Genomic DNA, 57,368 nt, shown 5'->3' on the forward strand with positions numbered 1-57,368 from the left:
TCCAGGACCTTGTGCTCACCCCGGTGGACGCCGACAAGGCGAAATAAGCACTGCGTGAAAACAAATGGCAGGCCGCGGTGGGATAATCGCGGCCTGCCTGTTTTCCGGGAAATGGAATGTTCCGCTGGTTCGAGTCGCTGATTCCCGTATTTCCGCCGATCGACGCGCGCATGCCGCCGCGCCGGGTGCTGCCGTTCTACCTCCACTACCTGCGCCCGGTCTGGCCGGTGCTGCTGGCCACGCTGATCGCCGGGCTGCTGCTGGCGCTGGTGGAAGTGGCCATGTTCGATTTCCTGGGCCGCATCGTCGACATGGTCAGCGAGCAGCCGGATGCGGGCTTCTTCGCCCGGCATGCGGACACGCTGCTGTGGATGGCGGCGATCACGCTGGTGGCACGGCCGGTGCTGGTGGGCCTGCACAACCTGCTGGTCAACCAGGCCATCGTGCCGGGCCTGAGCAACCGCTCGCGCTGGCTGATGCACAACTACGTGGTACGCCAGAGCCTGTCGTTCTTCCAGAATGATTTCGCCGGCAGCATGGCCAACCGGGTCATGCAGACCGGTACGTCGCTGCGCGAGTCGGCGGTGCAGATGGTGGATTCGCTGTGGTACATCGTGGTGTACACCGGCACGGCGCTGTACCTGTTCGCGCAGGCGGACTGGCGGCTGATGATCCCGCTGGTGCTGTGGTTGGCCGCGTATGTGGTGATCATGGTGTACTTCGTGCCGCGCGCGAAGGAGCGGGCCTGGATCGCGTCCGAAGCGCGTTCCAAGGCGATGGGCCGGATCGTCGATGGCTACACCAACATTCCAACGCTGAAGCTGTTCGCCCACGGCGGGCGCGAGCAGGCCTACGTGGCCGAGGCGATCGAGGAGCTGGCGGTGAAGCACCGCCGGCAGACCCGGATCACCACCGGCATGGACCTGACCATCGCGATCGTCAACGGTTTCCTGATTGCGGGTACCTGCGGGCTGGCGCTGTGGCTGTGGAGCCACGGCAACATCACGGTCGGGGCGATCACGCTGGCCACTGGCCTGGTGATCCGCATCCACAACATGTCCGGTTGGATCATGTGGACGATCAACGGCATCTTCGAGGACATCGGCACGGTGCAGGACGGCATCACCACCATTTCGCAGCCGCTGAGCGTGCAGGATCGCGCCGACGCGGTGCCGCTGGTGGTGCGCGAGGGCGGGGTGCAGTTCGATGACATCCACTTCCACTATGGCAAGCAGGGCGGGGTGATCGCCGGGCTGGACCTGACGGTGAAGCCGGGCGAGAAGATCGGGCTGGTGGGTCCGTCGGGGGCGGGCAAGTCGACGCTGGTGAACGTGCTGCTGCGCCTGTACGACCTGGAAAGCGGGCACATCCGCATCGACGGGCAGGACATTGCGGCGGTGACCCAGGAAAGCCTGCGCCGGCAGATCGGCGTGGTCACCCAGGACACGTCACTGCTGCACCGCTCGATCCGCGACAACCTTCTCTACGGGCGGCCGGATGCCACCGAGGAACAACTGCGTGCGGCGGTGAGCAAGGCGCGCGCGGCGGCCTTCATCGACACGTTGCGCGACGCCGAAGGGCGGCAGGGCTACGACGCGCATGTGGGCGAGCGCGGGGTGAAACTCTCCGGCGGCCAGCGCCAGCGCATCGCGATCGCGCGGGTGCTGCTGAAGGACGCGCCGATCCTGGTGCTGGACGAGGCGACCTCGGCGCTGGATTCGGAAGTGGAAGCGGCGATCCAGGACAATCTGGACGAGCTGATGGCGGGCAAGACGGTGATCGCCATCGCCCACCGCCTGTCCACCATCGCCCGCATGGACCGGCTGGTGGTGATGGACCAGGGCCGCATCGTGGAAACCGGCACGCACGCCGAGCTGGTCGCCGCCGGCGGCCTGTACGCGCGTTTGTGGGCGCGCCAGACCGGCGGATTCGTTGCGGCGGATGCTGGGTAACGGCAACGGCAACGGCAACGGCAACGGCAACGGCAGCGTTTCAGTTGTTCCGTGTGGGACGGTCGACGGGCAGCCCCCTGCGGGACACGCCGTGAATCCATCCATGGAGGCTTGTCAAAAACATCCATGTTTTTGACAGTCCCTACGGGGGCTGCCCGCCGACCGTCCCCGACAGAGGGGCGCGCGCGGAGGGAGAGAGCAGCGACGCATGGCGTCGCTCTACGTAGGGTCGTTTCCCAAACGACTGCCGTGAACATATCAACGCCCGGTAACGCATGAAAATAATCAACGCCGCGTAGAGCGACGCCCTGCGTCGCTGCCTTTCCCATCCGCCCACGCGATGCATGAGGGGAGGCCGGCGGGTAACCTCCGTAGGGACTGTCAAAAACATGGGTCCGGCGCATGCGCCGGACGGGTTGGGCAGGACGCTCAACCCCGGCCTTGCCGTGTACGCAGGATTGCGTACACGCGCAAGTTTTTGCCAAGCCTACAAGGACGTACTTGCGGCGTGTCCCGTAGGGGGTTGCCCGCCGGCCTCCCCAGCACGTAACACCAGAAACGCTGCTCTACGCGTGAAACAAAAACGGCCCGGTAATCACCGGGCCGTTTGCGTTTCACGAAGAGCGTCAGATCACTCGATCGGCTGATCCAGCATCAGCTGCCGGGCGAAGCGCACCGGCGGGGCGCCGTAGGACAGCATCTGGTCGTGGTAGGCCTTCAGGTTGAACTTGTCGCCCTGCTTTTCCTGCACCGCCTTGCGCGTGTCGAAGTGTTCCTGCGCGCCGACGAAGTAGGTCGGCAGCTGCGCCGAGGTCAGCTGCGCGCGCACCCACTTGCCCGATGCCTCGCTTTCCTGCTGGAACGCATCGTGGGTCATCAGCTGCATCGCCTGCTCACGCGTCCAGTTGTCCACGTGCACGCCCTGGTCCAGGATCGCGTTGGAGATCGTGCGCAGGTAGAACTTCAACTGCACCAGGTGGAACAGCGGATCGTTGTCCAGGTAACCCTGTTCCTGCATCATCCGCTCGGTGTACACCGCCCAGCCTTCGGCGAACAGGCCCGAACGCAGCACCGCGCGCAGCGTGGACGGGAACTTGCCCGAATGCCAGCCTTCCAGGTAATGGCCCGGCGTGCCTTCGTGGATGCTGAGCAGGTGGATCATGCGGCTGTTGTATTCGCGCAGGAACGAATCGACCTGCTTGTCGGTCCAGTCGTCCGGAATCGGCGACACCGCGTAGAAGGTCTTCAGGTTCTTGTCCAGCGGGCCCGGCGAATCGCAGTAGGCCACGGCCACGCCGCGCTGGAATTCGGGCATCAGGATGATGTCCACCGGCGCATCGGGCAGGGTCATCAGGTCATGCTTGCGCACGAACTCGGTGGACTGCGCCAGCGCGGCCTTGGCATCGTCGACCACCTTGTCGCGCGCCGGCTTGTCCGCGTAGGCCAGCTCCAGCGCCGCTTCGATCGCCGCCTGCTGCTGTTCGTCGGTCGGATTGGCCGGAAGCGCCGGGGCACCCGGCTTGCCATTCAGTACCGTCTGCGCGATGCCGTACATGTCCTGGCGCACGCGCTTGAGTTCGGCGCGGGCACGTTCGCCGATCTCGGCGCGCGACAGCGACGAGTTCAGCGCGAACTTCAGCTTCTGGTCGTACAGCTCGGCACCAATGCGGAAATCGCCCTTGGCGTTCGGCACCAGCGTCTTGTCCAGCCACGTCTGCTGCTCGTCCACCGCCTTCTTCAGGCCATCGATGGCCGCCTGCAGGCGCTTGCCGTCCTCGGCCGGCAGTTCGCCGATGTGCGGGGTGATGAAGGTATCGACGATGCTGAGGATGCCCTTGTTCTGCTTGGCCACCGTTTCGGCGTGGATCTTCGGCACGCGGGCCGGGTCCAGGTTCTCGCGGGCCTGGGCGAAGATCTGCGGCAGCTTCTCCATGCGCGCGGTGGCCGACTTCAGGCGCTCGGGCAGCGGCGCGAATTCACGGGCCATCAGGCCGTACAGCGCACTGCCGGCGGTGCCGTTGTAGATCTGCGGGTCCCACTTGGACGCCTGCAGCACTTCGGCGTTCCAGATCTCGGACTGCAGCTGGTTGCGCAGGATGGCCGCGTCCACCTGGTTTTCGCGCGAGAGCTTGCTCACCTCGACCTTGTCCAGCTCGCCGAGCAGGCCCTTGTAGGCGGTCAGCATCTTCTGTTGGCCGGCCGCGCTCAGGTCGTCGACCTCGCTGTCGTAGCGGTGATCGCCGATCTGGGTGGCGCTGATCGGCGACAGCTGCATCCAGGTGTCCAGGGCGCGCTTGGACAGGTCGGCGAAGGCGGCGTCCACGGCCGCATCGGCGGCGGGGGCGGCTGCCGAGGTACCGGCCGGGGCGGTGGGGGCGTCGGCCTGCTGGCAGCCACCCAGGGCGGCGATCAGGGCGAGGGCAAGAAGATGCTGGCGCATCGGCGATCCTGTGCTGTGGACAATCGCCCAGCATAGGCGCTGCCGCCGGGGTGCCGCCCGTGCCATTGGATTACCATGGCCCTTTCCCGCCGGGAGGTATGCCATGCAGTACGAAGGAAGCTGCCATTGCGGGCAGATCGCGTTCGTGGTCCAGGCCGATGCACCCATCACCGAGGTGCTGGACTGCAACTGCTCGCTGTGCCGGCGGCGCGGCGGGCTGCTCTGGTTCGGCCCGCGCGCGGCGCTGACCCTGAACACGGACCCGGCGGCGCTGGCCACCTACCAGTTCAACAAGCACCACCTGCAGCATCATTACTGCCGCGACTGCGGCATTGCCCCGTTCAGCGAGGGCGTGGACCCGCGCAGCGGGCAGGCGATGGTGGCGGTGAACGTGCGCTGCCTGCCCGGGCTGGAACTGGGTGGGCTGAAGATCAATTTCTACGATGGAGCCAGCGTGTGACGACAGGGACGATGTGGCGCGGTTGCGCCGTGGCAGGGATGCTGTTGCTGACGCTTGCCGGATGCAGTGGCAAGCAGCATGCGGAGATGGCCAGTGCCGGTGCGGCCGGCGCGGTGGCCTCGCCGGAAGGCGCCGCCCTGGCGTATGAGCACGAGGTGGACATCCAGCTCGATGCCGCGCAGATCGGGCCGCGGGTGAAGCAGATCAGCGAGGCCTGCCAGTCCAGCAGGTTCGGCGACTGCGCCGTGCTGCAGGTCGGCCAGCAGGGCGGCGAGTATCCGTCCGGCTCGATCCGGGTGCGGATCGCGCCCAAGGGCGTGGAGCCGCTGATCGGCCTGGCCGGGCAGGGCGGCGATGTCGCCTCGCGCAACACCCAGGCCGAAGATCTCGCCCAGCAGGTCGCGGATACCGCGCTGACCAAGGCGCGGCTGCAGAAGGAACACGAACGGCTGCTGGCCTACCAGGATGACAAGGGCATCAAGGTGGCCGACCTGCTGGTCATCACCCAGCGGATGTCCGAGATCGAGGCAGGGCTGGAGCAGGCCAACAAGGACGCCGCCAACCAGCGACGCCGGATCGACACCCAGCTGCTGACGCTGCGCTTCCAGACCCCTTCGGGCCAGCGCAGCCGCAGCGAGATCGCCGAGGCGTTCAGCGAATTCGGCGCCACGCTCACCAGCAGCGTGGCCTTCGTGATCCGCGCCGTGGCGGCACTGTTGCCGGTAACCGTTGTGCTCTGGCTGGTGGGCTGGATTGCGCTGAAGCTGTGGCGTCGCCGCCGCTCGCGCGGTTAGCCCTCGTCGGTTTCGTATTCGACAAACACATCCAGTTCCAGCGCCAGCTCCTGCACCGCATCGCGCACCTTCTGCGCGGTGCTTTCATTGCCGACCTCGACTTCCAGCTCATGCGTACCCGGCCCGATGTCATCGGACAGGCCGGCCGAGCTGGAATCGTCGTCGTCCATGTGCGGCATCAGGTCGTCGGTTTCCTCGACGTGCTCGATGCCCTCGATGCCCTGGAGCAGGTCGCTGATGGCGCGCGCATCGTCTTCGGTACCGGTGATCCTGAGTCGCAGCATGGCCATGGGAAGGTCTCGTGGGAGTGGGGATTCCACCGTAACGATGCGCCGGGCAAAAGCGGGTGAATGTCCTTCACCCGGCCGGCGGCAACCCCAACAGTTCATCCGGCAACGCCGGTACCGGCGTGCGTTCGTCCTGGGCTTCGCGCTTGAGCCAGTCCATGAATGCCACCGCCGTCGGGCTGAGTGGCCGGTGTTCTGCGTGCACGATGTAGTACGCGTACCGTGCCTTCAACGCCGGCCCGGGCAGCCGCACCAGTTCGTAGCGCTGCAGGTACGGCTGGGCGATGTGCTTGCGCGCCAGCACCGCGCCGATGCCATACACCGCCGCGCGCATCGCATCGGTGCTGTCGCTGAAGATGTGCTGCGCGGTCAGGTCCAGGCCGCGCACCCCGGCAGCCCGGAACCAGTCGCGCCAGCCCTGTGGCGACATGTCGCTGACCAGCGGCAGCGTGGCGATCTGCGCGGGCTCGCGCAGCGCCGACACCCCGGGCAGGGCCGGTGACGCCACCGGGCACAGTTCGTCGTCCATCAGGTGGTGGGCGGCCAGGCCCGGCCATTGGCCCAGCCCGTAGCGGATGCCCAGTTCCGGCCCGTTCTCGTCGAAGCGCACCAGCTCGCTGCTGGTCTGCAGCTCGATGCGCATGCGCGGGTGCAGACGGGTGAAACGCGGCAACCGAGGCACCAGCCAGCAGTAGGACAGGGAGCGCAGGGTGGTGATCCGCAGCGGCACCACATCGGCCTGCGGATGCAGGTTGCCGGCCACCGCGTTGATGTCGCTCAGGGCGGCTGCCGCGGCATCGGCCAGCTGGCGGCCCTCGGCGGTCAGGCGCACACCACGGGCGTGGCGCTGGAACAGCACCGTGCCCAGCAGCGATTCCAGCCGCCGCACGTGGTGGCTGACCGCGCTGGCGGTGAGGTGCAGCTCCTCGGCGGCATGGGCGAAATTCTGGTGGCGCGCGGCAACCGCGAACACCCCCAGCGCGGGCAACAGGGCAGGGCGCAGGATCATGGCGAGACCAAAATCATATTTGTGGCTTGCAGGGATACTACGCGCTTGTCGGGGCCTCGCGGCAGGTAGATGCTGCGTGTCTGATCCTTGGAGCCCGCGCCATGTTGCTGCCCGTCCCCGTTGCCGTCGCCGCCTGTTCCTGCCGTGCCGGGGGCCGCCTGTGAGCGGCGCGCCGGTGAGTGCGGGGGCGATCGAGCGCGACTGGCGCACCCCGCTGGAGCTGACCGTGCTGGGTGCGATCTGGGGGTGCTCGTTCCTGTTCATGCGCGTGGCGGTGCCGTCGTTCGGCCCCTATGCGCTGGTGGAAGTGCGGCTGCTGCTGGGCGCGCTGGTGCTGCTGCCGTTCCTCTGGCAGGCACGCGCGCAGTTCCCGGCCAGGCGCTGGTTGTGGCTGGTGCCGATCGGCCTGATCAACTCCGCCATTCCGTTCGTGCTGTTCGCCTGGGCCGCGCAGCGCGCACCGGCGGCGATCGGCGCGATCTGCAACGCGATGACCGTGCTGTTTGCCGCGCTGATCGCGTTCCTGTTCTTCGGCGAGAAGATCGGCATGCGTCGTGCGATCGCGCTGCTGGTCGGCTTCGGTGGCGTGGTGGTGCTGGCCACGGCCAAGGTGTCCGGGCTGAGCATCGGTGCGGCGGTGATTGCCGGTTCGCTGGCCGCGCTGCTGTACGGATTGGGCGTGAACCTGGTCAAGCGCCACATGACCGGGCTGCCGCCGGCGGCGTCGGCCGGTGCCACGCTGGGCAGCGCGGCGTTGCTGATGCTGCCGCTGGCGCTGACCCACTGGCCTGACGGGCCGATACCCGCCGTGTCGTGGGCCTGCGCGATCGCGCTGGGCGTGGTCTGCACCGGCTTCGCCTTCCTGATGTTCTACCGCCTCATCGCGCGCATCGGCCCGGCGCGTGCTTCCACCGTGACCTACCTGGTGCCGATGTTCGGCGCGCTGTTCGCCTGGCTGTTCCTGGGCGAGCCGGTGACCTGGGCGATGGTGGTCGCCGGCGCGTTGATCCTCGGCAGCGTCGCCGCCAGCCAGAAGCGCTGACGCGACGCGACATCCATTACCGCACGGGCACGGGGATGTTGCAGAGATCGATATGCCCGGCGGCGCGCTTGTAGAAGTCATCCACGCGGTTGCGCCGTGCTTCGACCGTATCGGCGAAGGTCTTCGAATCGGTACGCAGCACCTGCAGCGTGGGCCGCTGCGCTTCCGGCAGGTCGCTCACCCGCTGGATCGAGCGGATCGCGGTGCGCTGCGCCGGGTCGGCGTAGAAGCCCATCGGGGCCGGTCCGCGCGGCAGCGCGCTGAGCAGTTCCATGCCCTTGAGCACCCGACCCACCACGGTGATGTTGCGGTCCAGCTGGCGCGGCGACTGGCCGGTGACCACGTACAGCTCGGCGCCGATGCTGCTGTCTTCCTCGTTGTTGCGGCCCGCACCGAGCGCGCCGTAGCAGTGTGCGAGCCAGGTCTTGCCGTCCTTCGCATCCTGGCCCACCGGGAAGCCGTCCACGAAGCCGGTGCGTTCGGCCCAGCCGTCGCGGTCCGGCAGCAGGCTCACTTCCAGGCCCCTGCTGTCGCGCTGGAACTCGGCCGGCAGCTTGCGCTTGGCGCTGCCCAGCGGCTTGGCCTTGGCCGCGTCATCGGCATCGGCATCACCGAACTGCACCACGAAGTTGTCCTGCGCACGGTAGATGCTTTCGCCGTCCCAGAAATGCTCATGGGCCAGGGTCTGGATGTTGGCCACGTGCTGCGGCGCGAAGGCCGGGGCCAGCTCGATCAACACCTCACCGGCATCCAGCTTCATCACCAGCAGGTTGGCCGGGTCCGGCGTGCGCCAGTCGCTGGCCGGCGACGCTTCCAGGATCTGCTGCGCGCTGCGGTAGGGCGTGGCCGCCGTGGCAACGCCCGACAGCAGGCAGGAAAGGGCAAGCGCGAGCAGGGCAGGACGGCGTGGCGACATGGTGGACCCCAGGATGAACGATCCCCGATTCTGCGCGAAGCGCGGCGCCGGCCGCCAGTCCGCCCCCCTGTCCGCCGGCAGGGTGACTAACGGCACGTTCGCTATAGCTGACTTCACACTAGTGTTGACTCCACGCTAGCTGGAGGACGGTCATGAGCGACCACGAGGCCCACCTGAAGAAGTTCCAGAAGGAGCTCAGCGCCGGCACGGTCTCGCTGGCCCTGCTGGCGGTGCTGGCGCGGACCGGCGAGCCGCTGTACGGCTACCTGATCGCCAAGGAGCTGGAGCGGGTCGGGGAGGGCGTGCTGAGCGGCAAGCAGAGTGCGCTGTACCCGGTGCTGCGCAACCTGGAGGGCGCCGGGCTGCTGGAAAGCCAGATTGAACCGTCGGTGGCCGGGCCACCGCGACGTTACTACCGCATCAATGAGCGCGGCCGGCAGGTGCTGGAGCAGTGGACCCAGGCCTGGCGTGCCACCCGAGATTCCGTTGATTCCGTGCTGGAAGGGGTACTGCAATGAACGAAGAAAGCATGAGGGGCGGTGGCCTGCCCACCACCATCGGGCAGTACCTGGCGCAGCTGCGCGCGGCCCTGCACGACGCCGACCCGGCGATGGTGCAGGACGCGCTGTACGACGCCGAGGAATACCTGCGTTCGGAGCTGGCCGCCCAGCCCGGGCGCAGCGAAGCCGAGGTGATTGCCGACGTGGCCGGCAGCTATGGCGCACCCGAGGAAGTGGCCGAGATCTACCGCGAAACCGAAATCACCGTGAACCGCGCGCTGCGTACCCCCAGTGCCAGCGTGCGGCCGATCGCCCGGGTGGTGCCGGCGCAGGTGGCACCGGGTGTTGCCGCCGCAGCGGCTGCAGCGGGGAGCGAAGCGCCGCCCAGCGATCGGGTTCCGCCGCATCGTTCGGCGCTGGCACGCTTCTTCGGCGTGGCGCTGGAACCGCGCACCTATGGCGCGCTGTTCTACATGCTGCTGTCGCTGGCGACCGGCATCTTCTTCTTCACCTGGGTGATCACCGGCTTGTCGCTCTCGCTGGGGCTGCTGATCCTGATCATCGGCATTCCGCTCACGGTGCTGTTCTTCGGCTCGGTGCGTGGGCTGGCGCTGCTGGAAGGGCGGCTGGTGGAAGTGCTGCTGGGCGAGCGCATGCCGCGCCGGCCGCGTTACGCAGACCGCAGCCGCAGCTGGCTGCAGCGCATCGGCGACATGTTCACCGATGGACGCACCTGGCTGACGATGCTGTATTTCATGCTGATGCTGCCGCTGGGCATCATCTACTTCACTGTGGCGGTCACGCTGCTCACCGTGTCGCTGGTCTTCATCTGGGCGCCGGTGGCTTCGATGTTCGCGTTGGGCGCGCCGAGCCTGTACTTCGAAAGCGAACTGGTGGTGCTGCCGCTGTGGGCCACCCCGGCGCTGGCGGTACTGGGCGTGGTGATCCTGTTCTGCACCATGCACCTGGCACGCATCATCGGCCACCTGCACGGCCAGATGGCCAAGCACCTGCTGGTGCGCCTGTAATTGCTGGAGGTGACGACCAACGGTCGTCACCTACCGGGCGTTACCCCGCTTTTTTTCGGATCGGGGTGACGTTGCTTGCGGCCTTGGTCGCCTTCTTCGGCTTCGCCGCAGCCTGCGCATTGGCGGCGAAGAAATCGCGCACCTTCGGGTACACCGTTTCGCGCCAGCGACGGCCGCTGAAGATGCCGTAGTGGCCGGCGCCCTCGACCACGAAGTGCTCACGGCGCGCAGCCGGAATGCCGGTGCACAGTTCCTGCGCCGCTTCGGTCTGGCCCAGCCCGGCGATATCGTCCAGCTCGCCTTCGATGCTCAGCAGCGCGGTGCCGGTGATCGCGCCGGGATCCACCAGCTCACCCTGCACGTACCACTCGCCGCGCGGCAGCAGGAATTCCTGGAAGACCACGCGGATGGTGTCCAGGTAGTAGCGCGCCGGCATGTCCAGCACTGCGTTGTATTCGTCGTAGAAACGGCGGTGCGCATCGGCATCTTCCATGTCGCCCTTGACCAGGTCGGCATAGAAATCCCAGTGCGAACTGAAGTGCCGGCTCGGGTTCATCGACAGGAACCCGGCATGCTGCAGGAAGCCCGGGTACACGCGGCGGCCCGCGCCCGGGTAACCCGGTGGCACGGTGTGGATGACGTTGTTCTCGAACCACGACAGCGGGTTCTGGGTGGCCAGGTTGTTGACCGCGGTCGGGCTGCAGCGCGCATCGATCGGGCCGCCCATCATCACCAGCGAACGCGGCGTGGTTTCACCGCGGCTGGCCATCAGCGAAACGGCGGCCAGCACCGGCACGGTCGGCTGGCACACGCTGACCACGTGCAGTTTCTCCGCACCGAGGTGGCGGATGAATTCCTGCACGTACGCAATGTAATCGTCCAGGCTGAACTCGCCTTCGCTGCCGGGCACCATGCGCGCGTCCACCCAGTCGGTGACATACACGCGGTGGTCGCGCAGCAGGGTGCGCACGGTGTCGCGCAGCAGCGTGGCGTGGTGGCCGGACAGCGGCGCCACCACCAGCACGAACGGCTGGTTGAGCATGGTGTTGAGCTGGTCGGCTTCGTTGCTGTGGCGCTTGAAGCGCAGCAGCTTGCAGAACGGCTTGCTGACTTCTTCGTGCACCACGATCGGCACGCGCTCGCCGTCGACCTCGATTTCGTTGATGCCCCACTCGGGCTTCTCGTAATCCTTGCCGATGCGATGGAACAGCTCGTTCACCGCCGAAAGGCGGTCGGCACCGGGCATCTGTGACCACCAGTGCCCCTGGTTTGCGAAGAACTTGGCGTTGGCCTGGGCCTGGTGCACCCAGGGCGCGAGCAGGTTGCGGGTCAATTCATGCAGTTGATAGAGCATGACGTCCGAATATGTATGGTCTTATGTTGCCGCGCAGCATACTCCACCCGGGCCGAAAGCGCCTTAATGGGCCGATTCGTCGCAATCGGGCCTGAGATCAGCGTCCGCCACGTTCGAGCGCGGCGGCATGGCCGGCCAGCGCCGGTGACAGCCAGCAGTGCGAGCCCAGCGCGGTAAAGCCTTCGGCGGTGAGCTGGCGGCGGTACCAGGCCGCCGGGCGGGCCTGGAAGCCCTCGTGGTCGCCCTCGAACTCATCCTCGGCGGTGAACGCCTCCAGGAACGCCACGCCGCCGGTGAGCTCGGCGAAGCCGGCCAGGGCCGGGCGCAGTTCGCGGGTGGGCACGTAGTGCATCACGTCCGAGCAGACCAGCAGGTCCACCGGCGCGCACGGGCGCAGCCAGGCGAAATCGCCGACGCGGGCCGGGTGCAGGTTGCGGCTGCGGCCGTAGCGCTGCACCGCATAGTCGCTGCTGTCGAAGCCCATGTACTGCATGCGCGGGCGCAGCTTGAGCAGCGGCGCGCGCCAGGCGCCTTCACCGGCGCCGATGTCCAGCACGCTGCGGATCGGGCGTTCCAGGTAGTACTCGGCACTGGCCACGGCCAGCGCGACCTTGCGCGCCAGGCGCGCCGCGCCACCGGTCTGGTCGGGCTGGTACCAGCGCTGGAAGTAGGCCTGGTCGTAGGTCTTCTGCATGCGGGGACAGGGGTCGAGGACGTGGGTGCACATGGTAGCCGAGCGCGCTGCGTCAATCCGCCGCGCATGCGCTGCCCGCGTGAATCGGCCAGAATGAACGACATCCCAAGCCAGCCGCCGGAGCAAGCGCATGCAGTCCTACTACTGGGTCAAGACCTTCCACCTGCTGTTCGTGGTGGCGTGGATGGCAGCGGTGTTCTACCTGCCGCGGATCCTGGTCAACCTGAGTGAGACCGCCGGGCAGCTGCCGGTGGTGGAGCGCCTGCAGCTGATGGGCCTGCGCCTGTACAGGTTCGGCCACATGATGTTCGGCTTCGCGCTGATCCTGGGGCTGGTGCTGTGGCTGGGGTACTGGGTGATTCCGGATTTCCCGACCATGGTCGCGCCGGGCGCGGCGGGCTGGCTGCACGCCAAGCTGGGGCTGGTGGTGCTGCTGCTGGTGTACTACTCGTGGACCGGGCGGCTGCTGAAGGGCGCGGTGAAGGGCAAGGTACTGCCGTCGTCGCGCGCGCTGCGCTGGTTCAACGAGCTGCCGCTGGTGCTGTTCATCGGCGTGGTCTGGCTGGTGCTGGCCAAGCCTTTCTGAGGCACAAAAAAACCGGGCATGGCCCGGTTTTTCTTGCCACAACCGCAGCGGCCGATCAGGCCACTTCGTACGCACCGTACCCACGCAGGCGCTCGTAGCGTTTCTGCAGCAGGTCTTCGGTGGACAGCTTTTCCAGCGCGTCCAGCTCGTTGAGCAGCACGGCCTTCAAGCGCTTGGCCATCTGGTTCGGGTTGCGATGCGCACCACCGGTCGGCTCGCGCACGACCTTGTCGACCAGGCCCAGGCTCTTCAGGCGCGGCGCGGTCAGGCCCAGCTGTTCGGCGGCGTCCTTGGCCTTGCCCGCATCCTTCCACAGGATCGAGGCGCAGCCTTCCGGGCTGATGGTCGAGTACACGCTGTATTCCAGCATCACGGTGCGGTCGCCCACGCCCAGTGCCAGCGCGCCGCCGGAGCCGCCTTCGCCGATCACGGTGCAGATCACCGGTACCTTCAGTTCGGCCATTTCCATCAGGTTGCGCGCGATCGCTTCGGACTGGCCGCGCGATTCGGCATCGATGCCCGGCCAGGCGCCGGCGGTGTCGATCAGGGTCAGTACCGGCAGGCCGAATCGTTCGGCCATCTTCATCAGGCGCAGCGCCTTGCGGTAGCCTTCCGGCTTGGGCATGCCGAAGTTGCGCTTGATCTTTTCCTTGGTGTCGCGGCCCTTCTGGTGGCCGATCAGCATCACCGAACGGCCGCCGATGCGGGCCAGGCCACCCATGATGGCCTTGTCGTCGGCGAAGGCGCGGTCGCCGGCCAGCTCCTGGAATTCATCGCAGAAGAGGCGGATGTAGTCGGCGGTGTACGGGCGCGAAGGATGGCGGGCCAGCTGCAGCACCTGCCACGAGGTCAGGTTGCGGAAGATCTGCGCGGTACGCAGCCGCAGCTTGTCCTGCAGGGTGCGCACTTCGGCCTCGACATTGACCGCCGGGCCGGCGCTTGCGCTGCGCAGCTCCTGGATCTTTGCCTCCAGATCAGCGATGGGTTGCTCGAAGTCGAGGTAGTTCGGATTCATCGGAAGCCGTCGTGAAGAAAAGAGGGAAAGTGTAGCCGAATGCGTCTAAATGCCCCGTACGCCGTCGTCTGGTCGGTGCCTAGTTCGCCCATGGCGGGCTGTACCGGACTTTCAGTGTACGCACTGCCGGGTCGGCCCGCAGGGCGTCCACCAGCTGGCTGTCCACGCGCACGGCGGTCTCGCCGGCCACGTCCAGCATGCCGGCCACCGGGCCCTGCTCGGTGCCCAGCAGCAGGTCCAGGCGCAGGGGGGTGCGGCCGGGACGGTGGCGGTCGAGCAGGCCGTTCACCCGCGCCCACACCGGGTCGCCCTGGCGCAGGTCCAGGCGCAACGACAGGCGGGTGGCGTAATTGGCGCAGATTTCCTCGAAGTCCCAGCACTGCCGGATGCGCAGGGCATAGCCGCCGTTGAACTCGTCCTCGCGCAGGCCGCCCTTGACCACCAGGATGCGGTCCTTGGTCATCAGGTGGCCGAACTCGGCCAGGCCGTCGGTGAACGCGCTGCACTCGACCCGGCCCTTGCCGTCCTCGAGCTGCATGAACACCTGGCTTTCGCCCTTGCGGCGCACGCCGACCACCAGGCCGGCCAGGATCACCGGGGTTTCCTGGCGCCAGGCGCGCTTCTCGCCATCCTTGCTGGGGCGGGCGGGGGGAATGAGTTTTTCCAGCATGCCCAGGTCGGTGCCGACCAGTTCCTTGACGTCGTCGGCATGCGGGTCGAACGGATGGCCACTGAGGTAGAACCCCAGCGTTTCGCGTTCGCCGTCCAGCAGCTGGCCCAGACCCCATTCCTTGGCTTCGGGCAGGTCCAGCTGCAGCGCGGTGCTGACCGGGTCGGGCGCGCCGAACAGCGAGTTCTGGCCGGAGGCCTTCTCGCGCGACATCTGGTCGGTGGCCTTGAGCACTTCAGGCAGCTGCAGCATCAGCGAGGCGCGGTTCTTGCCCAGGCCATCGAGGGCGCCGCAGTTGATCATGGCTTCAAGCGTGCGCCGGTTGAGCTTGCCCGATTCGATGCGCATGCAGAAATCCAGCAGCGAGGCGTAGCGGCCCTTGGCCAGGCGCTCATCGACCACCGCTTCGCAGGCACCCTGGCCCACGCCCTTGATGGCGCCCAGGCCGTACTGGATGGTGTCGGCGCTGGAGGCTTCGAACATGTACGCCGATTCGTTCACGCGCGGCGGCAGCACGGTCAGGCCGAGGTTGCGCACTTCGGCCAGGAAGCCCACCACCTTGTCGGTGTTGTCCATGTCCGAGGAGAGCGTGGCCGCCATGAACTCGGCCGGGTAATGGCGCTTGAGCCAGGCGGTCTGGTAGCTGACCAGTGCGTAGGCCGCGGCGTGCGACTTGTTGAAGCCGTAGCCGGCGAACTTCTCCATCAAGTCGAAGATTTCGTCGGCCTTGGGGCCGTCGACGCCGCCCTTGGCCGCACCCTCGCGGAAAATCTCGCGGTGCTTGGCCATTTCGGCCGGCACCTTCTTGCCCATCGCGCGGCGCAGCAGGTCGGCGCCGCCGAGCGAGTAACCGCCGACGATCTGCGCCATCTGCATCACCTGCTCCTGGTACACCATGATGCCGTAGGTGTCTTTCAGGATCGCTTCGGTACGCGGATCGGGGTAGATGATTTCTTCCTGGCCGTGCTTACGCGCGTTGAAGGAGGGAATCAGGTCCATCGGGCCGGGGCGGTACAGCGACACCAGCGCGATGAGGTCTTCGAAGCGGTCGGGGCGCGCGTCCTTCAGCAGGCGGCGCATGCCCGAGGATTCGAACTGGAACACCGCACCGGTGTTGCCGTTGGCGAAGATGTCCTTGTAGGTAGGCGCATCGTCGAGCGGCAGCGCGGTGATATCGACCGGCGGAATGCCGGCGCGGGCGTGGCGCTTGTTGATCGCCTTGACCGCCCAGTCGATGATCGTCAGCGTGCGCAGGCCGAGGAAGTCGAACTTCACCAGGCCGATTTCTTCGACGTCGTTCTTGTCGAACTGGGTGACCGGGTTGCGGCCACGGCCGCCTTCATCGTGTTCGGCGAACAGCGGGCAGAATTCGGCCAGCGGTTCGGGCGCGATCACCACGCCACCGGCATGCTTGCCGGCGTTGCGGGTAAGGTCTTCGAGCTGGCGTGCCAGGTCGATCAGGTCGCGCACGTCGTCTTCGTTCTGGTAACGCTGGATCAGCTCCGGCGATGCCATTTCCGTGTCCTTGCCTTCGCCCATCGCATCCTTGAGCGAAATGCCCAGGATGTTGGGAATCAGCTTGGACACGCCATCGACCAGGCCATACGGGAAGCCAAGCACGCGCCCGGAGTCGCGCACCACGGCCTTGGCGGCCATGGTGCCGTAGGTGATGATCTGGCTGACGCGTTCGCGGCCGTACTTGCGCGCGACGTAGTCGATGACTTCGTCGCGGCGGTCCATGCAGAAGTCGATGTCGAAGTCGGGCATCGACACGCGTTCGGGGTTGAGGAACCGCTCGAACAGCAGGTTGTACGGAATCGGATCCAGATCGGTGATCTGCAGCGCCCAGGCCACCAGCGAGCCGGCACCGGAACCACGGCCGGGGCCGATCGGAATGCCCTGGTTCTTGCCCCACTGGATGAAGTCGGCCACGATCAGGAAGTAGCCGGGGAAGCCCATCTTGATGATGGTGGCCAGCTCGAATTCCAGGCGTTCGACGTAATCCTCGCGGGTCTTGCCCTCGGCCAGCGGATTCTTTTCCAGGCGCGCTTCCAGGCCCTTGCGCGATTCGCTGCAGATCCAGCTGTCCAGCGTTTCGTTTTCCGGCACCGGGTAGTTGGGCAGGAAGTAGGTGCCCAGCCGCATTTCGATGTTGCAGCGTTCGGCCAGCGCCAGCGTGTTGTCGATCGCATCGGGGATGTCGGCGAACAGCGCGCACATCTCTTCGGGCGACTTGAGGTACTGCTGGTCGCTGTAATCGCGCGGGCGCTTGGGATCGTCCAGCACGCGGCCGGAGGAAATGCATACGCGCGCTTCGTGGGCGCTGAAATCGTCCGGGCGCAGGAAGCGCACGTCGTTGCTGGCCACCACGGGCAGGCCGCGCTGGCCGGCGGCCACCAGGGCGAACTGGTTGAACGCTTCTTCGCCTTCGCGACCGGTACGGGTCAGCTCCAGGTGCAGGCCATCGCCGAACACGCGCTGCCAGTCGGCGAGCTGCTGCTCGGCCAGGTCATGGCGGCCTTCGCCGGCCAGGCGCCCGGCCAGGCTGTCGCGGCCCGCCAGGGCAAACAGGTTGTGGCAACCCGCCTTGAGCCAGTCGGGGTGCACGGCCACGCCGCCTTCAGGGCGGTGGCCTTCCATCCAGGCGCGGGTAAGCAGCCGCGACAGGCTGAGGTAGCCTTCGCGGTCGCGGCAGAGCAGGGTCATGCGCCAGGGGGTCATGCCCTCTTCGGCGATCATGATGTCGGCACCGGCAATCGGCTTGATGCCGACCGTTTCAGCGGCCTTGTAGAACTTGACCAGCGCGAACAGGTTGTTCAGGTCGGTCACTGCCAACGCGGGCAGGTTCAGTTCGACGGCGCGGCTGAGCAGGTTGGCCTGCTTGGCCTTTTTCGGGTCAGCCTGATCCGGTTTCGCCGGGACACGGATGGTCGAATCCGCCAGCGAAAACTCGGTGTGGACGTGCAGATGTACGAAACGGGAAGTGGACATGCCGGGCCAATGTAATGCCCGGTCAGGGTAGCCGCGCGGGGCAAGCGGAACAAGGCTTGACAGGTCGTTGGGTTAAGGCCGAAGCCTCAAGCTGAAGCCAGAGCAGATGCCAGAGCCAGAGCGCTTGGGCGGTTGGGCTATCGGCTGGGGCGGCGGCGGGGGCAGGGGTACGGGACACGCCGTAAACCCATCCCTGGGGGCTCTCTTGCAACATCCATGTTGCAAGGAAAGGTCCCGTACCCCTGCCCCCGCCCCCAACGGAAGGTCGGCTCGCACGGGAGGGCGGAAGCAAAGGCTCTGTTCTTGAAGTTCGTTGGGCACCAGCCAACTGTCAAAGGGCGGCGGGGGTGGGTTTGCGGGACCGTAGAGCGCCATGGATGGCGCGAACGAGCCTACATGGACGTACTTGCGGCGTGTCCCGCAAACCCACACCCGTCGCCCAAGCCAGCCGAACCCCGACGAGCCGCTTTTGCTTTCGCTTTTGTCGTTGCTGTTGCTGTTGCTGTTGCTGTTGCTGCTACTGGGTCAGCCAGCAGCAACCAACGCACCGTCCAGGCAATCACGCACGGGCGCGAAGCTGCGGCGGTGGTGGGGGCAGGGGCCGTGGGTGCGCAGGGCGGCCAGGTGGGCCGGGGTGCCGTAACCCTTGTGCTGGTCGAAGCCGTATTCGGGGTGCTGCTCATGCAGCTGGAGCATGTAGCGGTCGCGGCTGACCTTGGCCAGGATCGAGGCGGCCATGATCGCGCGGTCGAGCGCGTCGCCGCCGACCAGCGCCTGCGCGGGGCAGGGCAGGCCCTTGGGCACCACGTTGCCGTCGATGCGCGCGAACTGCGCCACGTGCGCGACTGCTTCGACCGCCCGGCGCATGCCCAGCATCGTGGCCTGGTAGATGTTGAGCGAATCGATCTCCGCCACGTCCACCATCACCACGTGGAAGGCCAGCGCCCGCTGCTGGATCCTGTCGAACAGCTGGTCGCGGCGGAGCGCCGTGAGCTGCTTGGAATCGTCCAGCCCGTTCAGGCGCGGGCGGTCCGGGCAGAACACCACCGCCGCCACCGCCACCGGACCGGCCAGCGGGCCTCGGCCCGCTTCGTCCACGCCCGCCACATAGCGCGGCGCCACGGTCGCCAGCGCCGCCCCGTCGAACAGCGCCAGCGAGGCCGCCGCGGCGTGGCGGCGGCTCATGCCGGCGCGTTCCCGTGCGGCTTGCGCGCCAGCAGTTCCGCCACCGCGTCGGCCGCGCGCGCCGACGCATCCTGGCGCAGCTGCAGGTGCAGCTTCTCGTACGTGTCCTGGATCTCGATGGCGCGCTGCGGGTGGTCGAACCACTGCAGGATCGCGTCGGCCAGCTTGTCCGGCACGCAGTCGTGCTGGATGAGTTCCGGCGCCAGATCCTTGCCCGCCAGGATGTTCGGCAATGCGAATCGGTCCACCTTGATCAGGCCGAGCGCCTTCACGATGCGGTAGGTCAGCTCCGCCACGCGGTAACCCACCACCATCGGCCGCTTCACCAGCATCGTTTCCAGCGTGGCCGTGCCCGACGCGAGTACCACCACGTCCGCGGCGATCATCGCCGTGCGCGCCTGTCCGTCCAGCAGGTGCGAATACGCCACCGGCAGCGCCGAGCGCGACAGCTGTTCCTGAATCAGCGCCCGGCAGGCCGGATTGGCCGCCGGCACCACCACGTGCAGGCCTGGAATGCGTTCGGAGACCTGCCAGGCCGCTTCAAAGAATGCGCCGCCCAGCTTGCTGATCTCGCCCAGCCGGCTGCCCGGCAGGACCGCCAGCACCTTGGCGTTGGCCGGCAGGCCCAAGGCCACGCGGGCCTCTTCGCGGTCGCTGTGCAGCGGAATGTCATCGGCCATCGGGTGGCCGACGAACCGGGCGTCGATGCCGTGGCGGGCATAGATCGGCGGTTCCATCGGGAACAGGCACAGCACCAGGTCGGCGCTGGCGCCGATCTTCTCGGCACGCTTCTCGCGCCATGCCCAGACCGACGGGCTGACGTAGTGCACCGTGGTGATGCCGCGCTGCTTCAGCCAGCGCTCCACGCCCAGGTTGAAGTCCGGTGCATCGATGCCGATGAACACGTCCGGCTGCCACTCCAGCACGCGCGTGCGGAACTCACTGCGCAGCTTCAGCAGGCGCGGCAGGTGGCGCAGGATTTCGGTGAGGCCCATGACCGCCAGCTCGCTGGCATCGAACCAGGTCAGGCAGCCGGCGCTGCGCATCGCATCGCCGCCGATACCGGCGAACTCGGCGTCGGGGAACCGCTGCTGCAGTTCGCGCACCAGGCCGGCGCCCAGGAGGTCGCCGGAGGCTTCACCGGCGACCAGCGCAATCCGCAGCGGTCGCGAAGAGCCCGGCGCCGTCATCGCAGCAGGGGCCTCTCGGCGTGCTCGATGAAGTCCAGCATGTCCTTGACGTCGGCGCTCTGCGTGGCCTGTTCGGCCAGCTGCACCTTGGCTTCGGCCAGCGGCAGGCCGGCCACGTACAGCGTGCGGTAGGCGCGCTTGATGCTGGCGATGCGCTCGGCATCGAAGCCGCGGCGCTTGAGGCCTTCGCTGTTGATGCCGCGCGGGCGGCCCAGCGAATCGCTGCCGACCATGGTGAACGGCGGCACGTCGCCGTTGGTCAGCGCACCCATGCCCAGGAAGGCGTGGGCACCGATCCGGCAGAACTGGTGGGCACCGGCGAAGCCGCTGATGATCACGTAGTCGCCCACGGTCACGTGGCCGGCCAGGGTGGTGTTGTTGGAGAACACGCACTGGTTGCCGACGTGGCAGTCGTGCGCGATGTGGGTGTAGGCCAGCATCCAGTTGCCGTTGCCGATGGTGGTGATGCCACCGCCGCCACCGGTACCGCGGTTGAGCGTGACGAATTCGCGGAACACGTTGTCGTCGCCGATCACCAGTTCGGTGCGCTCGCCGGCGTACTTCTTGTCCTGCGGTTCGCCGCCCACGGCAACGTGGCCGATGAAACGGTTGTTGCGGCCGATCCGGGTCGGGCCGTGGATCGAGCAGTGCGGGCCGACTTCGGTGCCTTCGCCGATCTCGACATCGGCACCGATCAGGCAGAACGCACCGATACGTACATCCGCCGCCAGTTTCGCCGACGGGTCGATGACCGCGGTGGGGTGGATGAGCGGCCCGTTCATTCGCGGGTGCCGGCGCAGAGCACTTCGGCGCAGGCGACGATCTCGCCGTCGACCTTGGCCACGCAGTCGTACACCGCCATGTTGCGGATCACGCGCTTGATCTCGACATGCATTTCCAGCACGTCACCGGGCACGACCTGCTTGCTGAAGCGGGCCTTGTCCACCTTCACCATGTAGAACAGCTTGGACTGCGCGTCGCGGCCCAGGGTGAGCTGGGTCAGCACGCCACCGGCCTGGGCCATGGCTTCGATGATCAGCACGCCGGGCATGATCGGCTGGCTGGGGAAGTGGCCCTGGAAGAACGGCTCGTTGATGCTGACGTTCTTGGTGGCAACGATGGTGCGCTTCTCGTAATCGATCGCGACAACCTTGTCGACCAGCAGGAAGGGGTAACGGTGCGGGATCAACGCCTGGATCTGGGTGATGTCCGGCAGCTTCTGTTCGTGGCTCATTCCTTCTCCTTGCTCACAGACAGGATGCGACGGGCCAGGGCATCGAGCTGCTTGAAGCGCGCGGCGTTCTTGCGCCACGTGCGATTGTCGGTCAACGGGGTCCCGGACGAGTATTCGCCCGGTTCGGTAATGGAGTTGCGCACCACGGACTTGCCGGTGATCACCACCTTGTCGCAGATCTCGAGGTGGCCGACGACGCCGACGGCGCCGCCGAGCAGGCAGTAGCGGCCGATCTTGGCGCTGCCGGCAATGCCGGTGCAGCCGGCGATGGCCGAGTGGGCGCCGATCTGGACGTTGTGGGCGATCTGGACCAGGTTGTCCAGGCGCACGTCGTTGTCGAGCACGGTATCTTCGAGGGCGCCGCGGTCGACGCAGGTATTGGCGCCGATCTCGCAGTCGTCGCCGATGCGCACGCCGCCCAGCTGCGGCACCTTGATCCAGCTGCCGGCGTCCATCGCCAGGCCGAAGCCATCGGCGCCGAGGACGGCGCCGGGATGGATGCGCACGCGCTTTCCGATGCGGACGCGGGTGACCAGGGTGACGCGGGCGATCAGTTCGCAACCGCTGTCCAGGCTGCAGTCTTCGCCGATGATGCTGCCGGCGCCGATGATGCAGTTCTCGCCGATCACGCTGCGCGCGCCGATGGTGACGAACGGGCCGATGTGGGCGCTGGCGGCGACCTGTGCCTCGGGATCGATCACGGCGCTGGGGTGGATGCCCGGCGGCCGGGTCGGGGCGATGTCGAACAGCGCGCCGATCTTGGCGAAGGTGGTGTACGGATCCTTGGCGATCAGCGCGGTACCGGGCGCGGCTTCGGCGTCCTCGGCGCGCAGGACCACGATGCCGGCCTGGCTGTCGGCCAGCTGGGCGCGGTAGCGCGGATTGGCCAGGAAGGTCAGCTGGCCGGGGCCGGCATGGGCAAGCGTGGCCACGCCACGGATGGCGGTGCTGCCATCACCATGGACCTGCAGGCCAAACTGCTCGGCGAGTTGCTGGGCGGTATAGGTAGGAGTGTTCACGCCGGGAGTTTACCGTGTGGCGTGACTTCGGTCATGTTCGGGGGGTTGGGGTGGCCTTCCTATCTTCAGGTGGCAGGCGATCCAGTAGCGCCGGGCTCTGCCCGGCTTCATGCACTTGGGCGAACAGCCTGTGGCCCGTGATCTTCTGGTTTGGCGGGACGGTGCGGGTTTGCGGGGGACGCCGTGAATCCGTCCCTGGAGGCTTGGTCGCCGCATCCATGCGGCTCACACCCCCGCAAACCCGCCCCGACCCGCCTTCGACGGATGACAGGTGGCCACGGGAAATCAAAAGCAGGCGCGCCCGGCCCGTAGGGGCACGCCATGCGTGTCTGCTCTTGCGATCCGCCCGCGACCATCCTTGGGGGGAGGCCGGCGGGCAGCCCCCGGAGGGACTGTCAAAAACATGGATGTTTTTGCCAAGCCTCCAGGGATGGATTCACGGCGTGTCCCGGAGCGGGGCTGCCCGTCGGCCTCCCCAGCACGCAGCAATGGAAACGCTGCCGTTCGCCGTTCGCCGTTTCCCCAACGCCACAAACAAAAACGCCGGGCAATGCCCGGCGTCTTTGTGTGCGATCGGTGGGTTTAGAACTGGCCACCGAACGTGAACTGCAGGCGTTCGATTTCGTCGCCGTCTTCCTTCTTGAGCGGGAAGGCGTAGCTGATCGAGATCGGGCCGACCGGGGCGCGCCACAGCAGGGCGACACCGGCCGAGGCACGCAGCTCGTTGGCCTTGAAGTTGTCCACGCCGGTGTACACGTTACCGACGTCGAAGAACGCCGAGACGCGGGCCGACGGGCTGTCGAACAGGCGCGGGAAGTAGGCTTCGATCGAGCCGACGGTCTTCAGCGAACCACCCAGCGGCTGGCCGCGGTTGTACGACGCGGTCGGCTCCGAGCGCGGGCCCAGGGTGTTGTCTTCGAAACCACGCACCGAGTTGGTACCACCGGCGTAGAAGTTTTCGAAGAACGGCAGGCCGGAGGCGGTGACGGTCTTCACATAGTCAGCCGAGGACGTGTTGCAGTCCACCGTCTGGGTCGGGTTCGGGTTCGCGGTGGTCGGTGCGGTGTAGCACAGGTCGCGGGTGACGTCGTTGCCGTAGCTGTCGCCGTAGCCGATTTCGGCGCGGGTGTTGATGACCAGCGACGGGATGATCGGCCAGTACTTGGAAACCTGGTAGTTCAGCTTGTAGTACTCGACCGTCGAGCCGGGCAGGGTGGTTTCCAGGCCCACGCGCTGGTACATGCCGCGGGTGGGCATGAAGTAGTCGTTACGCGTGTCGCGGGCCCAGCCCAGTTCGGTGCGCCAGGAGTGGAACGTCTTGCTGCCGATGGCGTTGATGTAATCGATGATCGACTGCGGCGTGGAGCCCTGGTACGTGGTGATCTGGTTGCTGTCGATGCCCACCATCAGCGAGACGGTGTCGTTCTCGGTGATCGGCACGCCGAACACCACCTGCGCCGCACCGTTGGTGCTGTTGTACTGCGCGGTGTTGAAGTCGGAGTAATCCAGTTCGCGCCAGGACAGGTTGTAACCCAGCGACACGCCATCGTCGGTGAAGTACGGGTTGGTGTAGGAGAAGCCGTAACGCTGCAGGTAGCTGCTGCGCGACGCTTCGACCGACACGCGGTTGCCGCCGCCCAGGAAGTTGTTCTGCGACAGCTGCACCGAGGTGGTCATGCCGTAGGACTGCGAATAGCCCAGGCCGAACACGAAGCTGCCCGAGGTGGTTTCCTTGACGTTGTACACCACGTCGACCTGGTCGTTGCTGCCGGTCACCGGCGGCGTTTCGACATCCACCGATTCGAAGTAGCCCAGGCGCTGCAGGCGGATCTTGGAACGGTCGATCGCGGCCTGCGAGTACCAGCTGTTTTCGAACTGGCGCATTTCACGACGCAGCACTTCGTCGGAGGTGCGGGTGTTGCCCTTGAACACGATGCGGCGCACGCCCACGCGCGGACCCGGCACGACCTGCATGTTGATCGCCACGGTACGGTCGGCGCGGTTGCTGGTCGGGATCGGGTTCACCTTGGCGAACGCGTAGCCGATGTTGGACAGCGAATTGGTGATGGCGTCCGAGCTGAATTCCAGCAGGGCGCGCGAGAACGTATCGCCGGATTTCTGGATCAGCATGCGCTCCACGTCTTCCTGCGGAAGGATGGTGTCGCCGGTGACCTTGATCTCGGAGATCTTGTACTGCTCACCTTCGGTCACGCCGGCGGTGATGAACATGTCGCGCTTGTCGGGACTGATCGAGACCTGGGTGGAATCGATGCTGAAGTCCACGTAGCCGCGGTCCAGGTACCAGGCGTTGAGCTTTTCCAGGTCGCCGGACAGCTTTTCCTTGGAGTACTGGTCATCGCGGCGGTACCACGACGCCCAGTTGTGCTCCTTGGATTCCCAGGTTTCCAGGATGTCCTTGGACTCGAACTTCTCGGTGCCGACCAGGTTCACGTGCTGGATCTTGGCGGCCTTGCCTTCCTTGATCGCGATGGTGATGTCCACGCGGTTGCGGTCAAGCGGGCTGACGGTCGGGGTGATCTCGACGTTGTATTTGCCACGGTCGTTGTACTGGCGGCGCAGTTCCTGGGTCACGCGGTCCAGGCTCAGGCGATCGAACGTGCCGCCTTCGCTCAGGCCGATGTCGCTCAGGCCCTTGAGCAGCTGGTCGCTCTTGATGTCCTTGTTGCCGGTGACGGTCAGCTTGTTGATCGCCGGGCGTTCCTTGACCGTGACCACCAGGATGTCGCCCTGCCGCTCAAGCTGGACGTCCTCGAAGAAGCCGGTCTTGTACAGGGCACGGATCGACTCGCCGACCTTGTTGTCGGTCAGGGTCTCGCCACGTTCCACCGGCAGGTAGGTGAACACGGTACCGGAGGTGATGCGCTGCAGACCATCGACACGGATGTCGCTGACGGTGAAGGGCTCGGCTGCCTGGGCCAGGGCGGGCGCGCCGAAACCGGCGGCGAGTGCGAGGGCAAGCAGGCGGCGATTGGGGAGTCGCGTCATGTCACGTCCGGTTGGAGTCGAATACGATGTTGCGGGATGCCGGCGCATAAGACGACGACAAAAGGGTAAAAGTTCATCGCGGGAACAGACCGAGGATGTCGTTGTAGAACGCCAGTCCCATCAGTCCGGCCAGCATGGCCAGGCCGATGTATTGGCCCGCCGCCATGGCACGCTCGCTAAGCGGGCTGCCCTTGACCAACTCGATAAGGTAATACAGCAGGTGCCCGCCGTCCAAGATGGGGATGGGCAACAGGTTGATGATGCACAGGCTGAGCGAGAGCACGGCCAGGAACCAGACGAACCAATCGAGGCCGCGCTGGGCGGTCTGGTTGGCTACCCGGGCAATGGTGACCGGGCCGGAAACGTTCTGCAGCGAGGCATTGCCGGTGACGATGCGGCGCATCATGCCGAGCGAATCGCCCGCCGCGCGCGCGGTTTCGCGCAGCGCCGCCGGGATGGCCGCCAGCGGGCCGTACTGCAGGGTGGTGTCATAGGCCGGGGCGCTGGCCTGCGGGAAGCCGATGCCGATCTGCCACGTGGGCTGGCCGCGGCCATCCTTGCCCTGGCGCGGGGTGACTTCCAGCGCCAGCCGCTCGCCGTTGCGCAGCACCTCGATCATGCCCGGGCCGCCGCGCTTGCCCAGCGCGAGGATGGCCGGGGAGACCTGGTCGGCCGCATCGATGCGCTGGCCATCCACGGCCACCACCAGGTCGCCGGGCAGCAGTACGCCCTGGGCGGCAGAATCGGGCACCACCTGTTCGACCAGTGCCGGCTGCAGGTGGAACTGCCAGGTGAGGCCGGCCAGCGAGGCCACCCAGCGCTCATCGAAGCCGGCCGGCAGCTGCGACAGCGGCAGGGTGCGGGTGCGCATCTGGTCCTGCGCATCCACCACCTCCACTTTCGCGTCGTGGCGGTCCATGGCGGCCGTGGTCAGGGCCATGGCGGCCTGGCCCGCGGTGACCACGCTGCGCTCATCCACGCTCAGCACGCGGTCGCCGGCCTGCAGGCCGGCCACCTGGGCCATGCCGGTGGTGCGGCCGATAGTGGCCGAATAATCCTGTTTGCCCAATACGAACATGGCCCACAGCAGGGCCACGCACAGCACCAGGTTGGCGATCGGGCCCGCGGCCACGATCGCGATGCGCTGCCAGACGCTCTTGTGGTTGAAGGCCAGGCCGCGTTCGGCCGGATGCACCTCGACCTCGCGCTCGTCGAGCATCTTCACGTAACCGCCCAGCGGAATGGCGGCAATGGCGAATTCGGTGCCGTTGCGGTTGCGCCGCATCCACAGCGGCTTGCCGAAGCCGACCGAGAAGCGCAGCACCTTCACCCCACAGCGGCGCGCGACCCAGTAGTGACCGAACTCATGGAAGGTCACCAGCAGGCCAAGGCTGACGATCATCCACCAGACGGAGCCGATGAATTCACCCATGGTGGACGTCGCGGGAAAGGAGCGGGAAGGGCATTCAGGCGTGGTCGATGGCGGCTTGGGTGATCTGGCGGGCGTGCTGGTCGGCAGCCAGCAGGCCCTCCAGTGTATCGGCGGACGCTGAAGGCAGTGTTGAAAGAGCGTTAGCCACCAGGGCTGGAATGGCTAGGAAAGCGATCCGCCCCTGAAGAAACGCTGAAACAGCCACTTCATTGGCCGCATTGAGCACCGCCGGGGCGGTGCCGCCGGCGGCCATCGCCTGCCAGGCCAGGCCCAGGCAGGGGAAGGCGTCGGTGTCGGGGGCCTCGAAATCCAGCCGGCCGTGGGTCAGCAGGTCCAGCCCGCCAACCCCGGATTCGATCCGGTGCGGCCAGCCCAGGCCCACGGCCAGGGTGGTGCGCATGTCCGGCAGGCCCATCTGGGCCAGGGTGGAGCCGTCGACGAATTCGACCAGCGAATGCACCAGGCTCTGCGGGTGCACCAGCACTTCAATGCGCTCGCCGGGGATGTTGAACAGGTGGTGGGCCTCGATGACCTCCAGCCCCTTGTTCATCAACGTCGCCGAATCCACCGAGATCTTCGGCCCCATCGACCACTTCGGGTGGGCAACGGCCTGGGCCGGGGTGACCTCGGCCAGCTCGGCCCGGGTGCGTCCGCGGAACGGGCCGCCGGAAGCGGTGAGCAGGATCCGGCGCACGCCGGCCTGGTCCAGGCTGGCATCGCGCGAGCGCAGGCACTGGAAGATCGCGCTGTGCTCGCTGTCGATCGGGATGATTTCGGCGCCTGCGGCGGTGGCGCGCTGCATCAGCAGCTCACCGGCCAGGACCAGCGATTCCTTGTTGGCCAGCAGGATCCGCTTGCCGGCCTCGGCGGCGGCCAGGGTCGAGGACAGCCCGGCCGCGCCCACGATGGCGGCCACCAGGGTGTCGCAGGCATCGCTGGCGGCCAGCTGGTCCAGCGCGGCGGCGCCGGCATGCGGCTGGGTGTCCAGGCCGGCGGCGCGCAGGCCTTCGCGCAGCTCCGCATACAGTGCGTCGCTGGCGATCACCGCATGCGCGGGCCGGTGGATCACGCACAGCGCGACCAGCGCCTGCACCTGGGTGCCGGCGGCCAGCACGCTGGCGCGGTAGCGGTCCGGGTGGCGCGCGATCACGTCCAGCGCGGATGCGCCGATCGACCCGGTGGCACCGAACACGGCGACCCGGCGGGGGGCGGTAGTGCTCTGCATGCTCAGAATCCGAAGATTTCCTTGCCCAGCGCGAACACCGGCAGCGCGGCCAGCACGCCGTCGATGCGGTCCAGCACGCCGCCGTGGCCCGGAATGATGTGGCCGGAGTCCTTGGCGCCGGCATGGCGCTTGAGCAGGCTTTCGTACAGGTCGCCCAGTACCGAGGCGAACACGGCGACCACCGTGGTGATGACCAGGCCGACCACGTGGCCAGGCGCGATGCCGGCGATCCAGCCGAACACCAGGGCCACCAGCAGGCCGGCCAGCATGCCGCCGCCCAGCCCTTCCCAGGTCTTGTTGGGGCTGATGCGCGGGGCCAGCTTGGTGCGGCCCAGGGTGCGGCCGGCGAAGTAGGCGCCCGAATCGGCCGCCCAGACCACGGCCAGCGCGGTCAGCAGCCACAGGTGGCCCTTGTCACCGCTGGCGTGGATGAGCACCAGCGAGGCCCAGGCCGGCACGATGGCCAGGCTGCCCGCCAGCAGCTTGAGCGCGCGGGCGCGGCTGCCCGGCTCGGCGCCGAAGGTGAAGAAACGCAGCCACAGCAGGGCCAGCAGCCACCAGCCGATGCCGACCAGCGCGGCGATCTGGTACAGCACCAGCGTGCCGGCATCGGCCCACACGATGAGCACCATCAGCAGCAGGTTGAGCACCAGCAGCACGGTGCGGGCGAGGGTGTCTTCGACGTCGGCCAGCTTCAGCCATTCCCACAGGCCGATCAGGAACACGGCGGCGGCAGCGGCGGCCAGCCATTGGGTGGGCAGCAGCAGGATCGCGGCGATGGCGACCGGCGCCATGATCAGCGCGGCGATGACTCGGGTTTTGGTCATGGGGTGGACGTCTCGGTGGCCAGGGCGGCGATCTGGGCGCTGGTCAGCCCGAAGCGGCGTTCACGGGAAGCGTAGGCGTCGAGCGCCTGCTGCAGGATGGCGGCGTCGAACTCGGGCCACAGCACCTCGGTGAACCACAGTTCGGTATAGGCCAGCTGCCACAGCAGGAAATTGCTGACGCGGGTATCGCCGCCGGTGCGGATGAACAGATCCGGTGGCGGCAGGTCGGCCAGGGCGACGCGGCTGCCCAGCAGCGCTTCGTCGATCTGTTCGGGCAGCAGGCGCCCGGCCGCGACGTCGGCGGCCAGTTCGCGTGCGGCGCGGGCGATATCCTGGCGGCCGCCGTAGCTGGCGGCGATGCTCAGGGTCATGGCGGTGTTGCCGGCGGTGCGTTGCTCGGCCAGCTGCATGCGGCTGACCAGCCCGGCACCGAAGCGCTCGCGTTCGCCGATGAAGCGCACGCGCACGCCGCGGCGGTGGAGTTCATCCACCTCGCGGTCCAGGGCATTGAGGAACAGCTTCATCAGCGCGTCGACTTCATCGCTCGGCCGGCCCCAGTTTTCACTGGAGAAAGCGAACAGGGTGAGCGCGGCGATGCCACGCTCCAGGCAGAAATCGATGGTGCGGTTGACCGCGCGCGCACCGGCCCGGTGGCCGATCACGCGCGGACGACGACGCTTCTGCGCCCAGCGTCCGTTGCCATCCATGATGATGGCAACGTGGCGGGGCACGGCGGCGGTGGAGCTGCTGGTCGGGGCCTGGGTCATCGGGCTCAGACCTGCATCAGTTCCTTTTCCTTGTCGGCCACGACACTATCGACGTCCTTGATGGATTTGTCGGTCAGCTTCTGGATGTCGTCTTCGCCGCGCTTCTTGTCGTCTTCGCTGATCGCCTTGTCCTTGAGCAGGGCAGCGATGGCCTTGTTGGCATCCTGGCGGATGTTGCGGACGGCGATCTTGGCGCCTTCGCCTTCCTTCTGCACCTGCTTGCCCAGTTCGCGGCGGCGCTCTTCGGTCGGCGGCGGCAGGTTGAGGCGGATCACGGTGCCGGACACGTTCGGGGTCAGGCCCAGGTCGGAGGCGTAGATCGCCTTCTCGACGTCCTTGATCATGCCCTTGTCGAACACGGTGATGACCAGCGAGATGCCTTCGGACACCGAGATCGAGGCGACCTGGTTCAGCGGGGTGTCGCTGCCGTAGGCCTTGACGGTGATGCGGTCCAGCAGCGACGGCGAGGCACGGCCCGTACGGATGGAGGTGAGGGAGTGCTTCAGAGCATCAATGCTCTTTGCCATGCGCGTCTGCGCGTCCTGCTTGATATCGTTGAGCATCGCCCGAATCCTGGATGTCACTGGGAATCGGGCGATTATATCCCCTCTCAGGCGTTGTCGCGGCCCCGGACCAGGGTGCCGATGTTCTCGCCGTGCAGGATCTTCAGCAGTTCGCCCGGCTGGCCCATGTCGAACACGCGCAGCGGCAGGTCGCTGTCGCGGGCCAGGGCGAAGGCGGCGGTGTCCATCACTTCCAGGCCGCGACGGATCACTTCGTCGTAGCTCAGGGAGTCGAAACGGACCGCATCGCTGTACTTGTTGGGGTCCTTGTCATACACGCCGTCGACCTTGGTGGCCTTGAGCAGCAGGTCCGCGCCGATCTCGATGGCGCGCAGCGCGGCACCCGAATCGGTGGTGAAGAACGGGCTGCCGACGCCGGCGGCGAAGATCACCAGGCGGCCTTTTTCAAGGTGGCGGATGGCGCGGCGGCGGATGTAGTCCTCGCACACGTCGTTGATCTTGATCGCGCTCATCACGCGGGCCTTGGCGCCGAGCTTCTCCAGCGCGTCCTGCATGGCCAGCGCATTGATCACGGTGGCCAGCATGCCCATCTGGTCGCCGGTGACGCGGTCCATGCCGCCTGCGGCCAGGCCGGCGCCGCGGAAGATGTTGCCACCGCCGATGACCAGCGCCACTTCGGCACCGGCCTGCTGGGCTTCGATCACTTCCCGCGCCAGGCGGTTGATGACCTTGGGGTCGATGCCGTAGTCCTCATCCCCCATCAGTGCCTCCCCGGAAACTTTCAGCAGGATGCGGCGATAGGAAAGATTGGACATGGTGGCCTCTGGATGCGTGGAAAACGCGGGAATTCTACTGGAAGCGGCGGCACTCGGCGTGGAAAATCTGCTGCACTGCGGCGCAGCCCTGCCACAGCGGTGGATCGCCGCTTCCTGACTCCATTCAGGCCGTGGCGGTCCCCGGTGAACGCGCAATCACGCGGTTGCGCCCCAGGTTCTTGGAACGGTACAACACGTCGTCGGCGGCCTTCAGCAGGTCCTGAACATCGGCGAAACGCTCATAGCCGCCCTGGGTGGCCACGCCGGCGGAGAAGGTGACGAACAGCGGGCCGTCGGCCACCTCGGCCATGGGGGTGTTGACGATGCTGGCCAGCACCCGTCGCACCACGTCCAGCGCCACCCCCTCGGTGGTGTTGGGCAGCAGGGCGATGAATTCTTCGCCGCCGAAGCGGGCCACGGTATCGCTGTTGCGCAGGTGTTCCTGCAGCTTGGTGGCGAACTCGCGCAGCACCTGGTCACCGAGCAGGTGGCCGTGGGCGTCGTTGATCTTCTTGAAATCGTCCAGGTCGATGAAGGCCACCGACAGGGGCCAGCCGTGCCGGGTGGCGCGCAGGAACTCCTGCTCCAGCACGGCCTCGAGCTGGCGGCGGTTGAGCACGCCGGTGAGGGCGTCGCGGTGGGCCTGTTCGGCCAGCTTGTTGGCGCGTGCTTCGAATTCGTCGGCCCGCTGGCGGGCCAGGGCGGCATCCTGCATTTCGCGCAGGTTGCGCAGGGTCGCCAGTTCCTGGGCATGGTCGATCAGCTGCTGCACGCGCGAAGGCGAAATCAGCGTGGTCTCGAACAGCGCGCTGATCTCGGGCAGGGCCTCGCCGATCCGGGCCAGCACCTGGTCGAACTGGGCGCTGTCCAGCTTCAGGGTCTCGTTGACCCGCTGCAGAGCGTGTTCGCGGGCGGCATCGGCATCGGCGCTGAGCCAGATGTCGGCGACGGCGCCGGACAGGGCGACGCAGGCCTGGAAATTGTCCTCGGCGGCGGCCGGCGACTCGCTGCGGGCGATGGCGTCCACCAGGTAGCGCGGCAGGTCCCACTGTTCGGCCATCCACGCGCCCACCTCGGCATGGGTGCAGTCCAGGTGCTCGCGTTCGAGGGCGATGAGCGCCTCGTTGTCGCAGGCCTGGCGCAGCAGCGGCAGGTAGCGCTCGGGCTCGCTCTGGGCCAGCACGAGCACGCCGATGTCCTGCAGCAGGCCGGCCAGCATCAGTTCTTCGGCCTTGCGCAGGCCGCGGGCCTGGCCGAGCAGGCTGGCCGCCAGCGCGCTGAGGATGCTGCGCCGCCAGGCGCGTTCGCGCACGTCCTGGCCCTGGCCGGGGGCGGTCAGGTCCTGGGTGACGGTGAAGCCCAGGGCGAGGCTGACGGTGGCATTGAGCCCCAGCATGGTCAGTGCCTGGCCCAGGTTCTCGATCCGGCGGCGGCTGGCATACAGCGGCGAATTGGCGATGCGCAGCATGCGCGCGCTCAGCGCCATGTCGATGGCGATGACGTCGGCGGCGGTGGTGATGTCGGTTTCCGGGTCCTGCGCCAGTTCGATGATGCGCAGGGCAATACCGGGCGGCGAGGGCAGGTTGCGGCAGAGCGCCAGGGCGGCTGTCAGCTCGGGAGGCATGGCGGGAATACTGAGGTGATGTGGCAAGAATACATGGAGTGCGTCACAGATTTGAGTATCGGTACTTGCGTTGTAGGAAATTATGCCGTCGACAGGTGGGGGCCGAGGTGCCTTTCGAAGCAAAACCAACGGGCAGATCGTGTGGGGCGGGGCAATGAGGTCTTTGGTACCACATTCGCCAGCGGATGGGGGAGTGGCACAAGTGGCGTCCGCGGCTGGGCGGCGGTGGGTGGCGCGGGTACCATGCGGCCTCCAATAAAAAAGGATGGACCCCATGGCCGTGAAGTCGCTTCAGGAATTCCTTGCCAGCACGCACGAAAAAGACGTCAGTGCGGACGCGTTCGAGCTTGAGAGCCTGCACATGCTGGAGGTGCGGGTGGATGGCATGGTCTGGGCCAAGGCCGGCTCGATGGTGGCGCGCAAGGGCGCGGTGAAGTTCACCCGGCAGGGGCTGCTGGAGCAGGGCCTGGGCACGCTGTTCAAGAAAATGATCAGTGGCGAGGGCCTGCAGCTGATGAAGATCGAGGGCCAGGGCCGGGCCTACCTGGCTGATGCGGGCAAGCAGGTGACGCTGCTGCGGCTGGCGGGCGAGTCGATCTTTGTCAACGGCAACGACGTGCTGGCGTTCGAGACGGGCATCGAGTCCAAGATCACGATGATGCGCAAGGTGGCGGGCATGCTCTCGGGCGGGCTGTTCAACATGCGCCTGAGCGGCCACGGGATCGTGGCGATCACCTCGCATTACGAGCCGCTGACGCTGCCGGTGACGGCGCAGGGTGGCCCGGTGTTCACCGACCCGAACGCGACGGTGGCCTGGTCGGGTTCGCTGACGCCCGAGATCGTCACCGACATTTCGCTGGGCACGCTGGTCGGGCGCGGTTCGGGCGAAACCCTGCAGCTGCGCTTCGCCGGCGAAGGCTGGGTGGTGGTGCAGCCGTATGAGGAAGTTACGTTCCAGGCGAAGGGCTGAGAGCAACAGCAACAGCAACAGCAACAGCAACAGCAACAGCAACAGCAACAGCCTCGGTCTCCGCGTGTGCCGCGCTGGGGCCGGCGGCGGTGGGTTTGCGGGACACGCCGTAAACCCATCCATGGGGGCTCGTTCGCGCCATCCATGGCGCTCTACGGTCCCGCAAACCCACCGCCGCCGACCCCTTGACAGTTGGTCGGTGGCCAATGGAGATCAACGGCGATCTTCGTTCTGGGTCATGCGTTACCGGGCCTATGAGTATCGTCGGCGGTCGTTTGGGAACCGACCCTACGACACCCGGGCGCTGCTGCGCGTAGAGCCCCGCCCTGCGTGGCTGCTCTTCGTGTCCGCCTGCGACCATCTGTCGGGGGAGGCCGGCGGGCAGCCCCCGTAGGGACTGTCAAAAACATGGATGTTTTTGCCAAGCCCCCAGGGATGGGTTTACGGCGTGTCCCGGAGCGGGGCTGCCCGTTGGCCTCCCCAGCTCGTAGCAACTGAAACGCTGCTCTTCGCAGCGCCTTCGAAACACAGCACAACACCCACAAAAAAGCCCGGCTTGCGCCGGGCTTTCAAGTTTCATCGCTTGAGGCGGTGAATCAGGCCAGGCCGGCCTGCTTCATCACTTCGGCGGCGTAGTCTTCCACCACCTTCTCGATGCCTTCGCCAACAGCCAGGCGCTTGAAGCCGATCACGTCTGCGCCGGCGGCCTTGAGCACCTGCTCGACGGACTGGTCGGTGTTCAGCACGTACGGCTGGCCGTACAGGGTGACTTCGTTGACGATCTTGGCGATCTTGCCGCTGATGATCTTCTCGAGGATGTCGGCCGGCTTGGACTTGTCCTTGTCGGACATCTTGGCCAGTTCGATTTCCTTTTCCTTGGCAACGAACTCGGCCGGCACGTCGGCAGCCTTGTTGTGCGGCGGGTTCATGGCAGCCACGTGCATGGCCAGGCCACGGGCCAGCTCGGCGGTGCCGCCGGCCAGTTCAACCAGCACGCCGATGCGGCCGCCGTGCACGTAGGCAGCGACGTTGTTCGACGATTCCAGGCGGACGATGCGACGCACGTCGACCTTTTCGCCGACCTTGGCGATGACCGCAGCGCGGGATTCTTCGACGGTTTCGCCCGACGGCAGCTTGGCGGCCTTCAGTGCGTCGATGTCGGCAGCGCCCGAGCTCAGCGCAACGTCAGCAACGGCCTTGGAGAAGTCCAGGAAGTTGCTGTCCTTGGCGACGAAGTCGGTTTCGGAGTTGATTTCGACCAGCACGGCCTTGTTGCCGTCCTGTGCGGTCACGATGATGCCTTCGGCAGCAACGCGGTCAGCCTTCTTGTCGGCCTTGGCCAGGCCGGACTTGCGCAGCCACTCCGCCGAAGCGTCGATGTCGCCGCCGTTTTCGGTGAGTGCTTTCTTGCACTCCATCATGCCGGCGCCAGTGCGCTCGCGCAGTTCCTTGACCAGGGAAGCAGTGATTTCCACGGGAATTCCTCACGAAAGAAAGGGGTTGGGCCGGCATCGTGGCCGGCCCATGTGACAGCATCCTGTCATCGCGCCAGTGGCAGCGGACAGGAGCGGTGGGCGCAGGCGCCCACCGCGGGCCTGGATCAGGCCTGGGCTTCGCCCTTGTCGGCAGCAGCCTTCTTGGCCGGAGCGCGGCGGGCCGGCTTGGCTTCTTCGGCAGCCGGGGCTTCGGCGAACTCTTCTTCACGGACGGTGGCAGCGTGCGGAGCAGCAGCCTTGCCTTCCAGCACGGCGTCGGCAGCGGCGCGGGCGTACAGCTGCACGGCACGGATGGCGTCGTCGTTGCCCGGGATCGCGTAATCGACCAGTTCCGGGTTGTAGTTGGTGTCGACGACAGCGATCACCGGGATGCCGAGCTTCTTGGCTTCCTTGATGGCGATGTCTTCGTGGCCGATGTCGATGACGAAGATCGCGTCCGGCAGGCGGTTCATGTCCTTGATGCCGCCCAGCGAAGCTTCCAGCTTGTCGCGCTCACGACGCAGGCCCAGCACTTCGTGCTTGACCAGCTTGTCGAAGGTGCCGTCGGTTTCGCCGGCTTCCAGTTCCTTCAGGCGGGCAACCGACTGCTTCACGGTACGGAAGTTGGTCAGGGTGCCGCCCAGCCAACGCTGGTTCATGAACGGCATGCCGCAACGCTCGGCTTCTTCGCGGATCGACTCGCGGGCGCTGCGCTTGGTGCCCAGGAACAGGATGGTGCCGCGCTTCTGCGCGATGCTGGAAATGAAGTTCATCGCGTCATTGAAGAGCGGAACGGTCTTTTCCAGGTTGATGATGTGGATCTTGCCGCGGGCGCCGAAGATGTACTGGCCCATCTTGGGGTTCCAGTAACGGGTCTGGTGGCCGAAATGGACGCCGGCTTCCAGCATCTGGCGCATGGTGACCTGGGGCATTGCACTACTCCTGATAGGGAACCGGCCGCCACGGGTAATAGAGGGCGGTCCGCCGCAAGGCGGGTGGTTCCGGGGTTTGGCTTCCCTGTCGCTTCCGTGTCCGAACTCCTCGCGGAGCACCCCGGCACGGATATGGGCGGCAGGTGTGGATTCACCGGTGACGTCCGGTGTTGACGGGTTTCCTGCGCACAAGGCGCGAAGAAATCCGGTCGATTATAGCCCGGGCAAAGGGGGCAGCGCAATTGGCGGCGCCCCGGCCGGGAGGTCGCCGGGTTCCGCGTCGCCGATCCGGGCCCGGAAACGGCCGCCGGCGTAGCCAGCGGCAGGGCCGGGCAGGGCCCAGAGGCGGGTGCTGCCGGCCAGGACGTAGCCGGCCAGGTCCGGAAGCAGCAGCGTGGCGCGGCCGTCGGGGCCGATGAAAGTGAGGTCCGCCAGCCGCGCGTGGCCGGTGCCGCCATTGTAAAGCACCAGCATGGCGTGGCCGGCGGCGTCGCGAAGGTCCTTGGACAGGGCCGGCGCCGGGCGCGGCTGCGGCCCGGCCACGAACACCGGCAGCGATACCTGCAGCGGCGGGCTCCCGGGGCCGGCCCGGAGCACCAGCCGGTGGCCCTGTTCAGCGCTGGGGGCGGCGCCGATCCGGACCACGCGTACCCGCTGCCGGGCGTTCGGTGCCAGCGCCAGGCGGGTCGGGCTCACCACCACGTCCTGTGCCGGGGTCAAGCGTTCGGCGTCGACGCTCTGTTCCCACCGATACAGCCGGGCCTGCCCCGACCACGGCTGCGCCGTTTCGTTGTGCAGCCACAGTTCGCTGTCGCGCTGCTCCGGGCGCAGCGCGATCCGCAGCGGCGATACCTCCAGCGCCTGCGCGGCGGTGGGTGCCAGAAGCGGCAGCAGCAGGCAGGCGCGGATCAGAACGTGAGCGTGAGCCATGGCCGGCGCGCGTCCTGGTCGTCTTCGTCCGCCGGGGTCAGCTGCTGCACCTGGGGCGGGGCCGGGGCCTCGTCGTCGCTGCGCCGGTGGGTGCTGCCACAGCGGTCACGCGCGACCTCTGCGTCCAGTGTGCATGCGTCCGCGATCCGCAGGCGGACCTGCAGGGGCGCACTGGCCGCCTGGGTGGCGGACAGCAGGGTGGTCAGCGCCACGCAGGTGGCGAGGCGGGCGCGGCGGCGTCGGTTCATCCGGGTCGGCAGCGAGGGGTCGTTGGGATATCGGCCCGGCGCTGGCGGTCTTGAGCGGCGCTGACTCAGTAGGTGATCGTCACCTTGATCTGGTCGCTGTAGCTGCCGGCGGCCACCGCGCCGACCGTGGGCGGTGCACGCCCGTACACGGTCAGGGTCTGGGCGCTGCCGGTTCCCGTGCCCGAGACCAGGTCCACGTTGGCGGTGCTGCCCCAGCGCTGGGTGCGGGTGCTTTCGCGGTACAGCGCATAGGGAATGAACCAGGCCGGGTTGGTGGTGTGCCGCATTCGCCGCACGGTGCCGTTGGCATACAGGCCGTTGTCCAGCGCGATCGTGTAAGCGGTGCGGTTGAGGCAGGTCAGGCCGATGGTGGAGGTGCGGTCGATGTTGGCGGTGATCGTGCCGGCACTGCTGCCGAAGTCCATGTCGGTGGTGACATAGGCGCTGCACTGCGGCAGCACGGTGGCGGTGACGGTGAAGGGGAAGCCGCCGGTGGCGGTTTTGTGCCCGCTGACGCCGCTGGCCGTGGTGCAGGCGGCCGGTGCGGTGGCCGTGCCCAGCAGCACCTCGTTGTAGGCATATTCCAGGCGCACGTCGGCACCGGTGAATGACGTGCTGTAACTGCCCGCGGCCAGCGTCTGGCTGGCCGGGATGCGGCCGTAGATGGTCACGGTGACCGCGCCGCTGCCGCCGGTGAGCAGCGGCACCGAGTAGTTCAGGTCCACCACCTGCGGGCCGGGGGTAGTGCCCGGGGTCAGCCCCCAGATGGTGCTGTACGCGGCGCTGGTGAACAGCTGGAAGCTGAGTGGATCGGCGGTGGTGTTGGTCATCCGCCGCAGCGGTGAAATCGCCACGCCGGTGGTGCCCATGCCGATGCCGATGCAGGCGCGCACCGACGCCGTTGCCAGCAGGCTCAAGGCGGTGGTGTTGCAGGTGATGGTGAACGTGGTGGTGGTGAAACTGGGCGCGGCGGCCGCGTTGCCGACGTTGCCGAAGGCCGCCGTGACCGGGGTGGTGGTGGTGCAGGTGGTGTCGGCCCGGGCCACGCCGGCGCCCAGCAGACCGGCCAGCACCAGCACCCCGCCCAGCAGCAGGCGCATGCTCATGGCCCGGCTCCGGCCACGCAGCGCAGCGGCCCCAGCCGCAGTGCGGCGCTGCCCGGCGCCGTGCTGACCGGCACGCGCACTTCGCAGCGCCCGTCATCGGTGTCCACCTGCAGCAGTGCCTGTGCCGGCAGGTCTTCCAGGTAGACCTCGCCGTCGTAGCCCACCGTGGCGCTGCGCTGGTCGGGCAGGCGCACCTGGCTGCCGGCTTTCAGGGGCTGATCCTGCGCGTCGTGCAGGACAAGGGTGATGGCGCGGGTGCGGCGCAGCCCGAAACTCACCCCCAGCCCGGCGCTCTGTTGCGGTGTCACCAGCGTGTCCACGCGGTCGGCGCGCATGTCCGCCGGCAGTTCCAGGGTGTCGATCGAAATCCGGTTGCGCTGCCAGGACAGCAGCGGCGTGACCAGCAGCATGCCGTTGTCGTCGGTCACGTCGATCACGCGGTTCTCCAGGCGGACCGGCACGCCGCCCACGCCGTTGGTGGAGACCACCGCAAACGCGTCCGGCACCTCGCGGGCGGCGAACAGGTGCCCGCCCATCCAGACCACGCTGCCGCTGGCATTGGCATAGGCGAAGTTGGCATCGCCCTGGCGTGCCGCGCCCAGCGAGTACCGGCCCACCCGGTTCAACCAGCCGGCCTCGACCAGCCCGCCGGTGCCGTCATCGCCCTGCCGGGCCTGCACCCGCCAGCCGTAACCGCCCTGGCTGCCGTCGCCGGGCACCGGCTGGGACACATCCACCGTGTACAGGTTGCGGTCGCCATTGCGCTGGGCGGCCAGGTTGCTCTGGCGGTTGTTGCCCAGGCTGGCCGACAGGGACAGGTACACGCTGCGGTCGGCGTTGTCCTCCAGGTTCTGGTTGAACGAGGCGTAGGCCGACCAGCGTTCGGAGAACGTGCGGTTCCAGAACACGCTGGCGTAGCGGCGGTCGTCGCCATCGGGGTAGGACAGGCGCAGGTAGCTGGCGCTGAGCGAGCCAAGCCGGCCCAGGCTGGCGCCGGCGGTCACCTGGTCGGTCACGTCCGGCGGCAGCGCCCCCTGCAGGCTGCCCAGGTCCTGGAAGTCGCCATGGGTGCGGCGGGTGGCGGCGTTGAGGTTGAACACCCGGTTGTTCCAGCTGTACCCCAGCGCCCACTGGCCGCCCTGCAGGCCGTCGCGGCGGCTGTGCGCGTAGGACGCGTTGACCACGCCGGCCTGGCCCAGCTGCCACCAGCCGCCGGCGCCGGCGCTGACCACGCCGCCCCCGCCTTCGGCATGCAGTTCGGCGGTGAAGCGGTTGCTGACCCCGCGCCGCCAGGTGGCGCTGCCCACGGTGGCGCTGTCGTAGGCGAACGAGCGGATGCCGTAATCGCGGCGCATCCGGCCCACGCCGGCCGACCAGTCCGAGAGGCCTTCAGCCAGCAGCTGCTGCGTGCCATAGAACGCGAAATCCAGGGTCTGCATGCGGCCGTAGGCATCGGTGATCACCACCTGCGCATTGCCGGTGCCGCTGATGCCCGGCTGCGCGGCGAGCTGGAACGGCCCCACCGGTACCTCGCCGTTGTACTGGCGCAGGCCGTCGACATACAGCTCGACGTTGGACGGCACCACGGCCTCGCCCAGGAAGCTGGGGGTGGGGGTGAGCACGCGGTAGGGCTGCAGGCCGTAGTTGCGGCCGACCTGGATGCCGCCCATCCGCACCGGGCGGCTCCAGTCGACGAAGCCGCTGAAGAAGTCACCGACGGTCAGGGTCAGCGCGTTGTCGGGAAAATCCAGCTGCCACGCACTGTCCAGGCGCACGCTTTCGCCGCGCCAGTCGCTGCGCCCATCCTGGTAGGTGCGCAGCAGCTGGCTGCTGCGCAGCACGCCGCGGCCCATGCCGAACACCCGCCATTCGGTGGTGAGCGCCAGGTTGCCGGCGTCCTGGTTGTGGCTGGCATACACGTCGTAGTTGAGCAGGGCACCTGGCGAGGCGCTGGCCGTCGGGGTGCTCTGCGTGGCGGCCCCCACTTCGGTAACCGGCAGGTTGAGCTGTTCCAGCGGGATTTCCAGCGCCAGGGTCTGCAGGGAGGCGTCGTAGCGCATCACCAGGCCGCTGAGCTGGTCCAGGGCGACGGGCGCGCCGTCGGGCGCGGCAAAGCCGAGCTGGCGCAGCACGGGCGGGTCGGCGCGCAGCTGGCCTGCCAGCTCGGTGAACGGCAGCAGGCCGCGCGGACTGCCGTTGAGGGTGACGTCCAGGTACAGCGTCTGCGGTGCGGTCAGGGGCGTGGGCGCCGGCAGCATCACATCATCGGCGGCACCCAGTTCGGCGCTGGCGGCAGGCAGTTCGGCCGCCCATGCCGATGCGGCCGGCATTCCAGACGAGACCGCGCCGGCAGCCAGGGCGACGCGCACGCAGGCCTCAGCGAGCCGGTGGCGTCGGGGACAGGGGCGTGGCTTGCGCGCCGCCATTGATCTTCGCCGATAGCGTGGCCCCGGCCAGGCGCGTCGCGGGAATGTCGAGCGGCCAGCGCATGGTCTGGCCGCTGAGCACGTAGCCGATCAGGCCGGGCTGGAAGACCTGCGGGCGGTCCAGCGGGCCCACTGCCAGGTCGGCCAGCTGCGCATAGCCATCACCCCGGTTGTGCACCTCCAGCATCACCTTGCCATCGGGCTGGGTAAGCACGCTGCTCTGCAGCTCGGGTTTGCCTGCGGCGCTGCCGGCGGGCTGGATGAACACCGGCAGCGAGTAGCGCAGCACGAACTGCATGCCCTGGCGGTTGGGGTCCAGCGTGGGCACCTCGTCGACGATGACCCGGTACGACAGCTGTGCGTCGGGCGGTTCCGGCTGGGCGCGCACGACACGGATCAGCTGCTGCTGCCCGGCCGCGAGCGACTGCATGGGGGGGCTGACCACCAGGTCGGTGGTGGGGTCGAGCTGGTCGCGGCCGTCGCGCTGGCTCCAGCGGAACACGCGCGCCTGCACGCTCACCGGCGCCGACCCGCTGTTGCTCACCCACAGCGCTTCGGCGTTCTGGCGCGCGCTGAGCTGCAGCGAGGTCGGTGCCACCTGCAGGCTTGCAGCGCGTGCCTGTCCAACCCCCAGAAGCGCCACCAATGCACAGGCGCAGAAGACCGCCGTGGAGCGCGGTGCGCGCCCCCGTTCAAGTGCTGACATGGCGGCCTCAGTAGGAGATGGTGGCGGTGACCGTGTCCTGGTAAGTACCGGTGGCGGCGTTGTTCACGCTGGGATTGGCCACCTGGCCATAGATCGGGTACGCCTGGGCCAGGCCGTTACCGGTGCCGGCCACCGTGTTGGTGCCGGTGGTAGCGCCCCAGACCGTTGCCCGGCCAGCGTCGGAATACAGCTGGTAACCGACGAAGTTGTTGGTGGTCACCGCCGCATCGGTATTGCGCATGCGCCGGGTGGTGACGTCATTGGCGGTCCCGGCGTTGGAGCCGGCATTCAGCGCAATGGTGTAGGGCGTCAGCGCCGAGCATTGCGCGGTGACCGAGCCCTGGGCGTTGGACGGGGTGGTTGCCGTGGACAGGGCAGTGCCGAAGTCGACATCGGTCGCGGCGGCGGCCGTGATCGTGCAGGCCTTGGTGATGATGATGCGCACGTTGAAGGTGGTGGTGTCGGCCGCCATGGCGGGCGAGGCCAGGGCCACCAGGCCAAGGCTGAACAGCAGGGGACGCGGGGCGCGAAGGAATCGCATGGTCTTCTCCTTGGACGGGGGTCCTGGATGAACGAATCGATGCCGGCGTACTGCAGGGGGAGGGCGTCAGGGGCGACGCTGCCCCCGTTATAAAAGCGGGGTTGTAGGGGAGATGTGAGGAAAACTGGCCGGTTTTCACAGTTTTTCCGTTTCCAGGCCCTCAAGGCCCTGCCACTGTGGGGCTTCGACCCGAACGTGGGCTGTCAGCGTTCCAGCCCTTCCCGTTCAGAATGGCCCCGGATCGGCGATAATGGGCGCCATGAGCGTGAATCTGAAAACCCCTGAGGAAATCGAACTGATGCGCGTCGCCGGCCGCCTGGCCAGCGAAGTGCTCGACATCGTCACCCCGTACGTCAAGCCGGGCGTGACGACCGAAGAGCTGGACCGCATCTGCCACGACCACATCATCAACGTGCAGAAGGCCACGCCGGCCAACGTCGGCTACCGTGGCTTCCCGAAGACGGTCTGCACGTCGGTCAACAACGTCATCTGCCACGGCATCCCGAGCGAAGCCAAGGTCCTGAAGGACGGCGACATCGTCAACATCGATGTCACCGTGATCAAGGACGGCTGGCACGGCGATACCAGCCGCATGTACTACGCCGGCACGCCGTCGACGATGGCCAAGCGCCTTGTGGACACCACCTACGCGGCGATGTGGGCCGGTATCCGCGCGGTGAAGCCGGGCGCGACGCTGGGCGACATCGGCCACGCGATCCAGTCGCTGGCCGAAGGCGAGCGCTTCAGCGTGGTCCGCGAGTACTGCGGGCACGGCATCGGCAAGGTCTACCACGACGAACCGCAGGTGGTGCACTACGGGCGTCCGGGCCAGGGGCTGGTGCTGCAGCCGGGCATGACCTTCACCATCGAACCGATGATCAACGAGGGCACCCGCTACAACAAGGTGCTTCCGGATGGCTGGACCGTGGTCACCAAGGACCGCAAGCTGTCGGCGCAGTGGGAGCACATGATCGCGGTCACCGAGACCGGCGTGGACGTGCTGACCCTCTCGCCCGGCGAATCGCAGGTCTGAGCATGTTGCCGGCGAGCCCGACCCTGGACGCGCCGGCCGACGCCGTCGCCGACCCCGAGTGGGCGGCAGAGGCTCGCCAGACCCTGCAGCAGGCCGACGCGCGCCTGTACCGGCGCTTCGACCAGAATGACAACATCGAGCGGCTGCTGGCGCTGCGCGCCCGCGCCGCCGACCACCTGATCCGGCTGGCCTGGCAGCGCTGCGTGCCGGCCGATGCCGGGCTGGCCCTGTTTGCCGTGGGCGGCTACGGGCGCGGTGAACTGTTCCCGCGCTCGGACATCGATCTGCTGGTGTTCGGCGCGCCTGAGGCGCAGCGCCGGCATGAAGCGGCGTTGGCCCGGCTGTTTGCCTTGCTGTGGGACTGCGGCCTGCCGGTCAGCCACGCGGTGCGCTCGGCGCAGGAATGCGTGCAGGCCAGCGCCGACCAGACCGTGCTCACCGCCTTGATCGAATCGCGCCCGCTGGTAGCGGACGACGCGGCACGACAGGCGCTGAAGCAGGCCGTCAACCGCGAGGGCCTGTGGCCGCCGCGCGAATTCTTCCTGGCCAAGCGCGAGGAACTGCTGGCCCGCCACCAGCGCTTTGGCGACACCGCCGACAACCTGGAACCGGACATCAAGGATGGACCGGGCGGGTTGCGCGATCTCAATACGCTGGGCTGGATGGCACTGCGTGCCTTTGGCGTGCGCGAACTGGAAGCGCTGGTCGGGCTGGGACACCTGGGCCCCGATGAAGCCGCTGCATTGCGCCGTGAGCGCTGCGCGCTGGCGCAGCTGCGGTTCGGCCTGCATCTGGTGGCCAACCGCCCGGAAGAGCGCCTGCGCTTCGATTACCAGAAGACCCTGGCGGCGCGGCTCGGCTTTGCCGATGACGTGGAGAGCCTGGCGGTCGAGAAGATGATGCAGGGCTTCTACCGCAGCGCCACCGTGGTGCGGCGGATCAGCGACCGCCTGCTGCAGCGCTTCGAGGAACAGTTCGATGGCGAGGCCGTGCCCGAACCGGTCAGCGTGGGCTTCTCGCTGCGTCGCGGCTACCTTGCCGCCAACGACCCCCAGTGGCCGCAGGGCGATATCGAACAGGTATTCGCGCTGTTTTCCAGCTGGGCCTACAACCCCGATGTGCGCGGCCTGCATTCGCTCACCGCGCGGGCACTGGCCGAAGCGCTGGCCGAGCTGCCGGCGTACACCGAGGCCAGCGCTGCCGCGCGCGAACAGTTCATGACCCTGCTGCGCAGCCCGCGCGCGGTGGATACGCTGGCGCGCATGGCCCGGCTGGGCGTACTGGGGCAGTGGATTCCTGCTTTCGCGCAGGTCTCCGGGCGCATGCAATTCGACCTGTTCCATGTGTACACCGTCGACCAGCACACGCTGATGGTGCTGCGGAACATCGGGCTGTTCGCCAGCAGCCGCGCCGACGAGCGCTTCTCCATTGCCCATGAAGTCTGGCCGCGCCTGCGCAAGCCGGAATTGTTGCTGCTGGCCGGGTTGTTCCACGACATCGCCAAGGGCCGCGGCGGTGATCATTCCGAGCTCGGCGCGGTCGATGCGCGGGCGTTCTGCCAGGCGCACGCGCTGAGCAGTTCCGATACCGAGCTGGTGGCCTGGCTGGTGGAGCAGCACCTGCGCATGTCGGTGACCGCGCAGAAGCAGGACATCTCCGACCCGGACGTGATCCACCGCTTCGCCACGCTGGTGGCCAGCCGCGACCGTCTCGATTACCTCTACCTGCTGACCTGCGCCGACATCGCCGGCACCAGCCCGAAGCTGTGGAATGCGTGGAAGGATCGCCTGCTGGCCGACCTGTACTTCGCCGCGCGCCGCGCGCTGCGCGATGGCCTGGAAAACCAGATGCCGGCCGCCGAGCGCGTGCAGGAGGCGCGCGAGAGCGTGCGCGCGCTGGTGCGCGAGCGCGGCTACGACGACGCCACCATCGACCGCCAGTTCACCGTGATGCCGGATGAGAGCTTCATCCGCCTGCGTCCGGAACAACTGGCCTGGCAGGCGGCCGCGCTGGTGCCGGTCAAGCAGGGCCAGACCCTGGTGAAGGTGCGCCGGATCACCGCCGACGATGATGCGCTGGAAGTGTTCGTGCATTCGCCCGACCGCGATGGCCTGTTCGCCGCAATCGTGATGACCCTGGACCGCAAGGGCTACGGCATCCACCGGGCGCGCGTGCTGGATGGCCCGGTCGACACCATTTTCGATACCTTTGAAGTGACCCCGGCCGACAGCTTCGCCGATGGCGATGCGCCGCGCCTGGAAACGGCGCTGCGCGAGGCGCTGGCCGGCGATCTGTCGCGCCTGCGTCCCTCGCGCCGGGTGGTGCCGCGCCAGCTGCGGCATTTCCGCTTCGCCCCGCGCATCGAATTCCGCGATGCCAACGACAACGATACCGGCGGCACCCGCTTCAGCCTGGTCGCGCCCGACCGCCCCGGGCTGCTGGCCGATGTCGCCTTCGTGCTGCGCAACCAGGGCCTGCGCGTGCACGACGCGCGCATTGCCACCTTCGGCGAACGCGCCGAGGACATGTTCGTGATCAGCGATGAGCACGACCGCCCCCTGACCGAAACCGCCCGGCAGCAACTGCATGACGCCATGCTGCGCTGCCTGGACCCTGATCGAAACGCCGGAGACCCCCACTGATGGCCACCAAGCCCGCCAAGAAGACTGCCGCCAAGACCGCGGCGGCCAAGAAGACCGTTGCCGCTGCGCCGGCCGTGAAGAAGACCGCCGCGAAGAAAGCCGCGCCGGCCGTGAAGAAGGCGCCGGTCAAGAAGACCGCGGCCAGCAGCGCGGCCGAAACGGCGGCCAAGCGCGCCGAAAACATCGCGCGCAAGTCGCTGCGCAAGCCGGCTACCCCGGGCGTGGAAGAACTCAAGTTCGGCATTGAAAGCGCCTTCGAGCGCCGCGCCACGCTGACCCTGCATGAAATCGAAGGCTCGACCAAGCCGCTGGTCGGCCGCGTCATCGATGGGCTGGAAACCGGTGAATTCCGCGTGGCCGAGCCCGATGGCCACGGTGGCTGGAAGGTCAACGAGTGGCTGAAGAAGGCGGTGCTGCTGTACTTCCGCGTCAACGACATGGCGGTGGTGGATGCGCGCCCGGCGCCGTTCTGGGACAAGGTGGAATCGCGCTTCGCCGGCTTCGATGAAGCGAAGTTCCGCCGTGCCGGCGTACGCGTGGTGCCCGGTGCGATCGCGCGCCGCGGCAGCTACTTCGGCAAGGACGTGGTGCTGATGCCCAGCTTCACCAACATCGGCGCCTATGTCGGCGAAGGCACCATGGTGGATACCTGGGCCACGGTGGGCTCGTGCGCGCAGATCGGCAAGCACTGCCACCTGTCCGGCGGCGCCGGCATCGGTGGCGTGCTGGAGCCGCTGCAGGCCAGCCCGACCATCATTGAAGACCATTGCTTCATCGGTGCACGTTCGGAAGTGGTGGAAGGCTTCGTGGTCGGCCACCACAGCGTGATCGGCATGGGTGTGTTCCTCGGCCAGAGCACCCGCGTGTACAACCGCGCCACCGGCGAGATCAGCTACGGCTCGGTGCCGCCGTACAGCGTGGTGGTGTCCGGCCAGCTGCCGTCCAAGGACGGTTCGCACTCGCTGTACTGCGCGGTGATCGTCAAGCAGGTGGATGCCAAGACCCGCAGCAAGACCAGCGTCAACGAGCTGCTGCGCGGCCTGGCCGACTGAGCCGATGACGTAAACGGGGCATCGCTCGATGCCCCGTGACGCATCCGCCTCGCGCGCTGCGTCTGCTTCCTGCCTATGCTGCCGCTTTCTGGCAGAGGGCTCGTCTTGGAAAACGTAATCAACGCGGTGCCGGTGATCCGGCACGCGGCGCATGGGCTGCTGCCGATGCCGCTCGTCGTTGCGTCAGCCGGCAGTGCATCTGGCGTTAGCCCCATCCCCAGCGACATCTTCAATGCGTCGGGATACATCGGCATGCCGCATGTGCCGGTAGGGGAGCACTCCACGCGCCTCACGGAAGCCGACTACATCGTCTCGGCGCTGTACCAGAAGATCGTCAAGTACGGCGATCTGTCCACGGCAAACGCGGATCTGGAAAAGCTCGGCCAGGTCATGGCCGGCAGCATCGTGCATGGTGATGCGGAGCACGAGCAGCGCGCCTCGAACATCTACCTGGGGAAGGCGCTCAACATCCTGTGCAAACTGGTGGACCAGCGTGGTGCGCTGGTCCTGGACGAACGCCGGCTTTCGGCGGCAGCCCAAGCCTGCACCAGGGTGGTCGCCTCGCGGAAACAGTTCACGATGGAAAACGCCAGTGTGATCATGTTCCACCTCGGCGAGCTGATGAATCACGCAGCGCTGCAGCAGGGTTGCTGCCAGACGATCATCAACCATCTGGTGCCGATCTTCGAGGCGTTGCTGCGTCAGCACCCCGTACACGCGATCAATGGCGCAACGCTTGCGTTCGGGCTGGTCAGTGCACTGCGTGCGTCCGAATACCAGCTGTCCCGCCGCAGCACCGGCGCATTGCCGCGGCCGGCGGCCGACACCCTGCTGCAGGTGATGCCTGAGCTGCTGGCGGTACAGCCGGACCTGCTGGTGGCGTGGGAAAGCCGCACCCTGGCCCTGCTGGCCAAGTACGGCGTGCAATACCTGCGCCAGCTGGGCGCGCTGGGCCAGAAGCGCGGGCGGCTGTTGCATGCCGAGACGCTGCAGCTCAACGCGGCGCGTGCCCTGAAGCCGGTCATCGAAGAGGCGCGGCGCCTCTCACGTGGTATCTGGGATCAGCGCGACACCACCTATCGCGGCTTCACCCCGGTCAAGCACCCGCGCGACAACATGGCCTACAGCGCCTACTACTACGGCCAGTGGCTGAACCAGAAGCCGCAGTGGATGAAGGACCGCTTCGCACTGCAGGAAGCCGAACGTGGCCCACTGGCGGACAACCCGCACGATGGCCGGAACTTCGCTGCCGTGGTGCGCCGCGGACTCCAGCCTTCGCGCGAGGTGCCCAGCGTCCCGGATTTTCCCGCGCTCACACCCGCCCCGTCGCCGCGTCCGCTGGCGGCGGACATCGCCCCCCTTGAGCCGCCTGCCGAGCTCGGGCGCTTCAGCCAGGCGGCGGGTGAACTGCTCCGGCTGGGCGAGCATGGCGATCGCTTCGACCGCGAGGAGGCCATATCCGCTACCAACGCCCTGATCATTTCGATCGAGGCGGGCCGTACCAGGTTGAACGACCCGCAGCGGGTGCAGATGCTGCTGGACATGGACAGTGTGTGCATGCGGCTGTACGCCGCCGATCCATTCGACGCACCGCAGTATGCGTGGCAGCTGTCGAGCATGCGCGGCTTCCTGTCGTCGCAACTGGCCCTGGTCGTCGGCGCCGATGGCAGGCCCATCATGGGAACGGAGGTGCCTTTCGATTCAGGATTGTCGTCATGGCAGCGCTCATTGCTGCGCGTGCTCAATGGCCATGACGCCGATGGGTGAGCAGCAGGCGTGGGCTCCCGACGCGACGCTATACTCGCCTTGACGCAACCCCGTTGAACCCCCGCACGAGTATCTGCCGGCAATGACCACCACCCTTTACGGCCTCAAGAACTGCGACAGCTGCAAGAAGGCCACCAAGTGGCTCGACCGTTTCCAGGTGGCCTACACCTTCGTCGACTACCGCGAGCACAAGCCCAGCCCGGAAACCCTGGTTGACTGGGCGGCGCAGGCCGGTGGCTTCCCCGCGCTGGTGAACCGTTCCTCGACCACCTGGCGGCAGCTGCCCGAGAACCGCAAGGCCGCCGCCTCCGATGCCGAATGGAAGCTGCTGCTGCGCGAGTACCCGCAGCTGATCAAGCGCCCGGTGGTGGTCACGGCGGATGGCGTGATGACCCAGGGCTTCTCGGACAACGGCTTCAAGCAGCGGTTCGGAGTGGGCGCGTGAACGACGTCGTTGCACTGACCTGCGACCTGATCGCACGCCCCTCGGTGACCCCCGAAGACGCCGGCTGCCAGGCGCTGCTGGCCGGGCGCCTGCAGCGCGCCGGGTTTGCCTGCGAACACCTGCGCCTGGGCGAGGTCGACAACCTGTGGGCCACGCACGGGCAGGGCGCCCCGGTGCTGGTGCTGCTGGGCCATACCGACGTGGTGCCGAGTGGGCCGGTCGACGCGTGGACCAGCGATCCGTTCGATCCGCAGATCCGCGATGGCGTGCTGTACGGACGCGGCGCGGCGGACATGAAGGGCAGCGTGGCGGCCTTCGTGGTGGCGGCCGAACAGTTCGTGGCCGCCCATCCGGACCACCCCGGCACGCTGGCGGTGCTGCTGACCAGCGATGAAGAAGGCGATGCCATCGACGGCGTGCGCCGGGTCGCGGACCTGTTCCGCGAGCGCGGCCAGGCGATCGACTGGTGCATCACCGGCGAGCCGTCGTCCACCGCCGTGCTCGGCGACCTGCTGCGGGTCGGTCGGCGCGGCAGCCTGTCGGGCACGCTTACCGTGCAGGGCGTGCAGGGCCACGTGGCGTACCCGCACAAGGCACGCAACCCGATCCACCTGGCCGCTGCAGCGCTGGCCGAACTTACCGCGCGGCACTGGGACGATGGCTTCGAAAGCTTCCCGCCGACCAGCCTGCAGGTGTCCAACATCCATGCGGGTACCGGTGCCAACAACGTGATTCCGGGCGAACTGCAGGTGCTGTTCAACCTGCGCTACAACCCGCACTGGAACGCGCCGAAACTGGAGCAGGAGATCAGCGCGCTGCTGGACCGCCACGGGCTGGAGTACCGGCTGAAGTGGCACCGCAGCGGCGAGCCGTTCTACACCCCGGAGGGCACGCTGCGCCGGGTGGCACGCGAGGTGCTGGGCGAATTCGCCGGCGCCGCGCCGGAAGAGAGCACCGGCGGCGGCACCTCGGACGCGCGCTTCATCGCACCGCTGGGCGCACAGTGCATCGAAGTAGGGCCGGTCAACGCCAGCATCCACCAGGTGGATGAGAATGTGTCGGTCGCCGACCTCGAAGCATTGCCGGCGCTGTACCAGCGCCTGGTCGAGCGGTTGTTGGCCTGACGCACCGCGAGAACCGACCAACGGTCGGTTCCTACCCGTGCATGTGAACCGACCAACGGTCGGTTCCTACCTGTGCATGTGAACCGACCCACCGTCGGTTCCCGCCCGCGGGCCGATTCGCACCGCGCCCGGTAGGGGCCGACCGTTGGTCGGTCCTTTGCTTCAGGCCACGATCAACCCGAACGCAGCCAGTGCCGCTGCCGCCTGCCGCTGCGAAATCACGGCCTTCTTGAAGTGCTTGGCATCCATCACGTTCAAGCCGCTGATGTCGGTGCCCCGCAGGTCCGCGCCCTCGAACCGGGTCAGCCGGGTGTGTGCGTTGCGCAGGCTGCCACCTTCGAATACGGCATCGCGGAAGTCGCAGCCGGACAGCTCGGCATCGGAAAAATCCATCCCCTGCAGCGTGGCCTTGCGGAACGACACCCCGCGCAGGTCCGCGCTGACCAGCAGGCAATCGCGGAACTCCAGCGCCCAGCCGGTCACCTCCTGCAGGTGCGCGCCGGTCAACTTGCAGTCCTCGAAGCGTACCGATGACAGCGTGGCGCGGCGCCAGTGGCTGTTGTTCAGATCGCAGTGCGAGAACACCGCATCGCTGAGCAGCGCGGAGCTGAAATCGCATTGGCCGCCCCGGCATTTGTCCCATCGGCTTTCCTCCAGCGAGGCCCCCAGCCATGACGTACCGGCTACCGAGCAACGGATGAACTGGAAGCCGTCCATGTCCAGCCGCGAGAAATCGGCATTGTCGAAGCTGCAGTCCTCGAACACGGCTGCACGCGGATGCGCGGCGACGATGGCCTGCATGCGGGCACGGGAGAGGATTTCATTGCGGAACGTGGCGGTACTCATGGCGTCCATTCTGGGCGAAGCACGTGCCGCCGGCAGACTTGAAGGTGCGCGGCGAGTGTGTGCAGCCTCGTTCAATCAAAGGTCCAGAACGCCGGTTGGATGCCCTTGCGCCAATACGATTCACCGGCAAGGAAGAACTTCTGCGCCTCGGCCTTGGCAAACCATCCTGCGGCCGCGTCCTCATCGCGCGGCACCCCGGGCGGCGCGCGGCCCAGGATCAGGCCGGTGAAGTACTGGCCGAACACGTTGCCCTGCAGGGCCGCCTTGCGGTACCACTGCAGCGCCGCTGCAGGATCGCGCTCGACGCCCAGGCCCATGCCCCGCTCGTAGAGCGCGCCCAGGTCCACCTGGGCCTCCGCATCGCCGCGCGCAGCGCGCCGCTGGATGTCGACCACCAGCGGGTGCAGTGCACCGGCCTGTGGTGCGATCGCGGCGGGCAGGCCTGAACTGCTCGTCGAGTAACGCTGGTACACCGTGGCGCGCAGGTCCCAGCGCAGTGCTGCGGCCGCGTGGCCACGTTCGCGTTCGAATTTGGCAAGCGACAGCATCGCGTCGGGACTGCCGTGGTTGGCCGCGGCGAGGTACCAGCGTTCGGCCTTGCGCGGCGACGCGCGCAGCACCGGGGGCGGCGTGTCTTCAGGGCGCCGGCCGGTGTACATCGCGCCGCTGGCCCAGATCCGCCCCAGCGCTTTTTCTGCAATGGTGTTGCGGAAACTCCAGGGCGTGGCGGCCGCAGCGCGCTCATACCAGTCCAGCGCCCGGCGGTCGTTCCAGCGTTCATAGAGCTCGGCCAGCTCCAGCATGCCCTCGAGGTCGCCGCGCTCGGCGGCGGTGAGCCACTTCACTTCGGCATCGCTGGTGGGGCGGTTGGGGGCGGTGGTGCAGGCGGCCAGGGCCAGCAGCGCCAGCGCGGAAAGCGACAGGCGGAAACGAAGGGGATTCATCCGTGAGTTCCAGGAGGCAGGCGTGGATTATCCGGGAGCGGGCACGTCGGGGGCTGAATCGGTTGCGCCCGCAACAGTTGCGCCACGGCCAAAACGGCGGTACGGTCGATCCATGTCCACGCTCCTGGCCACCGCCGTCAACACCAACAACCGCAATAATCTGCGCGCGAATAATCGTGCGCGGCCAACGCGGGACTGCGACCAGGGCTAGAACAAGCAACATACGCCCGGACCCCAGAAAACCCGCATCGGCCGATGCGGGTTTTTTTGTTTTCTGGCCGGTCGAATGCAGCCATTACGTGTATTCCCCCATCATCAGGAGCTGTTCCCATGTGTTCGATCTTTGGAATGTTCGGCCTGCAGGCCGGCGATGACCTCACCGCGCTGCGCCGCCACGCGCTGGACCTGTCGCAGCGCCAGCGCCATCGCGGCCCGGACTGGAGCGGCGTGTACGTCGACGACGGCGCCATCCTGGTCCATGAGCGGCTGGCCATCGTCGACCCGGCCGGCGGCTCGCAGCCGCTGCTGTCCGACGACGGCAGCCTGGCCCTGGCGGTCAACGGCGAGATCTACAACCACCGCGAACTCAAGGCCGAACTGACCCAGCCGTACGCCTTCCAGACCGGCTCCGACTGCGAGGTGATCAACGCGCTGTACCAGCAGGACACCCCGGCCTCGTACCTGAACCGCCTCAACGGCATTTTCGCGTTCGCGCTGTGGGACCGGACCCAGAAGCGCGTGCTGATCGCGCGCGATCCGATCGGGGTGGTGCCGCTGTATTGGGGCCATGACAAGGACGGCCGCCTGCTGGTGGCTTCCGAACTGAAATCGCTGGTGGACACCTGCGCCGACGCCGCGCAGTTCCCGCCCGGGCACTGGTACGACAGCGCCACCGACACGCTCACCCGCTACTACGAGCGCCCGTGGCGCGACTACGACGCGGTGGAAGGCGTCGAAGCGGATCGCGTCGCACTGCGTGAAGCATTCGAGCGCGCCGTGCACCGCCAGCTGATGACCGACGTGCCCTATGGCGTGCTGCTCTCCGGTGGCCTCGATTCGTCGCTGGTCGCCGCCGTGGCCGCACGCTATGCGCGCCACCGCATCGAAGACGGCGACCAGAGCGAGGCCTGGTGGCCGCGCCTGCATTCGTTCGCCATCGGCCTGAAGGGCTCGCCCGACCTGGCCGCCGCCGCCATCGCCGCCGAAGCACTCGGCACCGTCCACCACGGCTTCGAATACACCTTCGAAGAAGGGCTCGATGCGCTGCCCGACGTGATCCGCCACGTGGAAACCTACGACGTCACCACCATCCGCGCCTCCACCCCGATGTTCCTGCTGGCGCGCCGGATCAAGGCGATGGGGGTGAAGATGGTGCTCTCGGGCGAGGGCAGCGACGAGATCTTCGGCGGCTACCTGTACTTCCACAAAGCTCCCAACGCCCGTGAATTCCACGAAGAGCTGGTGCGCAAGCTGGATGCGCTCAACAACTACGACTGCCTGCGCGCCAACAAGTCGATGATGGCCTGGGGCGTGGAGCCGCGCGTACCGTTCCTGGACCGCGAATTCCTCGACGTGGCGATGCGCATCGATGCCAAGCACAAGATGGTCGGGCAGGGTGCCGGTGGCGCGCGCCGGATCGAGAAGGCAGTGCTGCGCGAAGCGTTCGAAGGCTACCTGCCGGAGTCGATCCTGTGGCGGCAGAAAGAGCAGTTCAGTGATGGCGTGGGGTATGGCTGGATCGATGGGCTCAAGGCGCATGCCGAAGCGCAGATCAGCGACCGGGTGATGGCCGCGGCGGACAAGCGCTTCGTGCACAACCCGCCGCAGACCAAGGAAGCGTATTACTACCGCCACGTGTTCGAGCAGTACTTCCCGAGCCAGGCCGCGGCCGAAACCGTGCCCGGCGGCAAGTCGATCGCCTGTTCCTCGCCGGCCGCCATCGCCTGGGACGCCAGTTTCGCCAGCATGGCCGACCCCTCCGGCCGCGCCGTTGCCGGTGTACATGAGCAGGCATTGGCCGGGTAACATTCCCCCACAGACATTGGGGAATGTTCATGGACGTACAGACCGGAGGCAGCGTGCCGCGGATGAAGTGGGGTTGGCACTACCTGGCCTGGGCCGGGATTCCGCTGGTGATCGGCCTGGCGCTGGCGCGTTACGCCGGCCCCGAGCTGCCGGCGGTGGCCGCCAAGGCCGAACCGGTGGTGGGCAGCGACTGGGCCCACCACCTGGCCTCGCCGCTGGGCCTGTTCCTGCTGCAGCTGCTGGTGTTGCTGGTGGTCGCCAAGGGCGCGGGTGCGCTGCTGAAGCGGCTGGGCCAGCCGGCGGTGATCGGCGAGATGGCCGCTGGCCTGATGATGGGCCCGCTGGTGCTCGGCAGCCTGCTGCCGGGGCTGCACGGCGCGCTGTTCCCGGCCAGCTCGCTCGGTCCGTTGGGCATGCTCAGCCAGCTGGGCGTGCTGATGTTCCTGCTGGTGGCCGGTGCCGAACTCGACCTGGGCGGGCTGCGCGGCCGCCGCCGTTTCGCCTTCACCGTCAGCCATGCCGGCATTGCCGTGCCGTTCGTGCTGGGCGTGCTGCTGGCGATCTGGCTGTACCCCGAACACGGCCCGCAGGGCGTGGGCTTCACCGCCTTCGCGCTGTTCGTGGGCATTTCGCTGAGCATCACCGCGTTCCCGGTGCTGCTGCGGATCCTGGCGGACCGCGGCATCACCCACACCCCGCTGGGGCAGACCGCCATTGCCTGCGCGGCGCTCGGCGATGCCACCGCATGGTGCCTGCTGGCCCTGATCGTGGCCGCCGCCCAGGCCACCGGCTGGGTGCCGGCCAGCCTGAGCCTGCTGTGCGTGGTGGTGTTCATCGCGCTGATGCTGGGAGTAGTCAAGCCGTGGTTCTCGCGCCAGGTCATCCAGCCGGGCAGCGAAGGCCGCTGGCTGCTGGGCATGCTGCTGCTGTCGCTGGGCAGCGCACTGGTCACTGAAGTACTGGGCATCCATGCGCTGTTCGGTGCGTTCGCGGCCGGCGTCGCCGTTTCGTCGAATGCGCAGCTGCGCGGGTTGCTGATCGCCCGGGTCGAGCCGTTCGCGGTGACCCTGCTGCTGCCGTTGTTCTTCGCCATGACCGGCCTGCGCATGCGCGCCGACGCGCTGCAGGGCAGCGACCTGCTGCTGTGCGCGGTGGTGATCGCGGTGGCCACGCTGGGCAAGCTGTTCGGCACCTGGAGCGCGGCGCGCAGCGCGGGCATGGACAACCACGAGGCCTGGAAACTGGGTGCCCTGATGAACACCCGCGGCCTGATGGAGCTGATCGTGCTCAACCTGGGGTACGAGCTGGGCTTCCTCGGCGACCGCCTGTTCGCGGTGCTGGTGATCATGGCGCTGGTGACCACCGCCATGACCGGTCCGTTGTTGAGCTGGATGGAACGCCGGAAGGCCTGAGCCGGGCAGGGCCCGGCGCTACCGGTGATGGCCGGCAGTGTCGGGTTCCAGCAGCAGGGTGTATTTCGCCTTGCCGGGCAGGAACGACGTGGGCCTGCCGTGCACCCAATCCTCATGGCCCGCGCCCCAGAACGGCGACAGCGGGTGGCCGCTCTGGCCACCGGGCATGTGGATGATGCCGTCGGCTTCGTGCCCGGGCGATACCACCATGCGTTGTGACGCGCCAAACGACGGGCCCTGCACGCGCGGCAGATTGCTGTCACCGGGCAGCGCATCGGCCGGCATGCACAGCCACGTCCGGGCGAAGGCGGGCAGGGCGCGGCTGATGGGATGGCAGATGGCCGCCGTGTTGCGTTCACCCCAGGTGCGCTGGGACAGGTCCGGCCCCTTTTCGGCCAGCTCGGTGTCCGCCTGCCGTGCCGCATCGGCCAGCAGCGCGTTCCAGTTCGGGTACGGTGCTGGCAGGAGATGTGCGGGCTGCTCGGTCACCAGTGGCCACAGCACGCCCTCGATCTGCGCCAGCCTGGGCTCCAGGTAGTTTTCGCCCAGGGTTTCCTTGGCCGGCGCGAGCAGCGCGGTGGTCATGATGTCCTGCACCTTGCTGCGGAAGCCGCGTGCGAGTCGGTAGCTCACCGCATCGGCCGATGCGTGGCCTTCCCACTGCCGGCTGGCCGCCTCAAGACGCTTCAATGCCGGGTCATCGCTGTATTCGACCACCTGCCGCAGCAGGGTCCACCAGCGTTCCAGGAACACCGCGCGATCGTCCAGCTGGATCGCCAGCAGGTCGCGCTCGCTGAAACGCTGCTTGGCGTTGAGGTCGTCTCGGATCTGCCGCCCGCGCGCGCCCAGGTCGTAGCCGGCGTTGCCGGCCACCGCCAGGTCGGCGCCATCCAGCACGCGGCCGTTGGCGGTCCACAACCGCTGGGCGGGTGGGTCCACCAGGGCCGGTGACTGGTCGCTGCGGATCGCCCACGGCGCGCAGCGGGCCGGTGCGGCGGTGGTGAAGCCGTTGGGCGGGCAGTCCGCCGCGCGGTCCGGGCGGGCGCCGATCAACCGCCAGGCAATGCGCCCCTTCGCGTCGGCCAGCAGCAGGTTCTGGGTGGGAATACCGGCGCGGTCGGCGATCTTCAGCGCGTCGTCGAGGTCACCGGCCCGCGCCATGTCGGCGAACGCCATGCTGACCGCACCCGGCAGCTGTGCCGTCCAGCGCAAGGCTTCGCCGCTGCCATCGGCGCGCTCGTGCAGGATCGGGCCCCACGCGGTTTCGCGCACGCGCAGGGTCACGTTGGCGCCACCGGCCACGCGGATGCGCTCTTCATGCACCCGGACGCCGTTGGCGCCTGCGGGCACGGGCATGAAGTCGGCGTTGTCGATGTAGCTGTTGGTGAAGCCCCAGGCGACATGACCGTTGCTGCCGACCACGATCGCCGGCAACCCGGGCAACGAGAAGCCGCTGACATCCACCTGGCCGCCCGGTGCGCCGGGATCGGGGTAGCGCAGCCGCACCCGGAACCACAGGTTCGGCGCCCGCAGGCCCAGGTGCATGTCGTCGGCGAGGATCGCGCGGCCATCGGCGGTCAACGCGCCGGCCACCGCGAAATTGTTGCTGCCATGCACGTCCTGCTCCGTACCCGCAGCGGGGATCGTGCGGTCGGTAGGTAACGACCGTTGGTCGTTACGCAACTGAAACGCATCCGAGGGCGGCAACAACGCGTTCCCCCGCGCCTCGCCAAACAAGGGCGCATCCCATTCGCTGCCATCGTGGCTGAGCAGCGCATACAGCGCCGGCGGCGCCACCTCGCGGATCCGGCGCATGGCCAGCTCGTTCTCGTTGGCGGGGTCCTGCAGGTCCGCGTACATGGCCAGCCCGGCCAGCACCGAATCGGTGGCGGTCCATGCAGCGGGTTGCTGGCGCAGCAGCAGGTAAGGCCAGGGGCGCACGCGCAGGCTGTCCAGGCCACGGTTGACGCCTTCCACGTAGGCCTGCACCACCTGCGGGCGCTCGCCCAGCGCCTGCGCAAGGTGCGCATCGGTGCGCGCACGCAGGCGATGCACCCGCATGCGCTGGTCGGCGGGCACGGCGGCCGAGCCGAACAGCTCCGAGAGTTCGCCGGCCGCCGCGCGGCGCATCAGGTCCATCTCGAAATAGCGCTCCTGC

At 67.6% G+C, this 57,368-nt stretch carries 47 protein-coding genes and 2 pseudogenes (2 of these 49 cut by a window edge); 17 read left to right on the forward strand and 32 right to left on the reverse strand.

The window, feature by feature from the left end; genetic code table 11:
* Both NMB40_RS04640 and smrA read left to right on the forward strand, forming a co-directional pair.
* A protein-coding gene (locus tag NMB40_RS04640) for a serine hydrolase (RefSeq protein WP_494360298.1) crosses the window boundary here: on the forward strand, positions 1-47 show its end. 1,504 nt of this gene lie to the left of the window's left edge; the window shows 47 of its 1,551 coding nt (coding positions 1,505-1,551); its start codon lies beyond the left edge, outside the window; the stop codon is at positions 45-47.
* 69 nt (positions 48-116) lie between these two features.
* Positions 117-1,952 carry a multidrug efflux ABC transporter SmrA gene (smrA, locus tag NMB40_RS04645; protein WP_494360299.1) on the forward strand — a complete coding sequence of 612 codons (1,836 nt, stop codon included), beginning with the start codon at positions 117-119 and terminating at the stop codon, positions 1,950-1,952.
* Positions 1,953-2,583: 631 nt separating this feature from the next.
* On the opposite strand, the gene NMB40_RS04650 is transcribed toward smrA, so the two are convergent.
* The gene (locus tag NMB40_RS04650; RefSeq protein ID WP_494360300.1) at positions 2,584-4,392 is read right to left on the reverse strand and encodes a DUF885 domain-containing protein; all 1,809 of its coding nucleotides are present in this window, start codon (positions 4,390-4,392) and stop codon (positions 2,584-2,586) included.
* Positions 4,393-4,495: 103 nt separating this feature from the next.
* Here NMB40_RS04650 and NMB40_RS04655 point away from each other — a divergent pair, with 103 nt between their 5' ends.
* Both NMB40_RS04655 and NMB40_RS04660 read left to right on the forward strand, forming a co-directional pair.
* Positions 4,496-4,852, forward strand: a complete 357-nt coding sequence (locus tag NMB40_RS04655; protein ID WP_494360301.1) for a GFA family protein — start codon at positions 4,496-4,498, stop codon at positions 4,850-4,852.
* A gap of 38 nt (positions 4,853-4,890) precedes the next feature.
* On the forward strand, positions 4,891-5,646 hold the full coding sequence (locus NMB40_RS04660; RefSeq protein ID WP_494360302.1) for a DUF4349 domain-containing protein: 756 nt from the start codon (positions 4,891-4,893) through the stop codon (positions 5,644-5,646).
* On the opposite strand, the gene NMB40_RS04665 is transcribed toward NMB40_RS04660, so the two are convergent.
* The gene (locus NMB40_RS04665) at positions 5,643-5,936 is read right to left on the reverse strand and encodes a hypothetical protein (RefSeq protein WP_282246784.1); all 294 of its coding nucleotides are present in this window, start codon (positions 5,934-5,936) and stop codon (positions 5,643-5,645) included. The two genes, NMB40_RS04660 and NMB40_RS04665, sit on opposite strands and share 4 nt — an antisense overlap.
* A gap of 67 nt (positions 5,937-6,003) precedes the next feature.
* On the reverse strand, positions 6,004-6,942 hold the full coding sequence (locus NMB40_RS04670) for a LysR substrate-binding domain-containing protein (RefSeq protein ID WP_494360303.1): 939 nt from the start codon (positions 6,940-6,942) through the stop codon (positions 6,004-6,006).
* Between the two features lie 160 nt (positions 6,943-7,102).
* Here NMB40_RS04670 and NMB40_RS04675 point away from each other — a divergent pair, with 160 nt between their 5' ends.
* Positions 7,103-7,984 carry a DMT family transporter gene (locus NMB40_RS04675; protein WP_494361037.1) on the forward strand — a complete coding sequence of 294 codons (882 nt, stop codon included), beginning with the start codon at positions 7,103-7,105 and terminating at the stop codon, positions 7,982-7,984.
* A 16-nt stretch (positions 7,985-8,000) separates the two neighbouring features.
* Here the strand turns inward: NMB40_RS04675 and NMB40_RS04680 are convergent, their stop codons facing one another.
* Positions 8,001-8,900, reverse strand: a complete 900-nt coding sequence (locus NMB40_RS04680) for a peptidylprolyl isomerase (protein ID WP_494360304.1) — start codon at positions 8,898-8,900, stop codon at positions 8,001-8,003.
* 152 nt (positions 8,901-9,052) lie between these two features.
* Between NMB40_RS04680 and NMB40_RS04685 the strand changes: the two genes are divergently transcribed.
* Together NMB40_RS04685 and NMB40_RS04690 are read left to right on the forward strand one after the other, a co-directional pair.
* A complete protein-coding gene (locus NMB40_RS04685) occupies positions 9,053-9,418 on the forward strand; it encodes a PadR family transcriptional regulator (RefSeq protein WP_282246780.1) in 366 nt (121 codons plus the stop codon).
* A gap of 377 nt (positions 9,419-9,795) precedes the next feature.
* A pseudogene (locus tag NMB40_RS04690) lies at positions 9,796-10,428 on the forward strand (sensor domain-containing protein); the annotation flags it as partial.
* Positions 10,429-10,468: 40 nt separating this feature from the next.
* Here the strand turns inward: NMB40_RS04690 and NMB40_RS04695 are convergent.
* Positions 10,469-11,782, reverse strand: a complete 1,314-nt coding sequence (locus tag NMB40_RS04695) for a polyhydroxyalkanoate depolymerase (protein ID WP_494360305.1) — start codon at positions 11,780-11,782, stop codon at positions 10,469-10,471.
* A gap of 97 nt (positions 11,783-11,879) precedes the next feature.
* Entirely contained in the window at positions 11,880-12,476 is a 597-nt protein-coding gene (locus NMB40_RS04700) for a class I SAM-dependent DNA methyltransferase (protein WP_494360306.1), read from the reverse strand.
* A 130-nt stretch (positions 12,477-12,606) separates the two neighbouring features.
* On the opposite strand from NMB40_RS04700, the gene NMB40_RS04705 reads away from it, so the two are divergent.
* Positions 12,607-13,062, forward strand: coding sequence for a CopD family protein (locus NMB40_RS04705; RefSeq protein WP_494360307.1), 456 nt, complete (start codon positions 12,607-12,609; stop codon positions 13,060-13,062).
* 55 nt (positions 13,063-13,117) lie between these two features.
* Here NMB40_RS04705 and NMB40_RS04710 read toward each other — a convergent pair whose 3' ends face one another.
* The 15 genes and pseudogenes from NMB40_RS04710 to NMB40_RS04780 form a co-directional block, all read right to left on the reverse strand.
* Complete coding sequence (locus NMB40_RS04710) at positions 13,118-14,077, reverse strand: acetyl-CoA carboxylase carboxyltransferase subunit alpha (RefSeq protein WP_494360308.1); 960 nt, start codon at positions 14,075-14,077, stop codon at positions 13,118-13,120.
* A 79-nt stretch (positions 14,078-14,156) separates the two neighbouring features.
* Positions 14,157-17,738 carry a DNA polymerase III subunit alpha gene (gene dnaE, locus NMB40_RS04715; protein WP_494360309.1) on the reverse strand — a complete coding sequence of 1,194 codons (3,582 nt, stop codon included), beginning with the start codon at positions 17,736-17,738 and terminating at the stop codon, positions 14,157-14,159.
* Between the two features lie 525 nt (positions 17,739-18,263).
* Complete coding sequence (gene rnhB / locus NMB40_RS04720; RefSeq protein WP_494360310.1) at positions 18,264-18,923, reverse strand: ribonuclease HII; 660 nt, start codon at positions 18,921-18,923, stop codon at positions 18,264-18,266.
* Positions 18,920-20,095 (reverse strand): annotated as a pseudogene (gene lpxB, locus NMB40_RS04725) (lipid-A-disaccharide synthase); the annotation flags it as partial. The pseudogene lpxB and the gene rnhB, both read right to left, overlap by 4 nt.
* Positions 20,096-20,109: 14 nt before the next feature.
* Complete coding sequence (lpxA, locus tag NMB40_RS04730; RefSeq protein ID WP_494360311.1) at positions 20,110-20,895, reverse strand: acyl-ACP--UDP-N-acetylglucosamine O-acyltransferase; 786 nt, start codon at positions 20,893-20,895, stop codon at positions 20,110-20,112.
* Positions 20,892-21,347: a 3-hydroxyacyl-ACP dehydratase FabZ gene (fabZ, locus tag NMB40_RS04735; protein WP_068850460.1), complete on the reverse strand. Its 456-nt coding sequence runs from the start codon at positions 21,345-21,347 to the stop codon at positions 20,892-20,894. The genes lpxA and fabZ overlap by 4 nt, the downstream gene beginning before the upstream one ends.
* Entirely contained in the window at positions 21,344-22,366 is a 1,023-nt protein-coding gene (gene lpxD, locus NMB40_RS04740; protein ID WP_282248351.1) for a UDP-3-O-(3-hydroxymyristoyl)glucosamine N-acyltransferase, read from the reverse strand. The genes fabZ and lpxD overlap by 4 nt, the downstream gene beginning before the upstream one ends.
* Positions 22,367-22,948: 582 nt before the next feature.
* Positions 22,949-25,372 carry an outer membrane protein assembly factor BamA gene (gene bamA, locus NMB40_RS04745; RefSeq protein WP_448142341.1) on the reverse strand — a complete coding sequence of 808 codons (2,424 nt, stop codon included), beginning with the start codon at positions 25,370-25,372 and terminating at the stop codon, positions 22,949-22,951.
* A 73-nt stretch (positions 25,373-25,445) separates the two neighbouring features.
* A complete protein-coding gene (rseP, locus tag NMB40_RS04750) occupies positions 25,446-26,804 on the reverse strand; it encodes an RIP metalloprotease RseP (protein ID WP_494360312.1) in 1,359 nt (452 codons plus the stop codon).
* Between the two features lie 34 nt (positions 26,805-26,838).
* Positions 26,839-28,029, reverse strand: coding sequence for a 1-deoxy-D-xylulose-5-phosphate reductoisomerase (locus tag NMB40_RS04755; RefSeq protein ID WP_494360313.1), 1,191 nt, complete (start codon positions 28,027-28,029; stop codon positions 26,839-26,841).
* A 2-nt stretch (positions 28,030-28,031) separates the two neighbouring features.
* Positions 28,032-28,856 (reverse strand): phosphatidate cytidylyltransferase, encoded by an 825-nt coding sequence (locus NMB40_RS04760; protein WP_282247930.1) that lies wholly within the window; start codon positions 28,854-28,856, stop codon positions 28,032-28,034.
* Positions 28,853-29,623 (reverse strand): polyprenyl diphosphate synthase, encoded by a 771-nt coding sequence (gene uppS, locus NMB40_RS04765; protein WP_494360314.1) that lies wholly within the window; start codon positions 29,621-29,623, stop codon positions 28,853-28,855. Before uppS ends, NMB40_RS04760 begins: the two co-directional genes overlap by 4 nt.
* A gap of 5 nt (positions 29,624-29,628) precedes the next feature.
* Positions 29,629-30,186: a ribosome recycling factor gene (gene frr, locus NMB40_RS04770; protein WP_282247928.1), complete on the reverse strand. Its 558-nt coding sequence runs from the start codon at positions 30,184-30,186 to the stop codon at positions 29,629-29,631.
* Positions 30,187-30,233: 47 nt separating this feature from the next.
* Positions 30,234-30,962, reverse strand: coding sequence for a UMP kinase (pyrH, locus tag NMB40_RS04775; protein WP_448142345.1), 729 nt, complete (start codon positions 30,960-30,962; stop codon positions 30,234-30,236).
* 124 nt (positions 30,963-31,086) lie between these two features.
* Positions 31,087-32,586 carry an HDOD domain-containing protein gene (locus NMB40_RS04780; protein ID WP_494360315.1) on the reverse strand — a complete coding sequence of 500 codons (1,500 nt, stop codon included), beginning with the start codon at positions 32,584-32,586 and terminating at the stop codon, positions 31,087-31,089.
* Between the two features lie 274 nt (positions 32,587-32,860).
* Here NMB40_RS04780 and NMB40_RS04785 point away from each other — a divergent pair, with 274 nt between their 5' ends.
* Positions 32,861-33,556, forward strand: a complete 696-nt coding sequence (locus NMB40_RS04785) for an AIM24 family protein (protein ID WP_448142347.1) — start codon at positions 32,861-32,863, stop codon at positions 33,554-33,556.
* Between the two features lie 596 nt (positions 33,557-34,152).
* On the opposite strand, the gene tsf is transcribed toward NMB40_RS04785, so the two are convergent.
* The 8 genes from tsf to NMB40_RS04825 all read right to left on the reverse strand — a co-directional run bounded on the left by tsf (position 34,153) and on the right by NMB40_RS04825 (position 41,920).
* Positions 34,153-35,031, reverse strand: coding sequence for a translation elongation factor Ts (gene tsf / locus NMB40_RS04790; RefSeq protein ID WP_282248460.1), 879 nt, complete (start codon positions 35,029-35,031; stop codon positions 34,153-34,155).
* Between the two features lie 125 nt (positions 35,032-35,156).
* Positions 35,157-35,963, reverse strand: coding sequence for a 30S ribosomal protein S2 (gene rpsB / locus NMB40_RS04795; RefSeq protein WP_214901093.1), 807 nt, complete (start codon positions 35,961-35,963; stop codon positions 35,157-35,159).
* A 213-nt stretch (positions 35,964-36,176) separates the two neighbouring features.
* On the reverse strand, positions 36,177-36,893 hold the full coding sequence (locus NMB40_RS04800; RefSeq protein WP_494360316.1) for a fimbrial biogenesis chaperone: 717 nt from the start codon (positions 36,891-36,893) through the stop codon (positions 36,177-36,179).
* Entirely contained in the window at positions 36,872-37,141 is a 270-nt protein-coding gene (locus tag NMB40_RS04805) for a hypothetical protein (RefSeq protein WP_494360317.1), read from the reverse strand. The genes NMB40_RS04800 and NMB40_RS04805 overlap by 22 nt, the downstream gene beginning before the upstream one ends.
* Before the next feature lie 65 nt (positions 37,142-37,206).
* The gene (locus NMB40_RS04810; RefSeq protein WP_494361038.1) at positions 37,207-38,241 is read right to left on the reverse strand and encodes a Csu type fimbrial protein; all 1,035 of its coding nucleotides are present in this window, start codon (positions 38,239-38,241) and stop codon (positions 37,207-37,209) included.
* 2 nt (positions 38,242-38,243) lie between these two features.
* A complete protein-coding gene (locus NMB40_RS04815; RefSeq protein WP_494361039.1) occupies positions 38,244-40,577 on the reverse strand; it encodes a fimbria/pilus outer membrane usher protein in 2,334 nt (777 codons plus the stop codon).
* 46 nt (positions 40,578-40,623) lie between these two features.
* Complete coding sequence (locus tag NMB40_RS04820; protein WP_494360318.1) at positions 40,624-41,379, reverse strand: fimbrial biogenesis chaperone; 756 nt, start codon at positions 41,377-41,379, stop codon at positions 40,624-40,626.
* 7 nt (positions 41,380-41,386) lie between these two features.
* Positions 41,387-41,920: a Csu type fimbrial protein gene (locus NMB40_RS04825; RefSeq protein WP_282247138.1), complete on the reverse strand. Its 534-nt coding sequence runs from the start codon at positions 41,918-41,920 to the stop codon at positions 41,387-41,389.
* Positions 41,921-42,179: 259 nt separating this feature from the next.
* Here NMB40_RS04825 and map point away from each other — a divergent pair, with 259 nt between their 5' ends.
* From map to dapE, 6 genes are all read left to right on the forward strand, one after another.
* On the forward strand, positions 42,180-42,953 hold the full coding sequence (gene map, locus NMB40_RS04830) for a type I methionyl aminopeptidase (RefSeq protein ID WP_218778486.1): 774 nt from the start codon (positions 42,180-42,182) through the stop codon (positions 42,951-42,953).
* A 2-nt stretch (positions 42,954-42,955) separates the two neighbouring features.
* Positions 42,956-45,595: a [protein-PII] uridylyltransferase gene (locus tag NMB40_RS04835; protein WP_494360319.1), complete on the forward strand. Its 2,640-nt coding sequence runs from the start codon at positions 42,956-42,958 to the stop codon at positions 45,593-45,595.
* Complete coding sequence (gene dapD / locus NMB40_RS04840) at positions 45,595-46,647, forward strand: 2,3,4,5-tetrahydropyridine-2,6-dicarboxylate N-succinyltransferase (RefSeq protein WP_068850514.1); 1,053 nt, start codon at positions 45,595-45,597, stop codon at positions 46,645-46,647. The genes NMB40_RS04835 and dapD overlap by 1 nt, the downstream gene beginning before the upstream one ends.
* A gap of 75 nt (positions 46,648-46,722) precedes the next feature.
* Positions 46,723-48,414 (forward strand): hypothetical protein, encoded by a 1,692-nt coding sequence (locus NMB40_RS04845; protein ID WP_494360320.1) that lies wholly within the window; start codon positions 46,723-46,725, stop codon positions 48,412-48,414.
* Positions 48,415-48,496: 82 nt separating this feature from the next.
* Complete coding sequence (locus tag NMB40_RS04850; protein ID WP_494360321.1) at positions 48,497-48,859, forward strand: arsenate reductase; 363 nt, start codon at positions 48,497-48,499, stop codon at positions 48,857-48,859.
* Positions 48,856-49,983 carry a succinyl-diaminopimelate desuccinylase gene (dapE, locus tag NMB40_RS04855; protein WP_494360322.1) on the forward strand — a complete coding sequence of 376 codons (1,128 nt, stop codon included), beginning with the start codon at positions 48,856-48,858 and terminating at the stop codon, positions 49,981-49,983. Before NMB40_RS04850 ends, dapE begins: the two co-directional genes overlap by 4 nt.
* Before the next feature lie 162 nt (positions 49,984-50,145).
* Here dapE and NMB40_RS04860 read toward each other — a convergent pair whose 3' ends face one another.
* Positions 50,146-50,829 carry a pentapeptide repeat-containing protein gene (locus tag NMB40_RS04860; protein WP_494360323.1) on the reverse strand — a complete coding sequence of 228 codons (684 nt, stop codon included), beginning with the start codon at positions 50,827-50,829 and terminating at the stop codon, positions 50,146-50,148.
* Positions 50,830-50,900: 71 nt separating this feature from the next.
* Entirely contained in the window at positions 50,901-51,773 is an 873-nt protein-coding gene (locus tag NMB40_RS04865; RefSeq protein WP_494360324.1) for a tetratricopeptide repeat protein, read from the reverse strand.
* Between the two features lie 330 nt (positions 51,774-52,103).
* Here NMB40_RS04865 and asnB point away from each other — a divergent pair, with 330 nt between their 5' ends.
* Positions 52,104-53,798: an asparagine synthase B gene (asnB, locus tag NMB40_RS04870; protein WP_448142355.1), complete on the forward strand. Its 1,695-nt coding sequence runs from the start codon at positions 52,104-52,106 to the stop codon at positions 53,796-53,798.
* Between the two features lie 23 nt (positions 53,799-53,821).
* Positions 53,822-55,210: a cation:proton antiporter domain-containing protein gene (locus NMB40_RS04875; protein ID WP_282247147.1), complete on the forward strand. Its 1,389-nt coding sequence runs from the start codon at positions 53,822-53,824 to the stop codon at positions 55,208-55,210.
* An 18-nt stretch (positions 55,211-55,228) separates the two neighbouring features.
* On the opposite strand, the gene NMB40_RS04880 is transcribed toward NMB40_RS04875, so the two are convergent.
* On the reverse strand, positions 55,229-57,368 hold the 3' portion of the coding sequence (locus NMB40_RS04880; RefSeq protein ID WP_494360325.1) for a penicillin acylase family protein. It continues 236 nt past the right edge of the window; the window shows 2,140 of its 2,376 coding nt (coding positions 237-2,376); its start codon lies off the right edge, out of view — the gene reads right to left on this strand; its stop codon occupies positions 55,229-55,231.

It is taken from the genome of Stenotrophomonas sp. FBCC-B152 (genome assembly GCF_059134105.1).

Excerpts from the sequence above, each read along its gene's own strand:
- smrA (WP_494360299.1), top strand. The coding sequence starts at position 117 with ATGTTCCGCTGGTTCGAGTCGCTGATTCCCGTATTTCCGCCGATCGAC.
- NMB40_RS04650 (WP_494360300.1), bottom strand. The coding sequence starts at position 4,392 with ATGCGCCAGCATCTTCTTGCCCTCGCCCTGATCGCCGCCCTGGGTGGC.
- NMB40_RS04655 (WP_494360301.1), top strand. The coding sequence starts at position 4,496 with ATGCAGTACGAAGGAAGCTGCCATTGCGGGCAGATCGCGTTCGTGGTC.
- NMB40_RS04660 (WP_494360302.1), top strand. The coding sequence starts at position 4,891 with ATGCTGTTGCTGACGCTTGCCGGATGCAGTGGCAAGCAGCATGCGGAG.
- NMB40_RS04665 (WP_282246784.1), bottom strand. The coding sequence starts at position 5,936 with ATGGCCATGCTGCGACTCAGGATCACCGGTACCGAAGACGATGCGCGC.
- NMB40_RS04670 (WP_494360303.1), bottom strand. The coding sequence starts at position 6,942 with ATGATCCTGCGCCCTGCCCTGTTGCCCGCGCTGGGGGTGTTCGCGGTT.
- NMB40_RS04680 (WP_494360304.1), bottom strand. The coding sequence starts at position 8,900 with ATGTCGCCACGCCGTCCTGCCCTGCTCGCGCTTGCCCTTTCCTGCCTG.
- NMB40_RS04685 (WP_282246780.1), top strand. The coding sequence starts at position 9,053 with ATGAGCGACCACGAGGCCCACCTGAAGAAGTTCCAGAAGGAGCTCAGC.
- NMB40_RS04695 (WP_494360305.1), bottom strand. The coding sequence starts at position 11,782 with ATGCTCTATCAACTGCATGAATTGACCCGCAACCTGCTCGCGCCCTGG.
- NMB40_RS04700 (WP_494360306.1), bottom strand. The coding sequence starts at position 12,476 with ATGCAGAAGACCTACGACCAGGCCTACTTCCAGCGCTGGTACCAGCCC.
- NMB40_RS04705 (WP_494360307.1), top strand. The coding sequence starts at position 12,607 with ATGCAGTCCTACTACTGGGTCAAGACCTTCCACCTGCTGTTCGTGGTG.
- NMB40_RS04710 (WP_494360308.1), bottom strand. The coding sequence starts at position 14,077 with ATGAATCCGAACTACCTCGACTTCGAGCAACCCATCGCTGATCTGGAG.
- dnaE (WP_494360309.1), bottom strand. The coding sequence starts at position 17,738 with ATGTCCACTTCCCGTTTCGTACATCTGCACGTCCACACCGAGTTTTCG.
- rnhB (WP_494360310.1), bottom strand. The coding sequence starts at position 18,923 with ATGAGCCGCCGCCACGCCGCGGCGGCCTCGCTGGCGCTGTTCGACGGG.
- lpxA (WP_494360311.1), bottom strand. The coding sequence starts at position 20,895 with ATGAACGGGCCGCTCATCCACCCCACCGCGGTCATCGACCCGTCGGCG.
- fabZ (WP_068850460.1), bottom strand. The coding sequence starts at position 21,347 with ATGAGCCACGAACAGAAGCTGCCGGACATCACCCAGATCCAGGCGTTG.
- bamA (WP_448142341.1), bottom strand. The coding sequence starts at position 25,372 with ATGACGCGACTCCCCAATCGCCGCCTGCTTGCCCTCGCACTCGCCGCC.
- rseP (WP_494360312.1), bottom strand. The coding sequence starts at position 26,804 with ATGGGTGAATTCATCGGCTCCGTCTGGTGGATGATCGTCAGCCTTGGC.
- NMB40_RS04755 (WP_494360313.1), bottom strand. The coding sequence starts at position 28,029 with ATGCAGAGCACTACCGCCCCCCGCCGGGTCGCCGTGTTCGGTGCCACC.
- NMB40_RS04760 (WP_282247930.1), bottom strand. The coding sequence starts at position 28,856 with ATGACCAAAACCCGAGTCATCGCCGCGCTGATCATGGCGCCGGTCGCC.
- uppS (WP_494360314.1), bottom strand. The coding sequence starts at position 29,623 with ATGACCCAGGCCCCGACCAGCAGCTCCACCGCCGCCGTGCCCCGCCAC.
- frr (WP_282247928.1), bottom strand. The coding sequence starts at position 30,186 with ATGCTCAACGATATCAAGCAGGACGCGCAGACGCGCATGGCAAAGAGC.
- pyrH (WP_448142345.1), bottom strand. The coding sequence starts at position 30,962 with ATGTCCAATCTTTCCTATCGCCGCATCCTGCTGAAAGTTTCCGGGGAG.
- NMB40_RS04780 (WP_494360315.1), bottom strand. The coding sequence starts at position 32,586 with ATGCCTCCCGAGCTGACAGCCGCCCTGGCGCTCTGCCGCAACCTGCCC.
- NMB40_RS04785 (WP_448142347.1), top strand. The coding sequence starts at position 32,861 with ATGGCCGTGAAGTCGCTTCAGGAATTCCTTGCCAGCACGCACGAAAAA.
- rpsB (WP_214901093.1), bottom strand. The coding sequence starts at position 35,963 with ATGCCCCAGGTCACCATGCGCCAGATGCTGGAAGCCGGCGTCCATTTC.
- NMB40_RS04800 (WP_494360316.1), bottom strand. The coding sequence starts at position 36,893 with ATGGCTCACGCTCACGTTCTGATCCGCGCCTGCCTGCTGCTGCCGCTT.
- NMB40_RS04805 (WP_494360317.1), bottom strand. The coding sequence starts at position 37,141 with ATGAACCGACGCCGCCGCGCCCGCCTCGCCACCTGCGTGGCGCTGACC.
- NMB40_RS04810 (WP_494361038.1), bottom strand. The coding sequence starts at position 38,241 with ATGCGCCTGCTGCTGGGCGGGGTGCTGGTGCTGGCCGGTCTGCTGGGC.
- NMB40_RS04815 (WP_494361039.1), bottom strand. The coding sequence starts at position 40,577 with ATGCCGGCCGCATCGGCATGGGCGGCCGAACTGCCTGCCGCCAGCGCC.
- NMB40_RS04820 (WP_494360318.1), bottom strand. The coding sequence starts at position 41,379 with ATGTCAGCACTTGAACGGGGGCGCGCACCGCGCTCCACGGCGGTCTTC.
- NMB40_RS04825 (WP_282247138.1), bottom strand. The coding sequence starts at position 41,920 with ATGCGATTCCTTCGCGCCCCGCGTCCCCTGCTGTTCAGCCTTGGCCTG.
- map (WP_218778486.1), top strand. The coding sequence starts at position 42,180 with ATGAGCGTGAATCTGAAAACCCCTGAGGAAATCGAACTGATGCGCGTC.
- NMB40_RS04835 (WP_494360319.1), top strand. The coding sequence starts at position 42,956 with ATGTTGCCGGCGAGCCCGACCCTGGACGCGCCGGCCGACGCCGTCGCC.
- dapD (WP_068850514.1), top strand. The coding sequence starts at position 45,595 with ATGGCCACCAAGCCCGCCAAGAAGACTGCCGCCAAGACCGCGGCGGCC.
- NMB40_RS04845 (WP_494360320.1), top strand. The coding sequence starts at position 46,723 with ATGCTGCCGCTTTCTGGCAGAGGGCTCGTCTTGGAAAACGTAATCAAC.
- NMB40_RS04850 (WP_494360321.1), top strand. The coding sequence starts at position 48,497 with ATGACCACCACCCTTTACGGCCTCAAGAACTGCGACAGCTGCAAGAAG.
- NMB40_RS04860 (WP_494360323.1), bottom strand. The coding sequence starts at position 50,829 with ATGAGTACCGCCACGTTCCGCAATGAAATCCTCTCCCGTGCCCGCATG.
- NMB40_RS04865 (WP_494360324.1), bottom strand. The coding sequence starts at position 51,773 with ATGAATCCCCTTCGTTTCCGCCTGTCGCTTTCCGCGCTGGCGCTGCTG.
- asnB (WP_448142355.1), top strand. The coding sequence starts at position 52,104 with ATGTGTTCGATCTTTGGAATGTTCGGCCTGCAGGCCGGCGATGACCTC.
- NMB40_RS04875 (WP_282247147.1), top strand. The coding sequence starts at position 53,822 with ATGTTCATGGACGTACAGACCGGAGGCAGCGTGCCGCGGATGAAGTGG.